54 protein-coding genes, 1 pseudogene and 1 riboswitch (2 of these 56 cut by a window edge) are annotated in these 55631 nt (G+C 63.6%); of the genes and pseudogenes, 21 read left to right on the top strand and 34 right to left on the bottom strand.

Annotated features, from left to right (window positions below; all coding sequences use genetic code 11):
- On the bottom strand, positions 1-107 hold the start of the coding sequence (locus QF015_RS12690; RefSeq protein ID WP_310211051.1) for a WXG100 family type VII secretion target. It extends 859 nt beyond the left edge of the window; only the first 107 of its 966 coding nucleotides appear in the window; the start codon lies at positions 105-107; the stop codon falls past the left edge of the window.
- 211 nt (positions 108-318) lie between these two features.
- Between QF015_RS12690 and QF015_RS12685 the strand changes: the two genes are divergently transcribed.
- Both QF015_RS12685 and QF015_RS12680 read left to right on the top strand, forming a co-directional pair.
- Entirely contained in the window at positions 319-1842 is a 1524-nt protein-coding gene (locus tag QF015_RS12685) for a UDP-N-acetylglucosamine 1-carboxyvinyltransferase (RefSeq protein WP_429389411.1), read from the top strand.
- A 40-nt stretch (positions 1843-1882) separates the two neighbouring features.
- The gene (locus QF015_RS12680; protein ID WP_429389409.1) at positions 1883-3079 is read left to right on the top strand and encodes a glutamate--cysteine ligase 2; all 1197 of its coding nucleotides are present in this window, start codon (positions 1883-1885) and stop codon (positions 3077-3079) included.
- On the opposite strand, the gene QF015_RS12675 is transcribed toward QF015_RS12680, so the two are convergent.
- The 5 genes from QF015_RS12675 to QF015_RS12655 form a co-directional block, all read right to left on the bottom strand.
- Positions 3066-3677: a hypothetical protein gene (locus QF015_RS12675; protein ID WP_429389407.1), complete on the bottom strand. Its 612-nt coding sequence runs from the start codon at positions 3675-3677 to the stop codon at positions 3066-3068. The two genes, QF015_RS12680 and QF015_RS12675, sit on opposite strands and share 14 nt — an antisense overlap.
- A 10-nt stretch (positions 3678-3687) precedes the next feature.
- Positions 3688-4896: an O-succinylhomoserine sulfhydrylase gene (locus QF015_RS12670; RefSeq protein WP_310211041.1), complete on the bottom strand. Its 1209-nt coding sequence runs from the start codon at positions 4894-4896 to the stop codon at positions 3688-3690.
- Positions 4897-5307, bottom strand: a complete 411-nt coding sequence (locus QF015_RS12665; protein ID WP_429389406.1) for a rhodanese-like domain-containing protein — start codon at positions 5305-5307, stop codon at positions 4897-4899.
- Positions 5304-5570: a DUF1737 domain-containing protein gene (locus QF015_RS12660; RefSeq protein ID WP_310211037.1), complete on the bottom strand. Its 267-nt coding sequence runs from the start codon at positions 5568-5570 to the stop codon at positions 5304-5306. The genes QF015_RS12665 and QF015_RS12660 overlap by 4 nt, the downstream gene beginning before the upstream one ends.
- 13 nt (positions 5571-5583) lie before the next feature.
- Positions 5584-5695, bottom strand: a riboswitch (SAM riboswitch).
- An 87-nt stretch (positions 5696-5782) separates the two neighbouring features.
- Complete coding sequence (locus tag QF015_RS12655) at positions 5783-7486, bottom strand: SulP family inorganic anion transporter (RefSeq protein WP_310211032.1); 1704 nt, start codon at positions 7484-7486, stop codon at positions 5783-5785.
- Positions 7487-7639: 153 nt separating this feature from the next.
- Here QF015_RS12655 and QF015_RS12650 point away from each other — a divergent pair, with 153 nt between their 5' ends.
- The 4 genes from QF015_RS12650 to QF015_RS12635 all read left to right on the top strand — a co-directional run bounded on the left by QF015_RS12650 (position 7640) and on the right by QF015_RS12635 (position 12216).
- Entirely contained in the window at positions 7640-8968 is a 1329-nt protein-coding gene (locus tag QF015_RS12650) for an NtaA/DmoA family FMN-dependent monooxygenase (protein WP_310211269.1), read from the top strand.
- A complete protein-coding gene (locus tag QF015_RS12645) occupies positions 8968-10572 on the top strand; it encodes an aromatic amino acid ammonia-lyase (protein ID WP_429389404.1) in 1605 nt (534 codons plus the stop codon). The genes QF015_RS12650 and QF015_RS12645 overlap by 1 nt, the downstream gene beginning before the upstream one ends.
- A complete protein-coding gene (locus QF015_RS12640) occupies positions 10566-11621 on the top strand; it encodes a PLP-dependent cysteine synthase family protein (RefSeq protein ID WP_429389402.1) in 1056 nt (351 codons plus the stop codon). The genes QF015_RS12645 and QF015_RS12640 overlap by 7 nt, the downstream gene beginning before the upstream one ends.
- Positions 11622-11733: 112 nt before the next feature.
- Positions 11734-12216 carry a carboxymuconolactone decarboxylase family protein gene (locus tag QF015_RS12635; RefSeq protein WP_310211021.1) on the top strand — a complete coding sequence of 161 codons (483 nt, stop codon included), beginning with the start codon at positions 11734-11736 and terminating at the stop codon, positions 12214-12216.
- 115 nt (positions 12217-12331) lie between these two features.
- Here the strand turns inward: QF015_RS12635 and QF015_RS12630 are convergent, their stop codons facing one another.
- Positions 12332-13786: an amino acid permease gene (locus QF015_RS12630; RefSeq protein ID WP_310211018.1), complete on the bottom strand. Its 1455-nt coding sequence runs from the start codon at positions 13784-13786 to the stop codon at positions 12332-12334.
- A gap of 266 nt (positions 13787-14052) precedes the next feature.
- Positions 14053-14994: an aminodeoxychorismate lyase gene (locus QF015_RS12625; protein WP_310211015.1), complete on the bottom strand. Its 942-nt coding sequence runs from the start codon at positions 14992-14994 to the stop codon at positions 14053-14055.
- Positions 14995-15081: 87 nt separating this feature from the next.
- Here QF015_RS12625 and cls point away from each other — a divergent pair, with 87 nt between their 5' ends.
- Positions 15082-16554, top strand: coding sequence for a cardiolipin synthase (cls, locus tag QF015_RS12620; RefSeq protein WP_310211012.1), 1473 nt, complete (start codon positions 15082-15084; stop codon positions 16552-16554).
- Positions 16555-16581: 27 nt separating this feature from the next.
- On the opposite strand, the gene pabB is transcribed toward cls, so the two are convergent.
- Both pabB and QF015_RS12610 read right to left on the bottom strand, forming a co-directional pair.
- Positions 16582-18642 (bottom strand): aminodeoxychorismate synthase component I, encoded by a 2061-nt coding sequence (gene pabB / locus QF015_RS12615; protein ID WP_429389398.1) that lies wholly within the window; start codon positions 18640-18642, stop codon positions 16582-16584.
- A complete protein-coding gene (locus QF015_RS12610; protein WP_310211006.1) occupies positions 18639-19202 on the bottom strand; it encodes a low molecular weight protein-tyrosine-phosphatase in 564 nt (187 codons plus the stop codon). The genes pabB and QF015_RS12610 overlap by 4 nt, the downstream gene beginning before the upstream one ends.
- 240 nt (positions 19203-19442) lie before the next feature.
- Between QF015_RS12610 and QF015_RS12605 the strand changes: the two genes are divergently transcribed.
- A complete protein-coding gene (locus QF015_RS12605; RefSeq protein WP_429389396.1) occupies positions 19443-20939 on the top strand; it encodes a M60 family metallopeptidase in 1497 nt (498 codons plus the stop codon).
- Between the two features lie 3 nt (positions 20940-20942).
- Here the strand turns inward: QF015_RS12605 and QF015_RS12600 are convergent, their stop codons facing one another.
- The gene (locus QF015_RS12600; protein ID WP_310211000.1) at positions 20943-21563 is read right to left on the bottom strand and encodes a TetR/AcrR family transcriptional regulator; all 621 of its coding nucleotides are present in this window, start codon (positions 21561-21563) and stop codon (positions 20943-20945) included.
- Positions 21564-21662: 99 nt separating this feature from the next.
- Here QF015_RS12600 and QF015_RS12595 point away from each other — a divergent pair, with 99 nt between their 5' ends.
- Positions 21663-21977, top strand: a complete 315-nt coding sequence (locus QF015_RS12595) for a hypothetical protein (RefSeq protein ID WP_310210997.1) — start codon at positions 21663-21665, stop codon at positions 21975-21977.
- Here the strand turns inward: QF015_RS12595 and QF015_RS12590 are convergent.
- From QF015_RS12590 to QF015_RS12580, 3 genes are read right to left on the bottom strand one after another with little or no spacing between them, the layout of a single operon-like run.
- The gene (locus tag QF015_RS12590) at positions 21974-22930 is read right to left on the bottom strand and encodes a ribokinase (protein WP_429389393.1); all 957 of its coding nucleotides are present in this window, start codon (positions 22928-22930) and stop codon (positions 21974-21976) included. The genes QF015_RS12595 and QF015_RS12590 overlap by 4 nt on opposite strands.
- A complete protein-coding gene (locus QF015_RS12585; protein ID WP_310210991.1) occupies positions 22927-24372 on the bottom strand; it encodes an MFS transporter in 1446 nt (481 codons plus the stop codon). The genes QF015_RS12590 and QF015_RS12585 overlap by 4 nt, the downstream gene beginning before the upstream one ends.
- Positions 24372-25349 (bottom strand): nucleoside hydrolase, encoded by a 978-nt coding sequence (locus QF015_RS12580; RefSeq protein WP_310211267.1) that lies wholly within the window; start codon positions 25347-25349, stop codon positions 24372-24374. Before QF015_RS12580 ends, QF015_RS12585 begins: the two co-directional genes overlap by 1 nt.
- Before the next feature lie 240 nt (positions 25350-25589).
- On the opposite strand from QF015_RS12580, the gene QF015_RS12575 reads away from it, so the two are divergent.
- Positions 25590-26624, top strand: coding sequence for a LacI family DNA-binding transcriptional regulator (locus QF015_RS12575; RefSeq protein ID WP_310210988.1), 1035 nt, complete (start codon positions 25590-25592; stop codon positions 26622-26624).
- On the opposite strand, the gene QF015_RS12570 is transcribed toward QF015_RS12575, so the two are convergent.
- From QF015_RS12570 to QF015_RS12555, 4 genes are all read right to left on the bottom strand, one after another.
- Complete coding sequence (locus tag QF015_RS12570; protein ID WP_429389390.1) at positions 26608-26973, bottom strand: hypothetical protein; 366 nt, start codon at positions 26971-26973, stop codon at positions 26608-26610. The two genes, QF015_RS12575 and QF015_RS12570, sit on opposite strands and share 17 nt — an antisense overlap.
- 35 nt (positions 26974-27008) lie before the next feature.
- Positions 27009-27632 (bottom strand): LysE family transporter, encoded by a 624-nt coding sequence (locus QF015_RS12565; RefSeq protein WP_310210983.1) that lies wholly within the window; start codon positions 27630-27632, stop codon positions 27009-27011.
- Positions 27633-27806: 174 nt separating this feature from the next.
- Positions 27807-29141, bottom strand: coding sequence for a hypothetical protein (locus tag QF015_RS12560; protein ID WP_429389388.1), 1335 nt, complete (start codon positions 29139-29141; stop codon positions 27807-27809).
- A 194-nt stretch (positions 29142-29335) separates the two neighbouring features.
- Complete coding sequence (locus QF015_RS12555) at positions 29336-29791, bottom strand: hypothetical protein (protein ID WP_429389386.1); 456 nt, start codon at positions 29789-29791, stop codon at positions 29336-29338.
- Between the two features lie 183 nt (positions 29792-29974).
- Between QF015_RS12555 and QF015_RS12550 the strand changes: the two genes are divergently transcribed.
- Positions 29975-31066, top strand: coding sequence for a DNA polymerase IV (locus QF015_RS12550; RefSeq protein WP_310210961.1), 1092 nt, complete (start codon positions 29975-29977; stop codon positions 31064-31066).
- 28 nt (positions 31067-31094) lie between these two features.
- Here QF015_RS12550 and QF015_RS12545 read toward each other — a convergent pair whose 3' ends face one another.
- From QF015_RS12545 to QF015_RS12515, 7 genes are all read right to left on the bottom strand, one after another.
- Positions 31095-32078 (bottom strand): aldo/keto reductase, encoded by a 984-nt coding sequence (locus QF015_RS12545; RefSeq protein WP_429389383.1) that lies wholly within the window; start codon positions 32076-32078, stop codon positions 31095-31097.
- A gap of 75 nt (positions 32079-32153) precedes the next feature.
- Positions 32154-32471 carry a hypothetical protein gene (locus QF015_RS12540; RefSeq protein WP_310210956.1) on the bottom strand — a complete coding sequence of 106 codons (318 nt, stop codon included), beginning with the start codon at positions 32469-32471 and terminating at the stop codon, positions 32154-32156.
- Between the two features lie 88 nt (positions 32472-32559).
- Positions 32560-33987, bottom strand: coding sequence for a C40 family peptidase (locus tag QF015_RS12535; protein WP_310210952.1), 1428 nt, complete (start codon positions 33985-33987; stop codon positions 32560-32562).
- A gap of 180 nt (positions 33988-34167) precedes the next feature.
- Entirely contained in the window at positions 34168-35346 is a 1179-nt protein-coding gene (locus QF015_RS12530) for an RNA polymerase sigma factor (protein ID WP_429389380.1), read from the bottom strand.
- A gap of 45 nt (positions 35347-35391) precedes the next feature.
- The gene (locus QF015_RS12525; RefSeq protein WP_026543372.1) at positions 35392-35751 is read right to left on the bottom strand and encodes a YciI family protein; all 360 of its coding nucleotides are present in this window, start codon (positions 35749-35751) and stop codon (positions 35392-35394) included.
- Between the two features lie 99 nt (positions 35752-35850).
- Positions 35851-36666: a methyltransferase domain-containing protein gene (locus QF015_RS12520; protein WP_310210945.1), complete on the bottom strand. Its 816-nt coding sequence runs from the start codon at positions 36664-36666 to the stop codon at positions 35851-35853.
- A gap of 29 nt (positions 36667-36695) precedes the next feature.
- Complete coding sequence (locus QF015_RS12515; RefSeq protein ID WP_310210942.1) at positions 36696-37262, bottom strand: MarR family winged helix-turn-helix transcriptional regulator; 567 nt, start codon at positions 37260-37262, stop codon at positions 36696-36698.
- A gap of 166 nt (positions 37263-37428) precedes the next feature.
- Here QF015_RS12515 and QF015_RS12510 point away from each other — a divergent pair, with 166 nt between their 5' ends.
- Positions 37429-39603 (top strand): MMPL family transporter, encoded by a 2175-nt coding sequence (locus QF015_RS12510; RefSeq protein ID WP_429389376.1) that lies wholly within the window; start codon positions 37429-37431, stop codon positions 39601-39603.
- Here the strand turns inward: QF015_RS12510 and QF015_RS12505 are convergent.
- The 3 genes and pseudogenes from QF015_RS12505 to QF015_RS12495 form a co-directional block, all read right to left on the bottom strand.
- Complete coding sequence (locus QF015_RS12505) at positions 39498-40394, bottom strand: hypothetical protein (protein ID WP_429389374.1); 897 nt, start codon at positions 40392-40394, stop codon at positions 39498-39500. The two genes, QF015_RS12510 and QF015_RS12505, sit on opposite strands and share 106 nt — an antisense overlap.
- Before the next feature lie 82 nt (positions 40395-40476).
- Positions 40477-40958: pseudogene (locus QF015_RS12500) on the bottom strand (N-acetyltransferase family protein).
- 23 nt (positions 40959-40981) lie between these two features.
- Positions 40982-41344, bottom strand: a complete 363-nt coding sequence (locus QF015_RS12495) for an ArsR/SmtB family transcription factor (RefSeq protein ID WP_309993862.1) — start codon at positions 41342-41344, stop codon at positions 40982-40984.
- An 86-nt stretch (positions 41345-41430) separates the two neighbouring features.
- Between QF015_RS12495 and arsB the strand changes: the two genes are divergently transcribed.
- Genes arsB through QF015_RS12475 form a run of 4 tightly spaced genes read left to right on the top strand, consistent with a single transcriptional unit; the run spans position 41431 to position 45342 of the window.
- On the top strand, positions 41431-42504 hold the full coding sequence (gene arsB / locus QF015_RS12490) for an ACR3 family arsenite efflux transporter (RefSeq protein WP_429389371.1): 1074 nt from the start codon (positions 41431-41433) through the stop codon (positions 42502-42504).
- 16 nt (positions 42505-42520) lie between these two features.
- The gene (locus tag QF015_RS12485; RefSeq protein WP_429389369.1) at positions 42521-42943 is read left to right on the top strand and encodes an arsenate reductase ArsC; all 423 of its coding nucleotides are present in this window, start codon (positions 42521-42523) and stop codon (positions 42941-42943) included.
- A 25-nt stretch (positions 42944-42968) separates the two neighbouring features.
- Positions 42969-43946, top strand: coding sequence for a thioredoxin-disulfide reductase (trxB, locus tag QF015_RS12480; RefSeq protein WP_310210928.1), 978 nt, complete (start codon positions 42969-42971; stop codon positions 43944-43946).
- Positions 43947-43974: 28 nt separating this feature from the next.
- Positions 43975-45342 (top strand): NAD(P)-binding protein, encoded by a 1368-nt coding sequence (locus QF015_RS12475; protein ID WP_429389366.1) that lies wholly within the window; start codon positions 43975-43977, stop codon positions 45340-45342.
- Between the two features lie 22 nt (positions 45343-45364).
- Here QF015_RS12475 and QF015_RS12470 read toward each other — a convergent pair whose 3' ends face one another.
- A complete protein-coding gene (locus tag QF015_RS12470) occupies positions 45365-46222 on the bottom strand; it encodes a prephenate dehydratase (RefSeq protein WP_310210922.1) in 858 nt (285 codons plus the stop codon).
- A 110-nt stretch (positions 46223-46332) separates the two neighbouring features.
- Here QF015_RS12470 and QF015_RS12465 point away from each other — a divergent pair, with 110 nt between their 5' ends.
- Positions 46333-46842, top strand: coding sequence for a hypothetical protein (locus tag QF015_RS12465; protein ID WP_429389364.1), 510 nt, complete (start codon positions 46333-46335; stop codon positions 46840-46842).
- A gap of 143 nt (positions 46843-46985) precedes the next feature.
- On the opposite strand, the gene QF015_RS12460 is transcribed toward QF015_RS12465, so the two are convergent.
- Positions 46986-48398 (bottom strand): aldehyde dehydrogenase family protein, encoded by a 1413-nt coding sequence (locus tag QF015_RS12460; RefSeq protein WP_310210975.1) that lies wholly within the window; start codon positions 48396-48398, stop codon positions 46986-46988.
- A 161-nt stretch (positions 48399-48559) separates the two neighbouring features.
- Here QF015_RS12460 and QF015_RS12455 point away from each other — a divergent pair, with 161 nt between their 5' ends.
- Positions 48560-49207, top strand: coding sequence for a LysE family translocator (locus QF015_RS12455; RefSeq protein ID WP_310210915.1), 648 nt, complete (start codon positions 48560-48562; stop codon positions 49205-49207).
- Here the strand turns inward: QF015_RS12455 and QF015_RS12450 are convergent.
- Positions 49204-49794: a TetR/AcrR family transcriptional regulator gene (locus tag QF015_RS12450; RefSeq protein ID WP_310210912.1), complete on the bottom strand. Its 591-nt coding sequence runs from the start codon at positions 49792-49794 to the stop codon at positions 49204-49206. The two genes, QF015_RS12455 and QF015_RS12450, sit on opposite strands and share 4 nt — an antisense overlap.
- A gap of 123 nt (positions 49795-49917) precedes the next feature.
- Between QF015_RS12450 and QF015_RS12445 the strand changes: the two genes are divergently transcribed.
- Positions 49918-51897 (top strand): primary-amine oxidase, encoded by a 1980-nt coding sequence (locus QF015_RS12445; RefSeq protein ID WP_429389361.1) that lies wholly within the window; start codon positions 49918-49920, stop codon positions 51895-51897.
- A gap of 20 nt (positions 51898-51917) precedes the next feature.
- Positions 51918-52391, top strand: coding sequence for a hypothetical protein (locus tag QF015_RS12440; protein ID WP_310210906.1), 474 nt, complete (start codon positions 51918-51920; stop codon positions 52389-52391).
- A 75-nt stretch (positions 52392-52466) separates the two neighbouring features.
- On the opposite strand, the gene QF015_RS12435 is transcribed toward QF015_RS12440, so the two are convergent.
- Entirely contained in the window at positions 52467-53366 is a 900-nt protein-coding gene (locus QF015_RS12435) for a sigma-70 family RNA polymerase sigma factor (protein WP_310210903.1), read from the bottom strand.
- A 17-nt stretch (positions 53367-53383) separates the two neighbouring features.
- On the bottom strand, positions 53384-53842 hold the full coding sequence (locus QF015_RS12430; RefSeq protein ID WP_310210900.1) for a carboxymuconolactone decarboxylase family protein: 459 nt from the start codon (positions 53840-53842) through the stop codon (positions 53384-53386).
- Between the two features lie 85 nt (positions 53843-53927).
- On the opposite strand from QF015_RS12430, the gene QF015_RS12425 reads away from it, so the two are divergent.
- Positions 53928-54965 (top strand): alcohol dehydrogenase catalytic domain-containing protein, encoded by a 1038-nt coding sequence (locus QF015_RS12425; protein ID WP_429389358.1) that lies wholly within the window; start codon positions 53928-53930, stop codon positions 54963-54965.
- On the opposite strand, the gene QF015_RS12420 is transcribed toward QF015_RS12425, so the two are convergent.
- Positions 54962-55631, bottom strand: partial view of a pyridoxal phosphate-dependent aminotransferase gene (locus QF015_RS12420; RefSeq protein WP_310210895.1) — the 3' portion only. It continues 569 nt past the right edge of the window; 670 of the gene's 1239 nt are visible here — the last part of the coding sequence; the start codon falls outside the window, past its right edge — the gene reads right to left on this strand; its stop codon occupies positions 54962-54964. The genes QF015_RS12425 and QF015_RS12420 overlap by 4 nt on opposite strands.

The following is a 55631-nucleotide window of genomic DNA, read 5'->3' as shown; positions in this document are numbered from 1 at the left end:
ATCAGGGAATCGAGTTCGCGGACCCGGCTGGTCAGCAGTGACGCACCGTTGGCCAGGGCCTTGGAGAGCGCATTGAGTTGGTCGACGTCGGCGCCGTAGAAAGGCATGTTTCCCCCTGAGCTTTCCCCTTCATGGTTTGGCATCGTCCCCCGGACCGCAATGGGGACCTCTACCCTTGGGACGACTAAGGGAAAGCGTTCACCCGGGATGCGGCCCATCGTCGTGCTGTATATCTCACAGTGCGGGTATGGTGTGACGCTTGACGCTGAAACGGCAATTTGTTCTGGATTTCTAGCTCACCTGTGATATTTCTTGGATATGACGCAACCTACCGCCGAACATGTAGGCCTTCTGCTCCGCAACGCCCGTGGCGAAAAAGGGTGGACGCAGGGGCAGCTGGCAACCGAGCTTGGAACCAGCCAAAGCGCAATCGCCCGCATGGAGCAGGGGAAACAGAACCTGAGCCTGCGCATGATCGAACGCCTCGAAGCTATTTTCGGTCGTTCCATCGTCAAGGTTGGCAAGCCGCAGATGACGCACCTCCGCGTGGAGGGCGGCCGGACTCTGTCCGGCGACGTGGACGTCAACAGCAGTAAGAACGCCGGCGTCGCCCTTTTGTGCGCAAGCCTCATCAACCGTGGAACCACCACGCTGCGCCGTTTGGCCCGCATCGAGGAAGTCAACAGGATCGTTGAAGTGCTGACGTCCATCGGCGTTGAATGCACCTGGCTCAACGGAAGCGATCTCCGCATCCGCAGGCCCGATGTGCTGGACCTCGGATCGATGGACGTGGATGCTGCCCGCCGTACCCGCAGCGTGATCATGCTGCTCGGGCCGCTCCTGGACGAGACCAACGAGTATTTGCTGCCCTATGCCGGCGGGTGCGACCTCGGAACACGCACAGTGGAACCCCACATGCAGGCGCTGCGCCAGTTCGGCCTTGAGGTCGAGGCCAAGTCCGGCTTCTACTCAGTGACGGCTCCTCCGGCCGATGACCATGACCGCTCCTTCGTCCTGACAGAACGAGGCGACACCGTCACCGAGAACGCCATCATGGCTGCCGCGCACCGCGAAGGCACCACGGTAATCCGCAACGCCAGCCCCAACTACATGGTCCAGGACCTCTGCTTCTACTTGCAGGGACTGGGAGTAGAGATTGAGGGCGTCGGCACCACCACGTTGAAGATTACTGGCCGCCCCGCCATTGATGTGGAGATCGAGTACTTCCCGTCCGAGGACCCCATTGAGGCCATGAGCCTGATCACCGCCGGGATCGTCACCAACTCCGAGGTCACCATCCGCCGGGTTCCCATCGAATTCATGGAAATCGAGCTCGCTACCTTGGAGCAGATGGGTCAGAACCTGGAAATCTCCGGCGAGTACATGGCACGCAACGGCCGGACCCGCCTGGTGGACGTCACCACCAAGCCGTCCGAGCTCCGCGCACCGCAGGACAAGATCCACCCCATGCCTTTCCCGGGCCTCAACATCGACAACCTGCCGTTCTTCGCAGTGATTGCAGGTAACGCCGAAGGCCAAACCATGATCCACGACTGGGTCTACGAAAACCGCGCCATCTATTTGACGGAGCTCAACAAGCTGGGCGCCCAGGTACAGTTGCTGGATCCGCACCGGATCTACGTCAACGGACCCACCAAATGGCGTGCCGCGGAAATCGGCTGCCCACCGGCCCTGCGCCCTGCTGCCTGCCTGCTGCTGGCGATGCTTGCGGCCCGTGGGACCTCTGAGTTGCGCAACATCTACGTGATTGAGCGCGGCTACGAGGACCTGGCCGAGCGACTGAACACCATCGGCGCGAAGATCGAGTACTTCCAGGACTAGTCACCCTGTCCTCACCCGGTCTCCTGACGCAGAATGGAGCATGCGGACTTTCGGGGTAGAGGAAGAGCTGCTCATCGTCGATCCTGTGACGGGTGAACCCCTGGCCCTCGCGGATGCGCTGCTGGCGGGCCACAGCGAGCCTGCCACTGGAACGGGGCTCAGTCATGAGCTCAAGCTGGAGCAGATCGAGACCCAGACCCGTCCTTGCCATAGCCATGGTGACCTCCTGCAGCAGATCCGCCGGGGCCGGGCCATGGCCAACGAAGCGGCCCGCCAGCACGGAGCGCGGGTTGCGGCGATCGCTACTTCTCCGCTGGCTTCGGCCACGCACACCACACCCGATCCCCGTTATGCCGCGATGCTGGATCGCTTCGGAATCATCGCGACGGAGCAGCTGACGTGCGGTTTCCACGTGCACACGTCGGTTGAGTCACCGGAGGAGGGTGTGGTGGTGCTGGACCATATCCGCGACAAACTCGCGGTTCTGACGGCCCTCACCGCCAATTCGCCCTACTGGCGCGGGCTTCCCACCGGCTTCGACAGTTACCGGACCCAGGCTTGGAACCGCTGGCCCACCTCGGGCCCGTCGGCCGTTTTCGGTTCGCTCACGGCCTACCGGCGCATGGTGAAGCGGCTCCTGGAGACGGGCGTGATCCTGGACGAAGGCATGATCTACTTCGATGCCCGCATTTCCAGGGACCACCCTACGGTGGAGGTCCGCGTGGCTGACGTTTGCCTCCGGGCGGACGACGCCGCATTGATCGCGGTGCTGGTCCGCGCCTTGGTGGAGACGGCTTCCTTGGAAATGCTCGACGGCGTTGAGCCCACCGCAGTGCCCACGGCACTCCTGCGGATGGCGAGTTGGCAGGCGAGCAACTCGGGGTTGCGTGGAGATCTCCTGGATTTTGGTGACTTCCGCCCCTTGCCGGCCGCGGAGGTCGTGTGGGCCTTGGTGGACTACCTGAGCCCGGTGCTGGATGACCAAGGCGAGTTGGAGCTGGTCAAAGCAGGGATTTCGGACCTTTTGGGAAGGGGCAACGGTGCCCGCGAACAACGCGAAACCGCTGCCCGCTACAACGAAAGGCAACGCAGCGGGCAGAGCCAGCCGGACAGTCCACCCACCAGCGACGCCTTGGCCGCCGTCGTGGGCCATGCAGCGAAAATGACGGTGCGTGGTGCGACCGCCGACGCGCACAGGGAACCGGCGCCGATGCTGACGCGGGTCAGGAGGCCTTAGCGTCCGGGTCTTCCCACATCATCAGGTACGCGCCGACGAGCCCCTCCACCGCGTAGAAGACGAACGGCGGGATGTCCTTTTTCGCTACCAGGATGGCGCCGTAAAGGGGCGCACTGGCTGCAGCAGTGAGCCCGATCCAGCGTTGTGTGGGCAGGGACAAAAGACTCCCGCCGAGGGCAGCCAGCGCCACAACATGGAGTCCGGAGTACGCCAGGAACGGGGCGTTTGAGCCCCTGCGGTAGGCGAAACCCTCAAGGTCGGCAGCACGCCGGGCGAGGCTTGAGACGAACAGCGGGGCGCCGGCGAGCAACGCTCCGGCGGCTGCGAGAGCCCACTTTCCCGCCGTCCTCCGCGAGGCGTCCTTGCCGGGGAGCGCGCGGGCGAACGCTGCGAATCCCACCGGCACGGCGACGGTTCCCACAGCGGTCAGATGTTGCCCCGCGATCCAGCCGCGTTGGCCCGCTGTCAGCATGCGCAGGCGTTCGGCATTGTCGGGGGTGATGTAGACACGGGAGACCGGGGAGATGCCGACGAACCACACCACCGTGCCGGCAACGATGGTCGCTCCGGCACGGCGGTAGGGGTGGTTCCCGCTCATGGCAGCAAGGTTAGACCTGTTTGAGGGCCTTCTCCAGATCCAGGATGAGGTCGTCCACGTCTTCCAGTCCCACAGACAGACGGACCACGCCGTCGCTGAGTCCGATCGCCGCACGTCCCTCGGGGCCCATGGCCCGGTGGGTGGTGGTGGCCGGATGGGTGATGAGCGACTTGGAGTCACCCAGGTTGTTGGAGATGTCGATGACGCGGAGGCCGTCGAGCAATGCGAACGCGGCCTCCTTGGCAGAACGTCCAGTGGACGGGGACAGCTCGAACGTCAGCACAGTGCCGCCGGCTTTCATCTGCTTCGCGGCGAGCTCGTACTGTGGGTGGGACTTCAGCAGCGGGTACTTGACCCAGCTGATGGCAGGCTGCTGCTCCAGCCACTCGGCGATCTTCAGTGCGGACGCAGAACTGTGGTTCACCCGCAGCCCGATGGTCTCCAGGCCCTTGGTCAGCACCCAGGCGTTGAACGCGGACAGCGAGGGGCCTGTGTGCCGCATGAGCTGCTTGACCGGACCCTCGATGAATTCCTTGGTGCCCAGGATCGCGCCGCCAAGGACACGTCCCTGGCCGTCGATGTGCTTGGTGCCGGAGTAGACGATGACGTCCGCACCCAGCTCACCGCAGCGCTGCAGCAGGGGAGTGGCAAAGACATTGTCGACGACGACAGTCGCCCCGGCGGCATGCGCCAGTTCGCTGACGGCAGCGATGTCGACGATCTCCTGCATGGGGTTGGACGGAGACTCAAAGAACACCGCGGTAGTAGGCACGGAAAGGGCCTCACGCCACTGCTCCAGATTCGGCCCGTCCACGAATACCGTTTCCACGCCCCAGCGCGGCAGGATCTCGTTGAGGATGACGAAGCAGGAGCCGAACAGCGACCGGGCGGCAACCACGCGGTCACCGGCAGCCAGCAGGGCACCCAGGGCTGTGAACACCGCGGACATGCCGGACGCCGTCGCAAAGCACGCTTCGGCGCCTTCGAGCAGCCGGAGCCGTTCCTGGAAAGTAGCCACGGACGGGTTGCCATAGCGGGAGTAGACAAAGCGTTCGTCTTCTCCGGTGAAGGCACGCTCGGCAGCAGCGGCCGACTCGTACACGAATCCGGAGTTCAGGAAAACGGGCTCGGAGGTTTCCTGGAAGTTGGTGCGGTCAAGGCCGCCGCGGACGGCCTGGGTGTCGGGGCTCCAGCCGGCGGCATCGGGATTAAAAGTCACTTACTCGGTCCCCAGATTCGTTGGCAGGCCACGGTTCTTCCAGCCGTTGACGGTGCGCTCACCGTAGCGGTCCGGTTCGCCCTCAAAGCCCTCAAGGACGTTGTAGGCGGTGAAACCGGCTTGCGTAGCAGCGACGGCGGCCGAGATGGAACGCTGTCCGGAACGGCAGATGAAGACGAGCTCCACGGCGTCATCCTCGGGTGCCTGCTGCTGCAGATCGTCGATGAAGCGGGAGTTCGGGATGCCACCGGCGAGGTTCCACTGGATGAACAGGGGATCGTTCTCGGTGGCTTTGGTGTCGGGGATGCCGATGTGGGCCCATTCGGCTTCGGTGCGGACATCCACCAAAATGGCGCCCTTTTCGAGCTTGGCCCACGCGTCCTGCGGGGTCAGGTCGCCTGCGTAGCTCATGCGTGGCCCTCGAATGCTTCCTGGTCGTCGTCGTTTTCCAGCTGGTCTACGGCATTGGCGACGGCGGCATCAGCGTTGGCGATCGCGGCGGGGAGCACGATGGCCTGGGCAACGATGACGTCCGTGCCGTTGAAGGTCGCGGCCGGGCTGCCATGGAGCACATAGCCCTCGGCGAGGGAGTTGTGGATACGCTCGCAGAATTCACGGTTATCCGGGCCTGTAATCAGGCGGTATGAGAGTTTTTCTTCAGTGGGTTCAGGCATTGCTGGTGCTCCTCAGTCACGCTTGCAGTTCGAAGTGTCGATACGCCGAGTAGTCACCTGAGGCACCCCGCCGGAGAGAGGGTTGCCGACCAGCAAGTCAGGGCTTTGCGCTGGTACTCATTACTCAAGAAAAACGTAACATCCACGGGCATCGGGCTGCACTTGCAGGCGGTTGCAGCGTCGTCATGTTGCGTAATCGGCGGCTGCATCGGCTAGTGGTCCTTCAGGGCCCGCACCGCAGCCCCGACGGTCGGGAAGAAATGGTCCGGCGTGAAACGGGCCGCCGTGCCAAGACGGAGCAACGTGTCCTTCACCGGCCCTTTGAGCTCGGCGAACACCAAGTCCACTCCTTTGCTGGCCAGCCATTCGTCCAGGGTGACCAGATCGTCCAAGGCCGTGGTGTCGATCCCGGTGATGGGTTCTGCGGCAAGGATGACGTGGCCTACGGGATCCGCGGCTTCGTCGGGGGCCTCATCCAGTTGTTCCCTCACGAAGCTGGCCAGAACGTGCCCGTTGCCGAAGAACAGGGGTGCATCGAAGCGGAGGATCAACAGCCCGGGGATGCGTTTGCCTTCGGGGTGCCGTTCGAGGTCGTGGTAGCCGGGGACGCCTTCTTCTGTGCCGAGTTCGGTGCGATACGGATCCCACGCCCGACGGACGAAATCCAGGAGGGCCAAGGCAATGGCTACCACTATTCCTTGGAGGACACCCACTGTCAGGACCCCCAGGAATGCCACCAGCATCACTACGGACTCGCTTCGGCTCATGCCCAGGAGTCTTTTGACGCCGGCCGGATCTGCCAGGGCGATTGCTGCGGCAATGACGACGGCGGCCAGGGTCGCCGAGGGCAGGTATCCGGTCACTCCCGGAGCCAGCAGCATGAACGCCAGCACCAAGGCTGCTCCCACGACACCGGTCAGTTGCGACTTGGCTCCGGCGTCTACTGCCACCGGTGTCCGGGAGGCGCTTCCGGAGATGGGGAATCCACCGAGCAATCCTGTGGCAGCGTTTGCCGCCCCGAGCGCTGCCATCTCCCTGTTGCCGGACACCCGCTTGCCTTCCTTGGCGGCCAGGGTTTGGGAGAGGACGCCAGTATCTGCGAAGGCCATGAGGGCAATGCCCGCCGCGGCCGGGAGCAGAGTCAGGGCGTCCACCCAGCCGATGCCGTCGAGTGCGGGCATGGGCAGGCCCTGGGGGAGAACCCCCGTGACCTTCAGGTCGTCGTCAAGGTCGAAGAGCGCCGTCACCACGCAGGAGCCAACCACCGCCAACAAAACGCCAGGCACCTTCCACTTCAGGAACCTCGGGATCCAGATGAGCGCCAGCGAACCCACTCCCACCAGCAGCGCGGAGAGGTTGACCCCACCAGTGATTACCCCGGTGGTGACCTTAGCGAGCTTTTGCCAGATATCGCCGTCGGCCTCTATTCCCAGGAACGCCGGCAATTGCGACAGCGCCACCAGCAGCGCGATCCCGTTCAGGTACCCGAGCCGGATCGGTTTGGACAACAGGCCGGTGATCGCACCCAGCCTCAGTGCGGAACCGGCCAGCATAATGGCGCCAACCAGCAACGCCAGGAGCCCTGCCAGGGCCACGATCTTGTCGCTGCCGCCCGCCGCCAGGGGGATGACCGCCGCTCCGATCAGCGGGGCGAGAGCCGAGTCGGGGCCGAGGACCAGGATGCGGGAAGGCCCGACGACGGCATACACGAGAAGCGGGATGACAGTCGCGTAGAGCCCGGTGACGGGAGGAAGCCCGGCGGCCTGCGCGTAGGCCATCCCCGCCGGCACCAGGAGGGCGAACAGTGCGGCACCGGCGATGATGTCGTGCCGCAACCATTCACGCTGGTAGCCCTTGAGGGCCCAGACGCCGGATAGCCGGTCCTTGGCTGAAGGACGGGTGGTTGCTGCACTCATACTGCGATCATTCCCGACCCCTGCTCTTTGCGGAACACGGCGAACGCCGTATGTGGAAATCCGGACCGGTCCGGGGGACGTTCAAATGTGACGTCCCGGGAGCATAATTGACCCAGTACGACCCCCTGTAACTTCGCATGAAATCAGGTCGTGGTGAACGGACAGAGCAGTTCTACACTCAAGCCCATGCTGCATTTTGGATGGTTTGTGGGCCACGGATTCGGTGTTCAGGGATGGGGGACGCCGGGCTACGGACTGGGCTACGACTGGAAGAAACCCGCCCTTTACCAGGAAGCCGTCCGGGCTTTTGAGCGATCCGGGTTGGACCTGTTCATCATCGAGGATTCCCTCACGGTGCCGGACACCTATGGTGGTTCGGCCGAGGTATCCCTGGCCCATGCTTCGTTCGCGCCCAAACACGATCCGCTGGCGCTGGTTCCCTACCTTCTCTCTGCCACCGAACACTTGGGGATCGTGCCGACGGTCAGCGCCTCCTTCTACCCGCCCTTCACAGCTGCCCGGCTCCTGGCCACTTTGCAGCACTTCTCCGAGGGGCAATTGGGGTGGAACGTGGTCACCTCAGGGAGCGACCTTGCCGCGCAGAATTATGGGCTGGACCAGCAGATTGAACACGATCTGCGGTATGAGAAAGCTGAGGAATTCGTCGACGTCGTCCGGCGGCTGTGGCGCAGCTGGGAACCAGGCGCCGTGATTGAGGACGTTGACGCCGGCGTGTTCGCCGATCACACCAAAGTGCACCCGATCAACCACCAAGGCGACTTCTTCAAGGTGCGGGGCCCGTTGAACACGGCGCCTTTGCCGGAGGAGCCGGTGCTGGTTCAAGCTGGGGCTTCGCCTCGGGGCAAGGCGTTTGCAGGAGGCCATGCCGATGTTGCCATTGCCTTGGCCCGGGGCGTCGACGGCATGAAGTCCTACCGGGACTCGATCCGCGCCGAGGCTGCCAAAGCCGGCAGGAACCCCGACGACGTCAAGGTCCTGTTCGTGCTCAAGCCCACTGTGGTTGGCTCTACCGCCGAGGCAGAGGAATTGCGGGCGCAACGCCGGGAGCTCACCCAACGGGACATCGACAGCCAACTCAACTCCATCTCCTACCTTTCCGTGATCGACTTCAAGAAGTTCGACCTGGACGAGCCCCTTCCCGAGCTGAGCACCAACAGCAACCAGGGAACGCTGGAACACTTTGCCAAGGCCGCGCCCCCAGGGTCCACGCTGCGCCAGATCCTGCAGGCCCGCAGCGGCGGTGCCGGCGACTCGATCATCGGAACAGCGGACGAAATCGCCGACTACCTGGAGGAGACCGGTTCTGCAGTGGGTGGAGACGGCTTCCTCTTCTCCGGCTTCGTGGATCCGGTGACGGTGCACGGGGTGCTGGACAAGCTCACCCCGGAGCTGCGTCGCCGCGGCCTGTTGAGGAAGAGTTACGGCAACGGTGGGTTCCGGCAGAATCTCTTGGACTTCTGATGGTCTCTTCCGAAACACGGACCTTTCTCCTCGGGACGGCACCGGTGACTGCGAGAAGTGTTGCCTTGGCTGCCAAAGACCTCACGTTCCACGTGAAACTCAACCCAGATGCGTTGTCTTTGATCGGACGTTCCCGGGAAATACTGGAGCGCACGGCGGCGTCCGGACAACGGGTCTATGGACTCAACACCCTTCTCGGGTCCGGTCGGGACACGGATGTGGAGGAGAAGTCGCTCCTGGCCTATCAGGTCCAGGTGGTCAGGTACCACAACAGCGGGGTGGGCGAATATCTGGACCGCGCCGCGGCCCGGGCAGTGATCCTCGCACGCCTGATCGGATTCAGCCGGGGCGGCTCGGGAGTGCGGCCGGAAACAGCGGGCTTCTATGCCGAACTCCTCAACCGCGGTGTCCTCCCCGCCATCCCTCGCGAAGGTTCCGTAGGGTCGTCAGACCTCACCCAGCTGGCCGCCGTCGCCGCCGTCGCCATCGGTGAGGGCGAAGCTATCGACGCGAACGGCACCCTGGTGCCGGGTGCCAAAGCGCTCGCCGATGCGGGGCTCCAACCCCTGGTCCTCGCGCCCGGTGAGGCGCTCGCCCTTGTCAGCGCCAATGCATACTCCGTCGGCGCCGGGACCCTCGCGCTGGTCCGGTTGCAGCATCTGGCCCGACTGGCCGACGTCGCGCTTTCCCTCTCGCTGGAGAGCATCGCAAGGTACGACGGCGGCGGTAACCTCAGTCCGTTTTCGCCGGCAATCCAGGCGGCCAAGGCGGTGGACGGCCAGGGTGATTCGGCTGATGCTGTCCGCCGCCTGCTCAGCGGTGGGTGGTTGGAGGGTGCCCGTCCTGAGGTGTCCGTGCAGGATGCCTTGTCCTTCCGTGCAGCGCCGCAGACCCACGGGGCCTTCCGGTCCCTCGTGGCGCAGCTCGGTGTTGCCCTGGAGGTGGAGCTCAATGGCCGAGGCGACAACCCGCTGGTGGATGTCGACTCCGGCCAGATGGTGTCGGGCGGAAACTTCCAACCGATGCAGCTCGCCCTTGCTTTTGAGAGCTTGCGGCTGGCCTTGGCCCATGTGGGGATTGCCAGTGAACGGCGCATCGCCAAGTTATATCCTCCGCAGCGGGCTATCCGGGCCCGGCATTTACAGGCGGCAGCTGAAACAGGGAGCGGTGTCGGCGCCGGTCCCGGTCTTGCCCCCGGTCTGGCCCAGGAGGAGCTGCCCGGGCTGCTGTGGTACTCCGCTGCGGGGCTCCTGGCCGAGCTCAAGTTCCTGGCAGCCCCGGCCACCCTGGGCGCCCCCACTCTTTCGGCCGACGTCGAGGACCACTCAACACTTGCCCCTTTGGCTCTGCAGCAACTCGAGAAGTCGCTGGATGTCCTGGAGAAGCTCGTCACGATCGAGGCTCTGACGGCCTCGTACCTGCTGCTCGAAGCGGGAGCTGCGCAGCCCCTCGGGAGGGGGACAGGCGTCGTCGTGGGCCGGCTCGCCGACGTGCTGGCCGACAGGCCTTCGGCGCCGGACCTGGTGGAACGGGCCCGGGCTGCACTGCGCGACGTCGTCAGCCAGCTTTTCCCGGAGACAGAGGAAGGGACGGGGTCATGGTGAATCCGACGATTCGTCACCAAGGGGTGCACGCGGCGGCCCCGGTGCCTGACGGGCTGGATGCTTCGGTCCTGGACAAAGTGGGAAACACGCCCTTGGTGAAGCTCGAAGCATTGGGCCGCGGCCTGGGCAGCGCCATCCACGTCAAGCTCGAGTCCGAGAACCCCGGTGGATCCATCAAGGACCGCACCGCACTCAGCATGGTTCGGGCGGCAGAGAGGTCCGGGGAGCTGAAGCCCGGGGCCACCATCGTGGAAAGTACCTCGGGCAACACGGGGATAGGGTTGGCGCTCATTGGCCACTTGACCGGACACCCCGTGGTGGTGGTTACCGGTGACACCATTTCGCAGGAGAAGCTCGCCGCCCTCCACAATTACGGCGCCCGCGTGGTCCTGACGGACTGGAACGCGCCGTCGGAATCGCCGGAGAACGCCCGTGCCGTAGCTGCCCGGATTACGGCGGAGACGCCGGGTGCGTGGCGGCCGATGCAGTTCGACAACCCGGCGAATCCCCTGGCCCACTACGAAACCACAGGACCGGAAATCTGGGAGCAGACAGGGGGCTTGGTGACGCACTTCGTTGCCGGCATCGGGACCGGCGGGACCATCAGCGGGAACGGGCGGTACCTGAAGGAACAGGTAGCGGCCTTGAGGCCCGGTGGTCATCTGGAGGTCGTCGGGGCCGACCCCTATGGCTCTGCCTACAGTGGCGGACATCCCGGCGAGATCCTGGTGGACGGCGTGGGGAACTCTTGGCCCGAACCCGAGTGGCCCAAGGCTTTTGATCGCGGCATCGTGGACCGGTTCCTCCGCATCCCCAACGACGAGGTCTACACCACCGTTCACCGGCTCCTCGACGAGGAAGGGCTCGCGTTGGGTCCTTCGTCGGGGCTCGCCGTGGCCGCTGCCCTTCGGGTGGCACGGGCGGCGCCTTACGGTTCAGTGGTGGTGGCCATAGCCCCCGACGCCGGAACCAACTACCTGAGCAAGGCTTTCAACCCGGTGTGGCTGGCGGAGCACGGCATCCGGCTCGCCGCCGACGCCCCGGGCTGACGCTCTCTCACCTCTTGCGGGCTTGGGCCGGACGCTCTCTCACCTCTTGCGGGCTTGAGCCGGACGCTCTCCCACTTGAGGGTGTCCGGCTCCTTTGCGTTAAGCTCCAACCATGCCCGAACAGGAAACGCAGCCACGCCTTGCTGGCTATTTGGACAAGCAGCAGCCGGATCTCTACGCAACGCTGAGCCACTATTCCCAGCAGCTCGTGGAGGAAGCCGACCGGCTTGGCATCCCCCGCCGGACGCTCGAACTCATCAATTACTTGTCCTCGCAGATCAACGGCTGCGCCTTCTGCCTGGACCTTCACCATCGTCGGGCCCTGAAATACGGCGAAACCGAACAACGGTTGTCCTTGGTTGCTGTGTACAAGGAGGTGCAGCTGTTCGAGCCCGCAGAAGTGGTGGCCATGGAGATTGCCGAGCAGATTACCCGTATGAGCTCCTCACGGCCCAGCCCCGAGCTCTTCGCGCAGGCACGGCAGCACTACAGCGACGAGCAGATCAGCGTGCTCTGCATGGCTGCCATCGGGATCAACGCCTTCAACCGACTGTCGATCCTGAGCGAGCACCCGGTACGCGCCGCCAAGAAGTAGGGCCGCATACCGAAGCGTCCTGACCCTCTTTCAGACCAGATCAGCCCCCAAACAACCCGGGGAGGTTGCCTGGGGGCTGATCGGTTTTCAAAGAAGGTCAGGGAGCCACCCGGGCCTAGGCGTCGACCACTTTCTTGAGCGACCGCCGTCGTCCGTATTTGAAGTAGAAGACGGCGTAGCAAGCCCCCACGAAGGGAACGCCGAACAGAAGCGCCGCCACTTGGTTGGGATCGAACGCGATGCCGACCAACGACACCACGCACAGGGCGAACGCCAGGATCGGGACCAGCGGGAACAGCGGCGCCTTGTAAGGGAGCGTGCTGAGATCGCCGCCGTTCTTGATGAAAGTCCGCCGGTAAATGAAGTGCGAAGCCACAATCGACATCCAGACGCCGACAGTCGCGAAGCCGGCCACCGAAACGAGCACAAGGTAGACCGTCGCCGGCGCCACAACGCTGCTGATCAATGAGGCCAGGCCGCCCAGCATGCTCACGCAGAGGGCAACCATGGGTATGCCCCGCTTGGTGAGCTTCTTGAACGCCTTCGGTGCGTGGCCCTCGTCAGCCAGCGAGAACAGCATGCGGGCGCAGGAGAAGAGCCCGCAGTTACCGGCGGAGAGCAGTGCCGTGATGATCACGAAGTTCATGATGTCCGCGGCAAATGGGATGCCGAGCATCGAGAAGACCGTGACGAACGGACTCTCATCCACGCTGACTTTTTCATAAGGGATGGTGGCCGCGATGACCGTGATTGCCCCGACGAAGAAGATCATGAGCCGGATGACGGTGGTTCGCATGGCTTTGGGGATGTTTGCGCCCGGGTTGGCCGTTTCGCCCGCGGCCACCCCGATCAATTCGGAACCCGAGAAAGCGTAGAAGACCGCAAGGCAGGTGACGAACACACCGGTGAAGCCGTTCGGGAACAGCCCGTCCGGCGTGGTGAAGTTCTCGCCGAACGAGGGGTAGTCGCCCGCGGCGAGCGGATGGAAGCCCGCCAGTGCGGCGCCACCGAGAATGATCAGGCCGACGACGGCGGCGACCTTGATGAGCGCGAACCAGAACTCCGATTCACCAAAGACGCGCGATGAAATGGCGTTCAGGGTGAACAGGACCGAGGCGAAGATGAAGCACCAGATCCAGACGTCGACGCCTGGGAACCAACGCTGCATGAGGAGGCCGGCCGCTGTGAATTCTGAACCCAACGCCACCGCCCAGCAGAGCCAGTACAGCCAGGCAGTGGCGAATCCCGTGGCGGGACCGATGGTCCGGCTGGCATAGATATGGAAAGCGCCCGAAACGGGAAACGCGACAGCGAGTTCCCCGAGGCAGGCCATCACCAAGTAGACCACCACGGCGCCGATGAGGAACGCCAGTACCGCGCCCAAGGGGCCGGCAGTGGCGATGGTGTATCCGGAACTAACGAACAGGCCCGAGCCGATGACGCCGCCCATGGCAATCATGACCAGGTGCCGGGCCTCCATGGACCGGCGCAGTCCTGTGGTTGAGGAGCCAGTCCGGGACTGCGCCTCGGTTGCCGATGCGTCGGCTTCTGTGGGGGAGCTGAGTCCCATATTCCCTCCGGGAAGTTAGCCAGCAAAGTTTGACGTAGTGCCAGCCGGACGTGATCCAACTAACACGAGAACAAGATTCATCACATGACGAATGACCATTTCAAGGAGGATAAGGAATGCGATTGGACGCGCAGGGCGGCCTTGGCCGAGGCCAAGCTTTCCTAATCATTGAGTCACGCGAGCGATTACTCTACTTGTCATCTGTTAGGTTCCATGCGGAGCTCCATGAGTGAACTCCCTTGGTGAACTTCACTGACAAGAGCGGGTTATTCAATCCCCGCGAACAGTTCGTTCAGCTCGGCGGTGAGTTGCTTGCGCACATCAGGTGCGCCAACTTCCTTGCCGTTGATGTGATTCACGGGGGCGATCAGCCGAATGCTGGAGATGAGCCAGACGGCGTCGGCATCGAACAAGTCCTGGGGCTCCAAGGGGCCATAACCCAGTTCCCACCCGGCAGCCTTCGCTGCGGCAAACAAGGCGCCCTGCGATGTGCCCGGGAGAATGCCACTATCCAACTGCGGTGTGATGAGGCGTCGGACTGTCCTGACGGAACCGTCGCCGTCGTCGACCGTTTCAAGGTGTGCCAGCAACACCGTGGACGTCGGGCCTTCCAGGACCCGCCCATCGGTGGAGGTGAAGATCGCGTCATCGGCGCCCTGTTTGTGCGCGTAGCGCAGTGCAGCCATGTTGACCGCGTAGGAAAGCGTCTTCGCGCCCAACAGCAGCCACGGCGCTCGCTCGCCGGCTTCGGTATCGAAACCACGATCCAAAAGTACGACGTCGATACCCGTCTCGCGCTGTCGGCGGCTGCCAGCGGGGGAGGGCGAAGCCTGTACCCAGCAGGTAGGGCTGGCCGCGCCTTCGACGCCCCGGGTCACGATCAGCTTGACGACTACCTCGTCCTCTTCCGGCGTGGCAGCCGGGTGGACGTCGCGGAACTCGTTGATTGCCGTCTCGATGGCACGGCGCCACACGTCCTGTCCTGGAAGAACCAGGTCAAGGGCCGCCGCAGAACTGCCCAACCGGTTCAGGTGTGCCTGGACTTTGCGGGGACGGCCTTGGACTGCGAGGAGCGATTCGAAAACGCCGTCACCGCGTGTGGCACCCAGGTCCGTTGCCATGAGCTGGGGCTGGCTGGAATCGGCAATACGTCCGTTTTCGAAGGCGGGGTCCAGGAAAACGAGGACCGTGGGGGCAGGTGAAGTCATGGTCCAAGCTTAGTGCTGGGCCGCTGCTGATGACTTTGCCGGATAGGCTGTGGTCACTGTTGTTCATGGAACCCCGGGGGTTATCGCGTGCTCTTTCCTTTTCCGTTCGGCCAGGAGTGGACCTGGTTGCTGGGCGCCTGGGCCATTGCGGAAGTCATCATGCGCATCGTCCTGCTGGGCATCATTCCCGGCAACCGCCGTCCTACCACCGCCATGGCGTGGCTTCTGGCTGTGTTCCTCATCCCATCTGTCGGGTTTGTCCTGTTCCTCCTCTTTGGCAACTTCAAGTTGTCCCGTCGCAGGCGCGAGCAGCAGGAAGAGGTCAATCGCCGGGTTCGCGCGGTAACCTCCGATCTTGCGGATCCCGTGAGCGTCTATTCCGGACCGGAATGGGTCAAGTCGGCGGGTGAGCTTAACCACAGGCTAGGGTCGCTGCCCATGGTCGACGGCAACAAGGTTGAGTTGATCCCCGGCTACGAAGAGTCGATCAAAGCCATGGCCGAGGCCGTCAAGGGCGCCAAGAGCTACGTCAACGCCGAGTTCTACATCATGAGCAGCGATTCCGTGACGGACGATTTGCTGACAGAGCTGGAGAAGGCGGCTGACCGCGGTGTGACCGTCAGGCTGCTCTTCGACCACATTGGAACACTGCGCGTCAAGGGATACCGCCGCCTGATCCGCAGGCTCAAGGCAGGCAAGATCCAATGGAAGCGGATGCTGCCGCTGCTGCCGATTCACGGTCAATGGCGCCGCCCGGACCTCAGGAACCACCGCAAGATTATGGTGATCGACGGTGAGGTTGCCTTCACCGGCTCGCAGAACCTGATTGAGCCCTCCTACAACAACCCCAAGCACCACAAGGTGGGCCGTAAATGGGTTGAGCTCATGTCACGGCTTGAGGGGCCGATTGTGGCCACCCTGAACGTCGTGTTCGCCACGGACTGGCTCAGTGAAACGGACGAATCCCTGGAAGACCAACTGCGCCTGCCTGCACTGCCTGCTCCCGGCAGTGTCACGGCCCAGGTAGTGCCGAGCGGTCCAGGGTTCGCAACCGAGAACAATTTGCGGTTGTTCAATACCCTGATCTACTCGGCGCAGCACCGGATCTCCATCTGCAGCCCGTACTTCGTTCCCGACGATTCCCTGCTTTATGCCATCACCACCGCAGCCCAGCGAGGTGTTGACGTGGAACTCTTCGTCTCCGAAAAGGGCGACCAGTTCCTGGTCCACCACGCCCAGCGCTCCTACTACGAAGCCCTGCTGGAGGCCGGCGTCCGAATCTACCTGTACCGGGCGCCGTACGTCCTCCACGCCAAGCACTTCACTATCGACGACGAAGTGGCCGTTCTTGGTTCCAGCAACATGGACATGCGCTCCTTCTCCCTGAACATGGAGGTTTCGGTGATGCTTCTCGGCGCCGAAACGGTAAACCTCATGCGGGCCGTGGAATCCACGTATCGCGAGGTGTCCCGTGAGCTTATGCTGGATGACTGGATGGATAGGCCCCCGTTGGCCAAGTATGTGGACAACGTGGCCAGATTGACGGCGACGCTCCAGTAGTCCTCCACCGTGGACCGGGGACAGAACCTAGCCCGGGAACTCAGCGCCCAGCGTGGACAGAACGCCGAACGCCTTGGTCCGGATTTCCTCATATTCGTCGTCGGCCACTGAATCCGCGGTGATGGCCCCGCCCACGCCGAGGGAGAGCGTTCGGCCGCCGTCGCCGTCGGGATTGACGACCAGGGTGCGGATGACGACGGCGAGGTCCGTGGCGGCGTTCAGCGAAAAGTAGCCAATGGCGCCTGAATAGATGCCACGTGGCCCCGCTTCGAGCTGGTCCAGGATGTCCATGGTGCTGATCTTCGGTGCGCCGGTCATGGAGCCGGCCGGGAAGGCCGCAGCCAAGGCCTCGGCCCGTGGTGCGCCCGGCTTCAAGTGCGCGTCAATGGTGCTCACCATTTGGTGCACGGTGGCGTAGCTTTCGATCGCGCACAGGCGGCTGACCGTCACAGAGCCTGGGATGGCGAAGTGGCTGAGGTCATTGCGCAGCAGGTCCACGATCATGATGTTCTCGGCGCGATCCTTCGTCGAAGTCTCCAGATCGTGCCGTAAAGCGGCGTCTTCGGCCGCATCAGGGGACCGGCGCCTGGTGCCCTTGATCGGCTCGGCGCGCATGCCGCCGTCGGACAGGATGCGAAGGAAGCGTTCCGGCGACGTGCTCGCGACCACCAGTTCGCCGAATCGCAGGTAACTGGCGAACGGTGCCGGGTTCCGGCGCCGAAGGTTGAGGTAGCTTCTCCACGGATCCAGGTCCCGGGCGGGGGCTTCAAGGGTGGTGGTCAGGCAGATTTCGTAGGAGTTGCCTTCGCTGATTTCGTGCTGGGACTCCGCGATTTTGCGCTTGTAATCCGTCGCGGAGTCCCGGCTGACGAAGGCGGGGACGGGCCCGGCGGTGGGGACTGGGGCAGAGCCAGCGCCCGGAACGACGCCAGCGCCCGGAACGACGCCGGCAGCAGCCACGACGGCGGCGCGTGCCGTACGGAACCACTCATCGGCGTCGGGCGCATCCAAGGCGAGCAGCCAGACTGTCTGTTCCCGATGGTCAAGCACCACCGCGCGTCCGGCGAAGAGCAGGGCCGCATCCGGGGTGTCTGGGATGACATCGTTGCCGCCCGTTTCCCGTTTGAGTTCGTACCCCAGGTAGCCGAGCCACCCGAGGGTGAATTGGCAGTCGTAGCCCCGGGGTGCCCGGACTGCGCGGCGGCCCCACACGGAATCGAGCCATCGGAAGAACGGACCGGAGGTGGTTACCGTGGTGGTGCCCGCCGTAACCTGGGTAACCCCGGACCGGTGGCGCACCGACTGGCCGTACGTCCCGCCGTCGTCCGCCAGGATGCTGAAACGGCTGCGGGCGGCGGCCTGGGACCTGCCGGCGACGGCTGAGGCGTTGGAGGAATCGAGCCAGGCAGCGTTGCCGGATCGTTCGTAAAGGGTCTCAAAAAGCAGCGCCGCGTCCGGGGTCGCTTCCAGGCGCTCGGACCGCAGCTGCAGTCCGCGTCGCGCGCTGAGCTCGGGGGCGAGGATGGCGGCGAGCGATGGCAGATACATGAGTGCCTGCAGGACGTTGTCCGGGGCGCTCCCGTCGGCAAGGTTTTGCACGCGAACGTCAGCGGAGCTGACCACGGAGTCGGTGGAAAGCCAGTCCTCTTCCTGGGCTGCCCAGGCGTCCCAGTACGGTTCGTAAGTGCTTCCGTCCCGCGCCAAAGCACGACGACGGCGGTCGTCACCGGGGGCTTCGACCCACACCACCGCGTCCAGCATGGAACGGGCAGCGTCCGCGGCTGCGCCCACACCCTCAACAATCACGATCTCGGCGGGAAGCGTGACATTCAGTCCGCCGTCGTAGTGCCTTTCCCAATCCCAACTGGTCCATTCGGCGGCCCGACCGGAGCTCAAAGGAGTCAGGACCGTGGCGACGTAACGCTCGATGCCCGTGCGGAGGCCGTTCCAGCCGGGATAGATGTCTTCCAGATGGAACAGCGAAACCTTGTGGTGCTGCCGCAACCGGGCGGCAAGTTCAACGGCCAACGTGGTTTTTCCTGCGCCGGATCGTCCGTCAACAGCGATGATCACGGGTGCAGGGGTCATGACATAGAGGTTACCTGCTGGGGCTCGTCGGCTTCGGTGTTCTGCGGGGCAGCGGCGATCGCCGACTTCACGTACTCCACGATTCCGGGAATCGATGCCTTGATGAGTGTCCAGGTGTTGTCGAAGTCCGTGTGGCCGCCATACCAGGGATCCTCAATGCCCAGGTCCAGGGAGCTCCGGCCCGCCATGTGGGGATCGAAGCTGCGGAGCATGCGTACTCTCTCCAGCGACTCATGGTCCGGCGCCCCTTGCTGCAACCAACCGAAATGGTCTACATCGAGCGCCAGGATCAGGTCGCGTTCGGCGAACCATCCATGCCGCCATTTGCGGGCTACGTGGTCCTCCGAAGCGATGTGCTGGGCCGTGAGGACGCGGGCCGCGCGGGGATCGATCGGATGCCCCACCTCGTACCCGGTGGTGCCCGCAGAGTCCACCTCAACCAGCTTCCCGAGCCCTTCCGCTTCGAAGGCTTCGGTGAGCATGAGCGCTGCCATGGGCGAGCGGCAGATGTTTCCAGTGCAGACCGTGATGATGCGGTATGGGCTCGTCGTTGAGTACATGGAGCAAGCATGGTTGATGGCACCCCTCCTTGGCTAGGGCCCACTCCACAAGAAAGTCATTTTTTGTGTCGAATCTGTCACATAGCGCCCAATGTAAGTAGTAAGCGCTTTCTATTAGTGTCGATCTACATAGCGCCAGCAAGATTATTCCGCCGAACTATTGCGTTAATTGATAGTAAGCGCTTTCATTTTAAACCGTGAGGCTGGTCACAGTGATTGGCCCGGACTAAAGGATGATCCATGAGTGAAAGTCACAGCCGTCTCCACGATTCACGAAGAGCGGAAGAACCCGGGGTGCTTTCCCTGGGGCGTCATGCCATCAGCAGGCGCGGTGCATTGGGCGCCATCGCGGTGGTCGCTGGAAGCGTCATGGTGCCGTGGACTGCGGGCGCCGCCTCCGCCGACACACGAACCAGCCAATCGCGCAGCCAAATCGTCACAGCGATGCCGGATTCCCACGGCTCGGAGGAGGACAGGCTTCAGATCTCCTTGTGCACCACCAACCTTCAGTCCACAGGTTTCTACCTGCCAGCCAATACGGCCTTGACGGTGACCATCAAGGCGATGACGGCCGCGGACGCGGTGCTGGTCGTAGGGGCGCCCGACGCCGATGCCCGGCCCGAGTTCAAAAAGTCCCGTGAATACCCGCTCAAGAAGGGGAAGAACGTCATCACCGACGCTGGGGGTGGCGTGATCTATTACAAGGTGATCGGAGCCGGCGGCTATGTCAGCGCCACGCTTGATGCCGTTGCGCAGCCGATGCCCTACTTCGTCTACGGCCGCACTAGTGAACTCGAATTCCAGCGCCAACTCGATGAGCGACCCACTCCGTTCGTGGAGCTCGTCAGCGCCCACGCCACGGTGACGGTGGAGCGCGCCTCCGCGCTGAGATACCGTTCCGAGAACCACTCAGACTTGATGTTCACGTTCGAGGACCTGATCTCCATCGAGGATGCGACCAGCGGTTATGACGGCTCCTGTCCACTTCATGCCCGGCAGGCCCATGCCTACCACCTGGTGGGATACCCCTCGGCAATCGCCAATGTGGGGGCGTACGCAACCCACGGACACACGTCCTTTCCGCCACCCATTCAGGACCGGCTCCTGACGGTGGAGGGGCTGCGGATGCGGGGTTGGGGTATCTATCACGAGCTCGGCCATCAGCATCAGCAGGTGACCTACAAGCCGACGTCGCTCACGGAAGTCACGGTGAACATCTACTCCTTGGCCGTCAATGCGAGTTTCGCCAGGAAGTATGGGCAGCAGCCCCGACTTCACGTGCCGGATGCAGCCACGGGCCTGACGCCGTGGGAGTCTGCCGTGCCGATGATCGGCAGTGAAGGCGTGGTGTACGGGACCACATTCGACGGCATGGAACGCCTCGTCATGTTCGAGCAACTCCGCCTCGGCTTCAAGAATTTCTGGCCGACCCTGCACAAGATCATCCGCGAGCAGCGCCCTCCGAAGGGAGACTACTGGGATGAGGCTTACCGTTTGCGCAACTTCGTGGTGTGGGCAAGCAAGGCCGCCCAGGCTGACTTGAGCGACTTCTTCCTCAAGTGGGGCTTCACGGTTGACGGCGACGCGCGGGCACAAATTGCGGCGGCAGGGCTTGTCCCGCCGGCAACTGATCCCACGCTGATCCGCGACGAGGCGCAACTGATGTTGGCCAGGCAGATCCAGGCGCAGAAGTCCCTCGCCGCACGCTCCCAGTTCGAGGAGTCCGGCGCGCAGTAGCGCCTAGGCGATGGTCGCCGGGGCCGTGGTGGGTTCCTGCGCTTCGGCGGCCAGCGCTGCGGCAGCGAGGTAAACGGTACGTACGACGGCGGCCCGTCGCCTTTGCGTACGGCCTGGACCATCGCCCGCCATCAGTCCGTCGAGCGCGGGCAGCACGGGTGCGGCGTCGCACAAGCTCACGATGGTGATCAACAGGTCTCCTGCGTCTTCCCGTGAGATGCCGGGAAGCGCCGCAATGGTGCTGTTGACCTTGGATGCGCAGTTGGCCATCCGCTTGGGCAGTCCCACAACTTCGGTTCCCCGTTCCAGGCCTTCCCAGAAGAGGAGTCTTGGTGCCGTGGCGTCTTTTTGGTGGTGGTCGAACAGCCTTCCGGCGTAGTCCGCCATGGCTTCCGGTCCTCGGCCCTCGATGGGTACCTCGTCCATGAGGGAGCTGAGGGCCGCGACAATCACGGCGTCGAAAAGGGCGTTCTTGTTGCCGAAGTACTGGTAGATCCGCTCTTTGTTGACGCCGGCTTCCGACGCAATGCGGTCGATGCGCGCTCCCGCGAGTCCGCGCGCGCAAAACTCGGACGTTGCTGCTTCAAGCAGCAGCCCCTTGGTTCGCTCTGTGTCCCACGCCATAGGGTCATGTTACCAGTTTCCAACTAAGTAGTTGTAATTGTGTGCGCGTGGAGTTATGGTGAATCCAGCTCAATTGCAACTAACTGGTTGGAGAATGCCATGACGACCCAAACCGCCGCGGAAACAACCCCCACAGCCCGCCCGCACGCGCCATCCGTCCACACCCGGGCGATCATCACGTGGATGGCGATCTTCCCGCTCGTGTCCATCGGCATGCTGGTGCTTGGGCCGATCATGGAGCCGTGGCACCCGGTCCTTCGGGCGCTCGTGCTGACCGCATTCGTCGTTCCCACAGCTGTCTACCTGGTGGTTCCCCGGATGCTTGCGGGCCACGGCGCCCTGAGCCGCAAAGCAGTGGAGCGCGCCGCCCAACGTGCGGCCCGCAAGTCCGCTGAGAAGAAACCCTGGAACTAGGCGCCCCGCAGCTGCTCGACGTCGGCGATGCCCGGGTACGCGGCCTGCGTACCCTTCCTCGTTGCAGCCAGGGCAGCGGCTACTGAGGCGAAGGACGCGGCATTGGCCAGGGATTCCCCAGCCGCCAGGCGGGCAGCAACAGCACCGGTGAAAGCGTCGCCCGCTCCCGTGGTGTCCACTGCGTTGACACGCGTCGGGGCAATCCGGGTGATCTGGTCCTCGGAACCGCGGGCCAGCGAATCCAGCACCACGGAACCCTGCGCGCCGAGGGTCACGAGCACGCGCTGCAGGCCCCGGTCAGCGAACTGGCTCCGGACCGGCTCCCACGCTTCAGCTTCGGCATCGGAGTCCGGAACATCGGCTTCTGCACCAAGGAACAGCGAAGCTTCGTGCGCGTTCACCAGCAGCACGTCGCTCAACCCCGCAAGGACCTCCGGTACCTCCGCGTAAGGCGAGAGGTTCAACAGCACGGTTGCGCCGGCGTCGTGCCCTGCTTGGGCGGCGGCAATCACCGTATCGATCCCCACCTCCAGGCAGAGGCAGACCACGGCAGCATCGCGAAAAGCGTCCGCGCTGATGTCGGAAGGGACAAGCGTGCCGTTCGCACCGGCCGAAATAATGATGCTGTTCTCGCCGCCCGCGTCGACCGAAATGACGGCGACACCCGTGGCCTTGTCTGAGCGTCGCACGCGGGACACGTCCACGCCGGCGCTGGCCGCCGAGTCCAGCAGCATGGTGCCGTTGGGATCGTCGCCGACAGCGCCGATCAGGCGGACCTGGCCGCCCAGCTTGCTCGCAGCGACTGCCTGGTTGGCGCTCTTGCCGCCCGGATTCACGGCAAAACCGTTGCCATGGACCGTTTCGCCCGGTTGGGGGAGCCGGTCGCAATAGATGGTGAGGTCGGCGTTGAGGGAGCCGACGACGACGATTCCCGCTTTGGATGCGTCGCTCATGCGGTCACCTTTTCGGTCTCGGTCACTTCTGCGTCAACTGGCTTCGGGATCAGGAGGGACGCGGCGAACGCGGCGAGCGTGATGGCCAGGCCCACCACGACGACGGTCAAATAGGACGCCTTGGCATCATTCAGCGAAGCGGTTGCGACGAGCACGGCCGGCAGGACCAGGAAACTCAAGCCCGCGCCGAGGTTGAACGCTCCGGCGTTCATGCCCGGCAGGAAGCCGGGGTTGCCTTGGGGCGAGAGGACCACGCCGAGTCCGTTCAGCATGATGTTGACGGTACCGGCGTACATGATGCCCAGCAAGGCCGTGCCCACAATCATCATCGGCAGGTTGCCGAGCCCAAAGAAGGCAATGATCGCCAGGGCAACAAGGCTGCCAAGAAGACCAATACGCAGGACTTTCGTGTACCCGAGGACGGGTGCCAGGCGCCCGCTGATCGGGCCGAACAGCCAACCCAGGAGGGCGTAGGGGGTCAGGATGATGAGCGACATTTCCGTGGGACCCACGCCGAAGCCCGGATCCGCTGCCTGCACATAGGCCGGAACGATGCCGTTGATGACTGCGAAGATGCCCGTCATGGTCAGTGTGGTGGTCAGCAGCGGCGCCCAGGTGGAGCGCTGGCGCAGGTGCACGGTTTCCACCATGGGCTGCTTGGCGCGCTTCTCGACGGTCCAGAACGCAAAGAACGCGACGGCGGCAATCACCGTCAGGAAGATCGCGAGGGTCAGGGTGCCGGCGTCGAAGGCGGTGGCCAGTTTGGCGCCTTCGTTCAGGGCGGTCAGCAGAGCACCCACCGCAATCACGATGAAGAACACGCCGAGCCAGTCCATGGTGGTTCCGGCAGCGGGCTTGCTTTCGCCTGCCAGGACGGCGATCAGAACGGTGGCTGCCAGGGCGAGGGCAACCATGAGCCAGAAGATGCTGCGGAAGCCGAAGTTCTCCGCGAAGTAGCCGCCAACGAACGAGTCGACGCCGGCCACGCCACCGTTGACTGCCGTGATGAGGCCCATGAGTGTGCCGTACTTGCGGGGGTTGGTGACGGCGGAGCGGAGCATGATCAGGCAGAGCGGAACCGTGGGTCCGCTGACACCTTGGATGATGCGGCCGACGAACAGCCATGTGACGTCAGGTGCGAGTGCGGCGATGACGGACCCGACAGCCATAAGGATCATCATGCCTACAAGGATCTTCTTGCGGCCAACGATGTCGCTCAGGCGGGGCAGGAAGAGGGAGAAGAGGGCGGCCGCGGTGAAGAACCACGTCTGGGACAACCCGATGGTGGCCTGGTCCGTGTTGAGTTCGTTGCCCATGGTGACCAGCGCGGGGCTGAGCATGGAGGCGTTGAGTTGGAAAGCCACGCAGGCTGCCAGCAGGGCAACCATGAGGGCCGTGACGTTGCCGCGGGAGGACTTGGTTTCTTGGGCGAGCGAAGACATTACTTGGCCTCTCCTGCCAGGATGGCCTCTGCCGTGGCACTGACTTCGGTGGCGGTGGCCGCATTGCAGGCGTCAGCGCCGTCGTCGTGCGCTGGTTCGCCAATCCTGACGATCGCATCGGTGACGAGATCCCAGAACTTCTTGTGGTCCAGGTCAACGGCAACCGATGTGTGGCAGTCCTCCGGAGCCGGGGCACGGAAGTCGGCAACGGTCATGCCGAGGGTGAGCTTGCCCTGCAGTTCGATATCCACGGGGACCTTGCGCGTGGTCATGACCGTGGGGTCGATGACGTACGCGACGGCGCAGGGATCGTGGACGGGCGGGAAGTCGAAGCCCTGGGCGTCCTTGTACGTCTTCTGGAAGAAGTCCATGAGTTCCATGACGAACTTGGCTGGCTTGGTGCCGATGGCTGCGATGCGCTCAACGACCTCGTCCGTTGCCAGTGCCTGATGTGTCAGGTCAAGGCCAACCATCACCACAGGCCACTTTTCGTTGAAGACGATGTGTGCGGCCTCGGGGTCGATGATGATGTTGAACTCGGCCACAGCGCTCCAGTTGCCCACGTGGTAGCCGCCTCCCATGAGGACAACTTCCTTCACGCGCTCCACGATGCGGGGCTCCTTGCGGGCAGCCATGGCGATGTTGGTCAGGCCCGCGGTGGGGACCAAGGTGACCGTGCCAGGCTCATGTGCCATGACGGTCTCAATGATGAGGTCGACGGCGTGGCGCGGGTCCAGTTCGATGGCGGACTCGGGCTGCTCCGGGCCATCCATGCCGGAGTCGCCGTGGATGCTGGGAGCGGTTTCGATGGTGCGGACCAAGGGACGGTCGCAACCGGCGGCGAACGGGACGCCCGTGATGCCGGCAATCGTGGCGACTGAGAGGGCGTTCCGGGTGACCTTCTCGAGGGTCTGGTTGCCCACCACCGTGGTCACTGCAAGCAATTCGATGTCCGGGTTGCCGTGAGCCAGCAGCATTGCTACTGCGTCGTCATGGCCGGGGTCGCAGTCAAGAATGATCTTCTTGCGTGTATTGGGATCCACGTTTCTCTCCACGTCATTGGGGCCTGCCTGGAACTTGCCCGGGGCAGGGCGCTAAGCATTCAGGGGAATTCTGGCACTGCTTAGCGTGCCGCGTCAAACGCTTAACGTGGAATGCGTCAAGCGCTTGATGCCTTGTCGCAGGTCAGGGCGGGGTAACAACGCTACGATCGATGCATGGAATCCCTGGATCGGCGCCACACCCGTGCGCCCCGCGTGACAGCTGCGATGGTGGCGGAGCGGGCCGGCGTTTCCACGGCCACGGTCTCCCTGGTGGCCAACGGAAAAACGCAAGGACGTGTCTCCGAAGACAACATCTCGCGCGTGCGCTCGGCCATTTCCGAGCTTGGGTACGTCGTGGACAGCATCGGAAGTTCACTGGCTCGAGGTGTCAGCTCAATCGTCATTCTGGTGACGCCGGATGTGTCCAACCCGTTCTTCGCCAACGTGATCGCTGGGGTGCGGGAATCCTTGGGTTCCCAGTACCAGCTGCTGCTTTCCGTGACCGACGCCGGTGAGTCCCCTCAGGCTGACGATGTCCGCAAACTTCTGGCACTGCGCCCTGCCGGTTTGCTGGTGGGGGCGCCCAGCGCAGAGTTCCTGGAAGATCTGTCCGCGGCCGGCCCGTTGGTCCTGTTGGATGCACCCGGCCTTGAGTCCTACGCGCCATCCGTGAACCTTGACGTTGCCCAGGGCGCGCGCGAACTGGCACGGCATCTGGCTGCTTCCGGGCATCAGCGCGCCGCCTACGTGGACGGCGTTACGGGAACCACCACGTTTCAGCTGCGTCGGGAGGCTTTCCTGGAGGAGGCTTTCCGCTGCGGGCTTTCGGTCGCTGACGCCCATGTCATCAGCACCCCTATCGACGTCGGTGCTGCCGCGGCCGCGTTCGCCGACGCCTGGCCGGCGTGGCAGCGCGAGGGGGTGACCGCCGTCGTCTGCGGTACTGATACGCACGCTTATGGCGTGCTGCAGGAAGCCCGGGTGGCGGGGGTCCGGATCCCTGAAGAGTTGGCCGTGGCTGGCTTCGACGACCTGCCGTACTCGGCCACCAGCAACCCCAGCCTCACAAGCGTGCACCTGCCCGCTACCCCGCTGGGGCGCAAAGCGGGGGAGCAATTGCGTGGACTGATGGAAGGCCTGGCGCTGGAGGAACCGCACGTGACGCTCGGGAGCTCCCTGGTGGTGCGGGGATCTACGTCTGCCGGTTAGGTGACAGCGGGCGAAGCTGGTCTTCCGATACGGGGTTGGCCACTGTGAAGTAGATCTGGGGAGCGGTCATGTCACCCCAATCGTCCTTCTTCACCCGCACCACAGACGGAGTCACTTCAGCGATCCGCACGCGCAACCAATCGCCGCCGTCGAGTCGCAGTTCGTGGGGCTCGGCGAGGTAGCGTAGGCCGAGATCGTCCAGGGTCTCTTCTGCGCTCATCCAGTCCACGACATCCGTGCGTTGGCGTCCCAGGAGATCGATGGCGACGAATCCGTCGTCTACAGGCTTCATCCAGCCGACGTGCTCGCCGTCGTCTGCGCGTCGGTGCTCGATCCAGTCCGCTTCCATGGGTCCGACGGTAGCACCCGCGCTGGCAGCCTTGGCTAGTGGATGACCGCCAGGAGGATACCGACCAGCACAAACAGGCACCCGAAGATGCGGTTGAGGATTATTTGGCCACGTTGATCATGGGTGAAGCGCTGGAATGAGCGTGCTGCCATGGCAAAGAAGAACCACATCACCATGATGTCGATGATGATGACCGTAGTGGTCAGGACTGCGTATTGCTGGAGCAACGGCTGATCCGGGCGGATGAATTGGGGCATGAAGGCCAGGAAGAAGACGATTGCCTTCGGGTTCAGCAGGTTCACCCAGATACCGCGCTGGAACATGGACAGGGCGGACTCGTTCTTCTTGTTCGCGACCTCTTCCTTGTCCAAGTCAGGCTTGTGCAGGAACTGCCGGATGCCGAGGTATACCAGGTACGCGGCGCCAGCGTAGCGAATGACGTTGAAGATGACCGGCGAATTGGAAACCAGCACGCCCACCCCCAGCGCCACGATGACGATGTGGATAACCAACGCCACCTGTTGGCCCAGGATGCCCCAGATGGAGCGTCGGAAGCCGGAGTTAAGCGAGTTGCTCATGGTGAAGATGGCACCGGCGCCGGGAGTGAAACTGATGAGGGTGCCGGCACCAACCAGGGCCAGCCAAAGTGAAAACTGCACACCTCAGCTTATGCCCGGTAGGTGCATGGCTTGGTCGTGTTGCTTCCTGACCTTGTCTGGTCCTCGCGACAGCCGAATACACCCGGAATAGGTTGATTTCCGGCGAACACTGGATCCAAAGCAGGTCAGGAAGCAACGTCGTCAGGTGGCTCGACCACCTGACGCTGGTTTCCTCTAGGGCGTGACGACTCCGGTAATGGCTGAGGAGACGCTGACTGTCGTGTAGCCGATCTTGGTGCCGGTGATTCTCACGGTCAGTGTTTTGCCGGTGTCCGTGCCGGTGAGATTGTAGGTGCGTGCAGTGGCTCCGGTGATGGCTATGCCTGCGCGGTACCACTGGTAGCTGAGGGTGACCGGTGCTGGTCCCCAAGTGCCGGAACTTGCGGTCAGCGTAGATCCGGCCTTAGCGGTGCCGGTAATGGTCGGGACAGCAGTGGTTAGCGTACCTGGGGCAATGGTCGAGGTCGCGCCGGAGGTCCTGCTCGCTGTGATGTAGTCGGGCTTGGTGCCGGTCACTTTCACGGTCAGTGTTTTCCCGGTGTCCGTGCCGGTGAGTTTGTAGGTGGGTGCAGTGGCTCCGGTGATGGCTATGCCTGCGCGGTACCACTGGTAGCTGAGTGTGACGGGTGCCGGTCCCCATATGCCAGACCCAGCGGTCAAGGTGGAACCGGCCTTAGCGATGCCCGTAATGGTCGGCGTCCCAGGCGCCAGCGCCCCGTTGACGTTGAGTGTCGTGAGTGTTTGGAAGTTTCCGGAGTTTCCGAGGCTGTCGCGGAGGGGGAAGAGGGTGACTTCCCATTGGCCGAGGGCGGAGCCTTGGGGGATGGTCATGGTGCGTTCCCAGGTGCCGTCTTTGGTAGTGCCGGAGATCAGGGTCATGCTGCCGAAACCGTGGCTCTGGCCGGTGGCGCGGTGGCTGACGGAGAGTGTTGGTGCGTTCGCGCTGGTGGCGTCGGTGATGCGGAGGGTGACCTTGACGGTGGCGGGGCCGGTGCTGAGGTTGAAGGTCTTAGGGGAGACCGTGGACGTCACGAGCACTGGCGGGGCGGTGTCCGTGGGGGTGCCGCTGAGGCTGAGTGTTGTGAGTGTTTGGAAGTTTCCGGAGTTTCCGAGGCTGTCGCGGAGGGGGAAGAGGGTGACTTCCCATTGGCCGAGGGCGGAGCCTTGGGGGATGGTCATGGTGCGTTCCCAGGTGCCGTCTTTGGTGGTGCCGGAGATCAGGGTCATGCTGCCGAAACCGTGGCTCTGGCCGGTGGCGCGGTGGCTGACGGAGAGTGTTGGTGCGTTCGCGCTGGTGGCGTCGGTGATGCGGAGGGTGACCTTGACGGTGGCGGGGCCGGTGCTGAGGTTGAAGGTCTTAGGGGAGACCGTGGACGTCACGAGCACTGGCGGGGCGGTGTCCGTGGCCGCCACTGCAGGAATTTGTGGCATCAAGCCAAAGGTCAGGAAGGCCGTAAAAACAATTCCGAGCACTATTCTCAAGCGGCCGGTACGGTAGTTCAGTGACACGCGTGAATCCCCATGATTCTCCGCCCCCATGGCGGTCAGTTATTGCTCGCGGAGTCGCGAGCAAAGGTCACTCTAATATGTTGTGAGACTGGAAATTTCCACGTGAACCGATTGTGTCTTGCTTGCTTTGAGCTGATATGCAAAGACTCGAAGTTTCGAGCCACTAAAATCCCTTCCATAACGGGCCGAAGTATTCAACCGCATCTGCCGAGGGTCGCACGGCTCCAATGGTGTTGGGTCTCGGGTAGCAGGTTGTAGTACTCGTCGAAATAAGAGTCAGGGCCGGCGGGGATGTATCCGGTTTCGTCCATGCCGAAGTGCCCGATCATTTCCAAGCCGAGCTCTCCTGAGGCCAGTGCTTTAAGAGCTGCTGCCTCTGCAAGGATGGGTTCTGGGCCATCGTATGTTTCAGGCCAGCAACCAGAATGAGCGATTGCGAAGTACTTGGTGTCCTGATGCCGTAGGGCGTCGAGAATCTCCTCAAAGTGTGGTTTTAGTGTCCCTCTGAATTCATCACTGACAATAGTGATGATGTCCAAACACATGTCGGAATCGAGGCCTAGGGCAACTACTCGGGGAAGTACACCGTGAGCCTGAACTATGTGTGGGCGGGCGAGGAGTGCTAGGTCAAAACCAGACTGAATGATCATATTTCGAGGCTACGGCCGGGCAGACTCTTCGGGGACCCACCATTTCGTCTATGTGGACAGAGGGCCCCGTGCCTTCACCTCCTACTTTGGGGGCTGACCTACCCGAATGAACCCGAAATAGGTTGTCTCCCGTGCTCCCGCAGTTCCAAGAGGGTGGTAAAGGTACAGCCAATCCACCAGGCAATGAGGCAAACTGGTCCCGTGAGCGGAATCCCGTGGGTACTGCACGTCGATCTGGACCAGTTCATTGCCGCTGTCGAGATACTCCGGCGGCCCGAGCTCGCTGGCAAGCCCATCATTGTCGGTGGCCGGGGAGATCCGACCGAACGGGCTGTGGTGTCCACGGCATCCTACGAAGCGAGGGCGTTCGGCGTCGGCTCCGGGATGCCCTTGAGGATCGCAGCCCGCAAAGTGCCGGACGCCATCATCCTCCCGGTCGACCAGGAGGCGTATCTGGCAGCCTCGGACGTAGTGATGAACACCCTGCGCGCCCAGCCGGGTGCCACGGTGCAAGTGCTTGGCTGGGATGAGGCATTTGTCGGGGTCATAACTGAAGACCCGGACGCCTATGCCCGGCAGATCCAGGCCGCCGTCCTCGACCAAACCCAGCTGCATTGCAGTGTGGGCATCGGTGACACGTTGGTCCGCGCCAAGAATGCCACGGATTTTGGCAAACCCGCTGGAGTTTTCAGCCTGACCAAGGAGAACTGGCTCGACGTCATGGGCGAAAAACCCACCAAGGAATTGTGGGGCATCGGTCCCAAAGTGTCCCAGCGGTTAGCGAAGCATGGCATCACCACGGTGGCAGAGCTTGCAGCGGCCGACCCTCAAGGCCTGGTTCCGGAGTTCGGGCCCAAGATGGGACCGTGGTACGCCCAGCTGGGACGTGGTGAGGGTTCCAGCGAAGTGGACGACACTCCGTGGGTCGCCAGGGCCCACGGCCGCGAGACCACCTTCCAGCAAGACCTGACCGAAGCCGGGCAAATTGAGAACGCCATCAAGGAATTGACCGCCCGCGTCCTGGAAGACGTCGCGGCGGAGGGTCGTCCGGTGATCGGGCTGACCCTGAAAGTCCGGTACGCACCGTTCTTTACCAAGACCTACGCGAGGAAGATCCCCGAGACGTTCGACAGGGATGAAGTCCTCGCGCAGGCCTTGGACCTCACCGAAAAAATGGAGCCGGACCGGCCCATCCGGCTCCTCGGTTTGCGGGCCGAAATGTCCATGCCCGAGGAAGCCCGGAAGGGTCATACGCCGACGCGCAGCGGCTGGTAACAGCCAGCGCCCGACGGCGGCCCATCAACTACCAGCGCGGGTGGATCGCTTCGCGGAAGTGGTGGTCGTAGATGTCCCGGACACCGTCCGCGAGCCCGGCCCCCACTGCCCGGAGTTCACCTGCCGCAGCGTTTGCCGCAGCCTGCGAAGCCGATCGTGCCCCGGGAATGACCGTGGTGACGCCGTCCTGGGCGATGATCCAGGCGAGGGCCGCTTGCGGGGTGGTGACGCCGTCGGGAACTAAAGCGCTGAACTCCTGGGCCGCCTTGACGCCGGTGGCGAAGTCGACGCCGGAGAAGGTCTCGCCGACATCGAAGGAGGACCCGTCGCGGTTATAGTTCCGGTGGTCGTCGGCAGGGAATTCGGTGGCGGCGGTGTACTTCCCGGACAGCAAACCGGAGGCGAGCGGCACGCGTGCGATGATCCCGACACCGGCGTCATTCGCCGCGGGCAGCACCTCGTCGAGCGGCTTCAAGCGGAAGGCGTTCAGAATGATCTGCACAGTGGCTGTGTTGCCGCGTTTGATGGCTTCGAGGGCCTCATCGGTCCGCTCGACGCTGACGCCGTAATTGCGGATGGCGCCTTCGCTGACCAACGTGTCCAGGGCATCGTAGACCTCGGAGTTGCTGTAAACGGCGGTGGGAGGGCAGTGCAGCTGGACGAGCTCCAAGGTGTCCTGTTGCAGGTTGCGGCGTGAGCGATCCGTCCAGGCGCGGAAGTTATCGAGGACGTAGTTTTCGGGGATCTGGTCGACGCGGCGGCCCATCTTGGTGGCCACCGTGATGTCCAGGTCCGGGTTGGCGCGGAGGAAGCGTCCGATGAACTGCTCGCTCCGCCCATCGCCGTACACGTCTGCGGTGTCGAAAAAGTTGACACCGCCGGTGACGGAAGCCTCCAGGACTGCGTTGGCGTCCTCCTCCGTGACGTCGCCCCAGTCGGCGCCGAGCTGCCAGGTCCCCAAGCCAACGGTGGAGACGGATCGGCCGGTCTTGCCAAGTATGCGCTGTTCCATGAATCGACTATATGCTGCCTGGTTGGGACGTTGCCCGACAAAGTGGAACCAAGGCTGTGACACCGCGGTGGATCCTCAGTGCGGGGAACGCCGATTGTGCGCTTGGCGGGCCAGCTGAATGAACCCATAGACGAAGACTGCTTCAACGAGCACCATCAGTCCAAGCAGCAGCCACTGACTCTGGGCAATGAAGACTACGGCTCCTGTGATCACCAGCGTGGTTCCGAGAACCAGCGCGTACACGGCGAATCCGAGGGCGACTTTCGCACTGCGCACACCCGTTCTGAAGCCGAAGCCTGCCGGTTCGCGGTCTGGACGGCCACTCAAATGGTCGCGCTGGGCAGGTTTGACATTGTCGAATTCGGCCCAGAGGTCCGGGTCAGGGTCGCTCATGTCTTCATCATCCCGCAGCCCACCGGGGTTTGGTGGACCAACTCAGGCATGGGGCGGCGGATGGTTCCGGCAGCCGTGAGCCCAGTGGCTAGTATCTGGCCGCGTAGGGGTAGAGCTCCATGCCCACCATTGAACTGATGCTTGAGACTGTGATGCCTTCCTGTGGGTTCAAGGCCTGCACCACCTGTCCATTCCCCAAGTAGATGGCCACGTGATAGAAGTTGGACGGCGAACCCCATACCAGCAGGTCGCCTCGGCGGGCCTGCGAGAGCGGGACGCGGACCGGCGCTGCCGCATATTGCTGTGAGGCAGTTCGGGGCAGGCGCATCCCAGCCGCGGCAAAGGCAGTCTGTACCAGTCCTGAGCAGTCAAAACCGTAAGGCCCAGTACCGCCCCACTGGTAGTAGAACGGCGCGCCGACCTTACCCAAGGCTATGGAAATCGCTGTTTCGTACGACCCCGTCGATGGCACAGAGGGCGGCGCAGGCGCGGGCGCGGGCGGCGCAGGCGCGGGAGCGGGCGGCGCAGGTGCAGGCAAAGGTGCTGGAGCGGGCGCCGCCGGGACAGGTGCTGGAGCGGGAACTGGAGGTGCAGCCGGTTCTTGGACCGGGGCAGCCGGAGCCGGAGCAGCTGGCGCGGGAAGTGTCTGTGCGGGAGTCCCCGGCGAAGTGGCCGGATCTTGGCCAGTCTGATTCTGCGCTGCCTCGTCAGCAGTGGCGGTCAGTGCCGCGAGCCGTGCCTCTTCACGCTGCCGGTCCAGTGCATCCACCCTGGCCGACTCAAGAGCCACAGTGGTGTTGCGGAGCTGGGCCAACTGGTCCACCAGAGTGGTCCGTTGCGCTTTCGCGTCGGCCGCAGCTTTGACCTGCGCCGCATTGGCCTGTTCCGCCTGCGTTTTGCGCTGCTCGGCTGTTTTTGCCGCGTCGTCTGCGGCTTTGGTGGCGTCATCCGCGGCTGCAGACAGGGACCGGGATGCGGCGGCGGCGCTGACGGCGGCCATAAGATCGCGGTTTCGCCTGGCTGAGAGGGCCTCCAGCGTGGCCGCCTGCTGAAGGCTTTCGCTGCCGTGGGCCAGCGTTACGAGTGCGGGATTCAGTCCGCCATTGCGGTACAGGTCACCGGCGATCTGCCCCACCTGTTTGCGCGTCTTGTCCTGCTGCTCGCGGGCAGCCGTGGCTTCGGCGCCGGCCTCCGACGCGGTTTTGGTCCTTTGCTGGAGCTCCACCAGGGCTTCGCTGTACGCGTTGTTGGCCTGCATGGCATTTGCAGCCGCGGCCTGCTGGGCACCCGCTGCGTCCGCGAGGATCCGCTCAATGGAGGTGACCTGGTCCGCCGTCGCCCTCTCACTGGCTTTGGCTGCCGCGATCTCCTCTGGCGAGGGCACGTCTGGAGACGTCCGGACACTGAGGGGGATGGTTGAGGCGGGTACGGCCCCTGCCGGAGTCCCCACAGCACCGGAAAGTACGACGACGGCGCACAGCACCGCCGTCCTGCGGGCGGATCGGGATAAAGCCATGTACAGAAACCTCGAAACGGTACGGGGGAGCGAGGTTCTGAAGGTGGCGCGACTGCGCCCCTCAGAGGCTCCCGGCAGTCCTGAGGTTACGTGAGCCCTTGCACATTGGCAACAGCAGCCACACCAGTAACATAAACCACAACCGTGTGGTTTGGGCCGACACGGCGGGTGTGTCGTGGGTCAACCTCCGGCGGCGTCCAGCCCTGCGACCTTCCCCATCAAGTACCGGCGTTCCTGGAGACTGCCTGTCTTCTTGGCGGCAGAGAGGTACGCCGCGCGGGCCTCCAGCGGGAAACCCGCCATATCCAGCAGGTGTCCCCGCACAGCGTCCAACCGATGCGAACGGCTGAGCGCCGGATCAAGGCCGTCCAACACCTCAAGCCCGGCAACCGGTCCTTTCACCATGGCCACGGACACAGCACGGTTCAGGGTCACCACCGGACTGGGGGCCACTGCCTCGAGGACCGTGTACAGGGCAAGAATCTGGGGCCAGTCCGTCGCGTCGCTGGACGCAGCCTCCGCGTGCACGGCAGCGATAGCGGCCTGGAGTTGGTAGGGTCCGGCGGCGCCACGTCCGAGCACGGAAGACAACAACGCGATGCCCTCATCGATCTGTCCACGGTTCCACAAACATCGGTCCTGCTCGGCCAGCGGAACCGGCATCCCGTCGGCCAAGGCACGTGCGGAACGCCGGGAATCCGTGAGCAGCATCAACGCCAGAAGGCCGCTTGCTTCCAACTCACCCGGCGCAGCCGCTACCAACAAACGGGCCAAACGAATCGCTTCCGCAGTGAGGTCCTCACGCTGCAGCGACGGCCCCGAGCTTGCCGCGTAACCTTCGTTGAAGATCAAGTACAGGACGTGAAGTACGACGCCGAGCCTCGCCTTCCGCTCGGAAGCCGGCGGCATGCTGAACGTGGCTCCCGCCTTCTGGATCCCCTGTTTTGCACGGCTGATGCGCTGTCCCATGGTCGCTTCGGGGACCAGGAAAGCAGAGGCGATTTCCGCCGTCGTGAGTCCTCCAACTGCCCGGAGCGTCAAGGCGAGTTGCGACGGTGCCGAGATCGCGGGGTGGCAGCAGAGGAACATCAGGGTGAGGGTGTCGTCGGTTTCCGGGACGGAGCTGGACTGAAAATCCAGGGCCGCGGCGCGTTCCTCGCGCGTGCGCCGGGCGCTTTCGCTGCGCCACGCATCGATCAGACGCCGCGAAGCGACTGCAGTCAGCCATGCCTTCGGATCACGCGGCAAACCCGCTGGCCACTGAACGGCGGCTTCAAGCAGTGCTTCCTGGACGGCGTCCTCGCACGCATCGAACTGTCCGTGCTTGCGTGCCAGCACGCCGAGGACCTGCGGCGCCAAGCTGCGCAGCAAGTCCTCGATGCGTGTGCCCTCCGGGGAATCCAGTCAGACCTCCGGAGGCGCTTCCTGGACGGCGCGAAGCTCAACCACCTGCGCATATTTCACGATGCTTGAACAGATCTCCACAGCTCGTTCCTCGCTGGCCACATCAACCACCCAGTACCCCACCAGCGACTCCTTGGATTCTGCGAACGGTCCGTCGGTGGTGATCACCCCGTCGGGGGTCTGCTTGACCAGTTTCGCCGTGCTGCCATCGGCGAGGCCCGCGTTGAACACCATCTCGCCCGACTCCGTGAGGTCCTTGTCGATCTGGATCATGAACCCGATCATTTCCTGGATCCACGCAGGATCTGCGGTTTCCATCATGCCCTCTGCCGACCCGAACATCATGATCATGTATTTCATCTCAAACTCCTTGTGAGGGGCGCCCTGTGTGGGTGCTTTCACTCATTGGTCGGAACAGCGGCGGACATTTCTACATGGTTCGGGAAAATCTTTGAAAAGTCAGGCCCGGGCTATGATTTCGCCGTTGGGAATGAGGAAGTAGCCATCATCGGTGGCTCCCCAACGGTGCCAGCCCGCGGCGATCCGGGCAAGGTCCGCCTCGTTGGCGAAGCCGTACTCCAAGGCCTGCTCAGCGAACGCTGAGTGCAGCACCCGTTCACTCCACACCCTGGACTGCCATGCTCGTTGCTGGGCCGTGGCGTAGAGCCAGTTGCTGCTGGTGGGAGCCACCTGGGTGAACCCTGCCTGCTGGGCCCACGAAACCAAGCGTCGGCCGGCGTCGGGTTCTGCTCCGTTGCGGCGTGCGATCTTCTGGTAGAGCTCCATCCAGTCGTCCAGTTCCGGGACCTCCGGGTACCAGCTCATGCCATGGAAATCAGCGTCGCGCACCGCCACTATCGCACCCGGTTTGGCCACCCTCCGCATCTCCCGCAACGCCGCTACAGGGTCAGTCAGGTGCTGGAGGACCTGGTGGGCGTGGACGAGGTCGAAGGACTCGTCCTCGAAGTCGAGATCGTAAATGTTGCCGGTCTGGAAGGACACATTGTCCACACCACGCTCCCTGGCAAGCTCCGTGGCCTGGGCGACGATATCCGGCGAGCGGTCCAAGCCGATTACTTGCCCGGGCGCAACCAGCCCCGCGAAATCGCAGGTGATGCTGCCGGGGCCGCACCCGACGTCGAGCACTGACCTTCCCGGCGTGAGATGGGGGATGACAAACGCGGCCGAATTCTCGGCCGTCCGTGAGGCGTGGGCCCGGACAACCGACTCGTGGTGCCCGTGGGTATAGACATCTTCAGGCTGCTGCGCGTTCATAGGGAAACGCTACAACTTGGACCATGAATTTAGGTGGAGCGCGTTGGGTCGGGTTGGGTGGCTTCTTCGCGGGCGGCCAGGGTGGCTTCCACCATGTCCGTCATGAACCGGGTTACCAGGGCCAGTTCCTCAGGGCTGTACGCCGCCATGGCCTTGCCCATCCTGAGAGCCAAAGGCATGAACATGGCGCTGCCATCCCTGTATGCCTTCGGTGTCATCTGGAGCTGAACTTGCCGGCGGTCCGTCCCGAGACGCTCGCGCACTACGTGTCCGCTGGCGTGCAACCGGTCCACCAACGCGGTGGTCGCGGGGGAGCTGAGTCGAAGTTCGGTCCGCAGGACGCCGGGAGTGACCACCTTGCCCGCGGCGGAGTGGCGCATGATCACGGCGAGCGCGTTCAGGTCGGTGCGATGCATGTCGTTCCGTCCGCCGGCGGCGTCGACGTAGTGGTTTGCTTCGAGGGTGAAGTCCTGAAGGAGCCGCACCAACTCTTGGGGAGCAGCGTTGTCAGGGCGACCGGAATCGGGGCGGTCTGGTTGAGGGCGCGCGGGTTGGGGGCGCTCCGGCTGAGGGCGCGGGGCTGCTGTGTCCGACATGTCCGCCCTCCTGCCAGCGTTGATCCCGTGATGACTGCCTTCCGGATATTACTCCCAGAAACAGGGGATGGTGGCATCTGGTGTGTTACCCATTGGAATAGTTCCATCATAGAGATAATCTATGATGGAATAAAGCATCCCAAGCATCCTCAGAGAAGAAGGACTCATGAACTCGCGGAAAGTACCGTTTTGGCAGCGCTGGCTGATCCCCGTAGTGCTGGTCATCACGTGGCTGGGCATTGCCGGTGTTGGCGGCCCCACGTTTGGGCGGCTCGAGGAGGTTTCGTCCAATGACCAAGCCTCGTTCCTCCCCGCAGGCGCCGAAGCCACCGAGGCCGGAGACTGGCAAGCCAAGTTCCGGGACTCCGAGGAGATCCCTGCCGTGGTCATCGTTGAGGGCGATGCAGCCTTTACCCCGGCCCAGCTGGGCGAAGCAGCCCAGCTGAAAGCCGACATTGAGGCACTCAAGCTGGGGAGCGCCGTCGTCGGACCCATCCCTTCCGAGGACGGCAAAGCCGTCCAGTTCATCGTTCCGATGGCTTCCTCAGATGAACTTCGGGAGAAAGTGCAGGAGCTGCGCGACGTCGTCCAGCCGGGTGCGCCCGATGGCATGCAAGCGTTCGTCACTGGTCCCGCAGGTCTGACCGCGGACCTCGTCAACGCGTTCGGCGGGATCGACGGCATCCTGCTGCTGGTTGCCTTGGGCGCCGTGTTTGTGATCCTGCTGCTGGTTTACCGCTCGGTGGTCCTGCCTATCGCAGTTCTGTTCACCTCGGTCTTCGCTCTGTGTGCGGCGATTCTGCTGGTGTTCGGCATGGCGAAACTGGGCTGGATCCAATTGAACGGCCAGAGCCAGGGCATCCTGTCCATCCTGGTGATCGGCGCGGCCACCGACTACGCGCTGCTGTTTGTGGCCCGGTTCCGTGAAGCGCTGACACACACCACCAACCGTACGCAGGCCGTCATTACGGCGTGGAAGGCATCCTTCGAGCCGATTCTCGCTTCGGGTGCGACCGTCATCATCGCCCTGCTTTGCCTGCTCTTCTCCGACCTGAACTCCAACAAGGCGCTCGGTCCCGTTGCGGCGGCGGGCATTCTTTGCTCGCTCTTCGCCGCCCTCACCTTGCTGCCGGCGCTCATGGCGCTGCTCGGGCGCGCGGCCTTCTGGCCCTTCCGTCCCAAGCTCCTGCCCGACGACGAACGTGAACCTGAGATTGTCACCGGGCTTGAGGGTCAAAAGGGTCTGTGGCGTGCGACGGGTCGACTGGTCTCCAGGCGCCCGCGCGTTGTCTGGGTGGCTTCGGTACTGCTGCTCCTGGTGGCTTCCACAGGCATCCTGCAACTGAAGGCCAACGGTGTTCCGCAAACCGATGTCATCCTGTCCCAGTCCGACGCCGTTGACGGCCAGGACGCGCTGGCGCGCCACTTCGACGCCGGCAGCGGCAGCCCCGCCGTCGTCGTCGCCTCTGAAGGTTCGGCGCAGCAGGTCCTGGACAAAGTCAAAGCCGCCGACGGCGTGGGCGACGCCTACCTGTTGGCCGACGGAAACGTGCCCATCACCGGCGCGCCCGGCACTCCTGCGGAGCCCGCAATCCGTGACGGCAGAGTCCTCATCAACGCGACACTGAACTCGGCTGCGGACTCCGTTGAAGCTGAAGAAGCGGTGAAATCGCTGCGTACCGCGGTGCGGGAGGTTGACTCCGAAGCCTTGGTAGGTGGGGTGACCGCCACGGCGCTGGATACCAACACCACCGCGCAGCGCGACTTGATGGTCATCATCCCGATCGTGCTGGTCGTCATCCTCTTCATCCTGATGCTCCTGTTGCGTTCCATTGTGGCGCCGGTGCTGCTGGTGCTGTCCGTGGTGCTGTCGTACGGAGCCGCGATGGGCGTATCGGCTTGGGTGTTCAACGGAGTCTTCGGATTCTCCGGGGCTGATGCCACGGTGCCGTTGTTCGGGTTCGTGTTCCTGGTTGCACTGGGCGTGGACTACAACATCTTCCTGATGAGCCGTGTCCGTGAAGAGTCTTTGAAGCATGGAACCCGCCCGGGAATCCTGCGGGGGCTGGCCGTTACTGGCGGTGTCATCACATCCGCGGGGGTGGTGCTGGCCGCTACGTTCGCCGCGCTCGGCGTCATTCCCATCATGTTCCTGGTGCAGTTGGCGTTCATTGTGGCGTTCGGCGTGCTGTTGGACACCGTGTTGGTCCGCTCGCTCCTGGTTCCGGCCCTTGCCTACGACATCGGCAGCAAGATCTGGTGGCCGGGCAAGCTGGCGCGTGAGTCTTCAGTGGCCTCGGTTGGGCCCCGCGAGGAGGAAGAGGCGTCCGTGGGGCGGTAGGTATTCGGCTTCTGCTTCGCTTTCGCACGTGACTTGCGCTTCCGTTTCCGCTGTCGCTTGGCTTGCACGTTGTATGGTGGCCGGGGTTCGCCGAGCCGCGGGCCACTCCAGTACCGCCCGCCCAACAGGATCCCGGCCAGGATGCCATACGCCCACACAAAGGGAAGGGCCCGTTGACCGGTGTTGCCGCCGACGATAAGCAGCAGAAAAAACTCCACAGGTATCACCAGAAGAAGCACGTTCCTGGTCTGAAGGGATGGTGGGAAGCGGAACAATGCCCACCCCGCAACCAAGGCGCCAATGAGAACGGCGCCCACTACCGCCGTCGGCGTTTGGAGGACGAGGTGGGTGACGCCCAGTCCAACCAGGACCACAGCGCTGGCGGCGTTGATCACTGCGAGTCGCAAGCCCCCTGTGTAGCCCTCACCGTTGCGCTCACGCTTCTGTCCTCCATCCGATCCGGGGCGCTTTCCGGACCATGGGTGGCCGCCCGCGATTCCGCCAGCGAGGATCCCCAGGAACCACGAGCAGGCCGCCAAAGCTCCCAGATCACCCTCGATAGAGATCAATGAGAAGGAAATCATGCCTATGGCGAACTGCATCACCGTGGACGCACGGACCGATCGCCAGACGACTCCAAACAGGAGCGCCGCATAGGCCGCGGCCAAGAGGAAGAAAACAGATGCGGGGGCGAGGTTGTCGTGTGCCACCCACACGAACAATGCCACGACACCCGTGATGATTACGGCATAGGCGACCCGCGCATCCCACTTGGCCGCTTTTTTCTGCACAACAACACCCCCGCGGACAAGGATAGGTCACTGGACCCATCACACTGAGCGGAGCTACCCTCCGTGAGGGCCTCCGGAGGGGTTAGATAGTGGAGGAACGGCGTTCGATCAGGACGGTGTCCCGCCAGTGTCCTTTACGTGGTCCGTTCGGCATGCGGCCGATACGGCTTCTCCTGCCGACGACTGCAAATCCTTCTGCGGCGTGAAGTCTGAGGCTGGCTGCATTCTCGGGAAAACGCTGGCTTGGATGGTCCAGATGCCTGCCTTCTCGGTGGAAGCTATGAGTGCCCGTAGAAGACTCTTCCCAACTCCAAGGCCCCGGGCTTCTCCGGCGACATAAATGGAATGCTCCACGACGCCGGAATACGCGGCCCGCGATGAAACGGGAGAAACGGCGGTCCAGCCAAGAACGCGGCCGGCGATCTCAGCTACGAGCCTGTGATCCTTGAGTCGGGTGGCGTCGAATTGCTCCCAGTCCGGTGCCGCAGGTTCAAAGGTGGCATGCCCCGAGGCGATGCCTTCGCTGAAGATCTCCCTGACCGTGGGCCAGTCTGAGGGAGACATCGGCCGGATGGTGGTCTCGCTGCTCACAGGCTTTCCAAGAGTCCCGTGGTCCGTTCGATAGCGCCGGGAACCAGGGAATAGTAGGCCCAGGTGCCCCGCTTTTCGCGATGGAGCAGGCCTGCGTCGACAAGAATCTTCAGGTGGTGCGACACCGTTGGCTGTCCCAGGCTCAGGGGCTCAGTGAGGTCGCAGACGCACGCCTCACCGCCCTCCGAGCCCTTGACGATGGACAGAAGGCGCAGGCGATTGGGGTCTGCGAGGGCCTTGAATACGGATGCCCGGAGTTGTGCCTCGTAGGTATCGATGGTGGGTTGCCCCGACGGCTCGCAGCACGCGTCTGTTGCTGCGTCCACTGGTGTCAGCTCGAGAGTTCTCCCGGAGTTCATGCATCCATTATGCACATACATTGACAATCATCGATATAGCTGTTGATATTTCTATATCGAAGTTCATCAATCTAACCGGGAGTGTTGTGGGTAGCGAAGCTGCTGTCATCGGAAGACTGTCCGCCTTGGATCGTCTCCTGCCGGTGTGGATTGTTGCGGCCATGGCGTTGGGCCTGGCCTTGGGAGCGCTGATACCGGGACTGAATGTGGCTTTGGAAGCACTTGAAGTCGGCCAGGTGTCACTTCCCATCGCAGTGGGCCTGCTGGTGATGATGTACCCGGTCCTTGCGAAGGTCCGGTACGACCAAACGCACAAGGTTCTGGCAGACCGCAAGCTGATGGTCGCTTCCTTGGCCATCAATTGGGTTCTTGCACCGGCCTTCATGTTTGCCCTGGCGTGGATATTCCTGCCTGACCTGCCGGAGTACCGCACGGGGCTGATCATTGTCGGCTTGGCACGCTGCATTGCCATGGTCATGATCTGGAACGACCTCGCCTGCGGAGACCGCGAATCGGCAGCTGTCCTGGTGTTCATCAATTCTGTGTTCCAAGTTGTCGCGTTCGGCGCCCTTGGCTGGTTCTATCTCCAGTGGCTCCCTTCACTCCTGGGTTTGCCCACCACCAGTGCCGACTTCTCCTTCTGGGCCATTACCTCTTCAGTGCTTATTTTCCTGGGTATCCCGCTGCTGGCAGGATTCCTGACCCGAACGGTGGGGGAAAAGGCCAAGGGCCGGGAATGGTATGAGTCCCGGTTCCTCCCCAGGATCGGCCCCTGGGCCCTCTACGGTCTGCTGTTTACCATCACTCTGCTCTTCGCTCTTCAGGGTGGGGCCATCACCTCCCGGCCAATGGACGTCGCCCGGATCGCCATCCCTCTGTTGGTCTACTTCCTGGTGGTGTTCAGCGCCGGAATGGTGGCAGGGTTCTGGCTGGATCTTGGCTACGCGAAAACCACCACCTTGGCGTTCACTGCGGCCGGCAACAACTTTGAGTTGGCCATAGCCGTGTCCATTGGCACTTTTGGCGTGATGTCCGGACAGTCACTCGCTGGTGTCGTCGGGCCCTTGATTGAAGTACCCGTCCTTGTTGCACTGGTGTATGTGGCCCTCTGGGCGCGCACGCGCTGTTTCACTCCTGCTCCTGCCCTTATCGCTGCCTGACCCTCAAGGAGAATCCATGACCACCCCCACTGCCAGGAAGCCGTCGGTGCTGTTCGTCTGCGTTCACAACGCAGGGCGCTCGCAGATGGCCGCCGCCTTCCTCACCACCCTTTCCGACGGCGCCATCGAGGTCCGCTCTGCTGGGTCGCAGCCGGCTGACAAGGTCAATCCCGCTGCCGTTGAAGCGATGGCTGAGCTGGGCATCGACATGTCATCAGAGATCCCCAAGGTCCTCACTACCGAGGCCGTCAAGGAATCCGACGTCGTGGTGACCATGGGCTGCGGCGACGAATGTCCATATTTCCCGGGAAAACGATACGAGGACTGGGTTCTCGAGGACCCTGCCGGGCAAGGCGTAGACGCCGTCCGTCCCATCCGCGATGAGATCAAGACCCGCATCGAGAATCTGATCGCATCACTGATCCCCGCAGCCAAGTAAATCCGAGCATCCAGGAGCGATTTCCGTGAGCAACGAACAACTGATCATCATAGGTTCCGGCCCTGCCGGCTACACAGCTGCGATCTACGCGGCCCGCGCGGGGTTGAACCCCTTGGTTCTGGCTGGCTCGGTCACTGCTGGCGGCGCCCTCATGAACACCACGGAAGTGGAGAACTTCCCCGGTTTCCCGGGCGGTATCCAAGGGCCTGAGCTCATGGACGGTCTCCAGGAACAGGCGGAAAAGTTCGGCGCGCGGATAGTGTTCGACGACGTCACGGAGGTTGATCTCAAGGGTCACCTCAAACGCGTAGTCACCGGAGCCGGTGAGACCCACGAGGCACCTGCCGTCATCCTCGCCACAGGTTCTGCCTATAAAGAGTTAGGCCTGCCCGAAGAGAAGAAGCTCAGCGGCCACGGAGTGTCCTGGTGTGCCACATGCGATGGCTTCTTCTTCCGTGAGCAGGACATCATCGTCGTAGGCGGCGGCGACTCCGCCATGGAAGAAGCCACCTTCCTGACGCGCTTCGGGAAGTCCGTCACGGTGGTGGTCCGGAAGGGTGAGCTACGGGCATCCCGCATCATGGCCCAGCGCGCCAAGGACAACCCCAAGATCACCTTCGCGTGGAATTCAGCCATCACTGCCATCCATGGAGACACGAAGGTCACTGGGGTGACGCTTAAGGACACACAGACCGGTGAAACCCGCGAGCAGGCGGCCACAGGAATCTTCGTAGCCATCGGTCACTTGCCGCGGACAGAACTCGTGGAGGGACAAGTGGACCTCGACGCCGAGGGGTACATCAAGGTGGCCTCACCCACCACGATGACCAACCTCTCCGGCGTGTTCGCGTGCGGCGATGCTGTGGATCACCGGTACCGCCAAGCCATCACGGCGGCCGGCACAGGTTGCGCAGCCGCCCTGGATGCCGAGCGCTATCTCGCAGCCCTGGACGACGCCGACAGCATCGCCACGGCACTTGTCGACGAGCCCACCCACTTCTGAGCCTAAGCAATGGAGGTATGAGTTACCCATGATTGAGAACCTTCCTGTCGCCGTCATCGGTGCCGGCCCTGTCGGCTTGGCCGCAGCAGCCCACTTGCTTGAACGCGGTCTGGAGCCGATGATCTTTGAGGCCGGCGGAACCCCTGGTGCTGCCATTGAGCAGTGGCGTCACATCCGGTTGTTCTCACCATGGCGGTTCAATGTCGATGCCGCCGCCGTCCGCTTGCTTCAGCCCACGGGCTGGGAGTCACCACGTCCGACGGCGCTGCCCTACGGTGGGGAACTCATTGACTCATACCTGGTGCCCCTGGCGTCAACTCCGCAGATCGCAGCCACACTTCACACAGAATCACGGGTCCTCGCGGTGACCAGGCAGGGCAAGGACAAAACCCATGGGGGTGACCGGGAGGCTACGCCATTCGTCGTGCGGGTTGATCACCGTGGCGGCGACGTGCGGGACCACATCGTCTCAGCGGTCATCGATGCTTCCGGGACGTGGTCCACCCGCAATCCCTTGGGGACCTCGGGCCTGCCAGCCATCGGAGAAGCTGGTGCGGGCCACCGGATCTCATCGCCTTTGCCCGACGTCATGGGCCGGGACCGGGCAGCTTTCGCTGGACGCCGTGTCCTGGTGGTGGGTGCTGGGCACTCAGCAGCCAACACGCTGATCAATCTTTCGGAATTGGCCAAAGATGAGCCGGACACCCGCATCCTCTGGGCAGTGCGTGGGGCCTCGGCCAGCAAGGTCTACGGCGGCGGTGATGCCGACGGTCTGCCCGCACGCGGGCAGCTCGGAGCCAGGCTTCGTCGCTTGGTGGATGCCGGAAAGATCAAACTGCACACGGGCTTCGGCATCAGTTCCCTGTTCGATGCCGAGCGCGGCCTCACCGTGACCGCCGGTGACGGACGCGCTCTGGTGACGGACGTCGTCGTGCCTTGTACCGGCTTTCGCCCCAATCTTGAGATGCTCCGCGAACTGCGCCTCAGCTTGGACCCTGCAGTTGAAGCGCCGACGGAACTGGGTCCGCTGATTGATCCTGAATTCCACTCCTGCGGCACCGTACCTCCGCATGGAGCCAAGGTCCTCGCCCACCCGGAGAAAGGCTTCTACATCGTGGGCATGAAGTCCTACGGCCGGGCCCCAACGTTCTTGCTGGCTACGGGCTACGAGCAGGTCCGTTCAGTGGCCGCTGCGCTCGCCGGGGATCAGGTTGCGGCGGACACTGTTCACCTTGAGCTACCGGAGACCGGAGTTTGCTCCTCCGATGCCGCGACAAGTTGTGACGTTCCTGCCACTGAGACAAAAGAAGTGGCAGAAGGAGGCTGCTGTTCCGCTCCGGAACCGGTGCTCATCGGTATCCCGACAGGACTGGCTCACGGCCGTTCCGGCGTGTAGGTGCCGCGGCACTCAACGTGGCCTAGACGCTGACGGTGTTCCGCTCGCGGTAACCATCCGCGGCGTAAACGCCCAGGACCCGTACCTCGGTGGTGAAGAACTCAAGTTCCTCCAGCGCCCGGCGGAGACGGGCGTCCTCCGGGTGGCCTTCGACGTCGGAAAGGAACATGGTGGCCGCGAACTCGTCGCCCACCATGTAGCTTTCCAGACGCGTCATGTTCAGGCCGTTGGTCGCAAATCCGCCGAGCGCCTTGTAGAGGGCGGACGGAACGTTGCGGACACGGAAAACAAAACTGGTGATGGCAGGTCCCGGCAGTTCCTCCTTGGTGGGAAGCTCACGTTCCCGGGCAAGGACAACAAAGCGCGTGGTGTTGGTGGGGTCGTCCTCGACGCCGGAAGCCAGCACTTCCAGCCCGTACAGCTGCGCCGCGAGGGGTGGAGCGAGGGACAGCTTGCGGGGATCGTTCCAGTCCCGGACCTCGCGGGCTGAACCGGCAGTGTCACCGGCGATCACAGGCTTGAGTCCGGCTTCCCTGATGAGGCGGCGGCACTGTCCCAGAGCGTGGATGTGGCTGTGAACTTCCGTGGCTCCCTCGATGGTGCTCCCTGGAATCCCCATGAGGTCGAAGCGGATGGGCAGGAAATACTCGCCAACGATCTGCAGCTTGGACTGGGGGAGGAGCACGTGGATGTCCGCCACCCTGCCCGCAATCGAGTTTTCGATCGGGATCATGGCCAGCTCTACTTCGCCGGTGGATACCAGTTCAAACGCGTCCTCAAAGCTGGCACACGGAACGCTTTCGAGTTCGGGGAACATTTCCTTGCATGCGAGATCCGAATTGGCTCCCGGCTCACCTTGGTACGCAATCTTCTGGGACATGGTGCTCATGGTTACACGCGGAACGCCCGGCGGCCCAAACGCGTCCACCCTGTGACTGGACAAGGCGAGGCCGCCCTCTCTAAGTTCGCAGCAAGGATTGGGGGCAGCCGATGACCGCTGCGCAAGAGTTCCAAGGGCAAGAGACAGCAGCCAAAGAGCAGCGGATTGCAACGTTCGCGGGCATAGTCATCGGACTGTGCGCTCTTCTATGGGCCATCCTGTTGTCCAGTGCAACACGCAACGGCGGGCCGGCGACCGAACCGTGGCCTGCTGTCACGCGGGCGTTGCCCTTTCTGTCCGCCCTTGCGGTTTACCTTTACTGTCGACGGCTGGCTCATCGGACCAGCGCCTCCGGGCTGCTCTGCTTCGCTGCCGTAGCTTTCTTCGTCGCAGACACGGCGTTCGGCTTCCACTACAGCCCGTTTTACGGCGTCGCGCTCCTGGCTTGGGGTACCAGCGCCCGGCGACCCTTACTCGCAGGGACGGGAGTCGTGGCTTTGGCGGCGGCGATCCTGATCCGCTGTGATCCTTCATGGGCCGGTGTTGCCGTGGTCGGGTGCGGTGCGGTCATCCTTGCAGTCGCCGTTCTCCCCGCGCCAGTTCGATTCTCCCGGCGCTAGTTTGAGGCCGAAGTGCCTTTTCAGGCTTCTCCCACCGTTCCGAAACCCCGGGCGGGCGCCCGAAAACCCAACTGGGCAGCAGCTAACGCCCTTATGGGAAAGTCCAAAGGGCGTTAGCTGCCACCTGGTTTGGGAAGGAGATGTCAGCCGTTGATGACCTGCGGGACGCCCAGGGCCTTGAGGCCTTCGGCGCCGAACTCCAGGCCGTAGCCGGACTGCTTCGCCCCACCGAACGGGACGCGGGGATCCACGGCGCCGTGCTTGTTGATCCATACTGTTCCGGCCTGGATGCGTGAGGCGACCTCGCGCGCGGCACCCAGGTCGGAGGACCAGACCGAGGCGCCCAGTCCGACGTCGAGCGCGTTCGCCTTGGCGACCGCCTCATCAATGGTGCTGTACTTGATGATCGGCAGGGCGGGTCCGAACTGTTCCTCGGCCACCAGCGGGTTGTCGTTGTCGATGTCCGCCACCAGGGTGGTGGGGTAGAAGTTGCCCGGGGCGTCGGCGTCGGGGTTCCCGCCGATCAATACCCGTGCGCCGGAATCGCGGGCAGCCTCGACCAAGCGGGCGACGATGTCGTATTGGGCGCGGTTCTGCAGCGGCCCGAGGACGTTGTTCTCGTCCAGGCCGTTGCCCATGGGCATCGCCGCAGCAACAGCAGTGAGCTCTGAACATACGGCCTCGTACTGCGACTCGTGGACGTAGAGGCGCTTCAGGGCGGCGCAGGTCTGGCCGGTGTTGATGAAGGCGCCCCAGAACAGCCCCTCAGCAATGGCTTTGGGGTCCGAATCGGGCAGGACGATACCGGCGTCGTTGCCGCCGAGCTCCAGTGTGAGTCGCTTGACGGTATCGGCAGACGAGCGAATGATCGCCTTGCCCGTGGCGGTGGAGCCGGTGAACATGACCTTGCCGATCGCGTCGTGCGAGGCCAGCGCTTCACCGACGTCGCGGCCACCGGAGACCACGGACAGCAGACCCTCGGGCAGCTCCTCGTTGATGATCGAGGCCAGTGCCAGCACGGACAGCGGGGTGTATTCGGACGGCTTGACCACCACGGCGTTGCCCATGCGGAGGGCCGGGGCGATCTGCCAGACGGTGATCATCATGGGCCAGTTCCACGGGCCAATGGCACCGACGACGCCGATGGGCCGGTAATGCAGTTCAGCGTGGGTCTCGCCGTCATCCACCACTGTTTCAGGGTCGAGCGGGGTAGCGGCAGTGGCGCGGAGCCAGGCGGCGCAGGCGCCGACTTCGAAGCGGGCATTCGGACCGTTCAGCGGCTTGCCTTGCTCCCGGGAGAGCAGTTGGGCGAGTTCTTCTGCGGAGCGTTCGACGGCGTCGGCTGCTTTCATGAGCGCAGCGGACCTGGCGTCGTGGCCCAGGGCAGCCCAGGCAGGTTGCGCTGCCGTGGCGGCGGTGATGGCTGCTTCAAGATCCTGGACGGTGTGCACGGGGGCTTCGCCAACGGCTTCACCCGTTGCAGGGTCAAGGATGGTGCGGCTGTTCTGGCCGGTGGCCGGGGTGATCGAGGCCAGCAGGGCGTCGTAAGTCTCCATTGGTACTCCGCTCGGGTAGTAAGTCTTGGCGGCCGGTGAGGCGCGCGCCGATGTTTCCAGTGTGGTCGGCGTCACGCGTTCCCGCCTTGTCGTTGAACGAACAGCCCTTGACGGGAAGCGAACGCTTTCCGTGCGTGCCGCCGTGCCCGATAATCGAGCTTGTGACTCTTGCTTCCCTTGCGGCCTTCGCCGGTCTCTGCCTCGTCTTGTCCGTCACTCCCGGTCCGGACACGTTCCTCGTGCTGCGCATCGCGCTGAACCGGCCCAGCGCGGGAATCGCTGCGGCTGCCGGGTCTTCCGCGGCGGCGATCGTTTGGGCCGGGCTGGTGGGCGTCGGCCTGGCCGCCCTCCTGGAGCAGTCCGCGGAACTGTTTCGGTGGGTCAAGATCGCCGGCGGCTTGTACTTGCTGTACCTCGGAGTTTCGTCGTTCATCAAGTCACGCAAGGCAGCCAAAGCATCTGGGGCAGCCGGAACAGCGGAGGAGAACGCGCCCCTCCCTTACAACCGTCTCTCAGCATTCGCCGCGGGCGCGCTCTCCACGCTCCTCAACCCCAAGGTTGGCTTGTTCTACCTGGCCGTGGTCCCGCAGTTCATCCCGCACGGCGGCGACACCATGGGTACCTCGCTCATTCTGGGCGTCGTCGTTGCAGTGATCGCCTTCGCGTACCTCTCGATGATCGCCGTCGTGGCCTTCAAAGCGATGCGGTGGCTCAAACGACCCAAGGTGAGCACCGTCGTCGAACGTGTCAGCAGCGGCGTGATCGCCGGTCTCGGCGTCGGCGTGGTGGCCTCGGGCGCCACCAGCTAAGCCGCCAGCAGCGCCAGGTAGTTATCCAGCTGTCCGGAAAGATCCTGGGAGAAATGCTCCGCAGGGGAAAGTGCCGCGACGATCTGCGCCCCCAGCATCATGTTCAGCAGGTGATCGGCGACGGCGGCGTCCCCGATGGGGGCTTTGATCTCACCGGCCGCGCGGGCTGCTGCGGTGTGCGCGGTGATGGTGGTGTGCCACTGGCTCATGGACTCGCTGTGGAGCGCAGCCATGTCAGCGTCGTTGAGGGCCTTCTGCCAGAACGGAATCACAATCCGGGCCTCGTTGACGCGTTCCTCGTCCAGCGGAAGAACTTCAGCGCAGAACGCGCGAAGCGCAGCGACGCCTGACAGTCCCTCGGTCATCGTGGCGATGCGCTGGTTGGTGCGGTTGAAGACGTGGCCGAAAGCTGAGGTCAGCAGCAGGTCCTTGGTGGGGAAATAGGGCTTCAAGGCGCCGTTGGCGAAACCTGCTTCCTCGGCGATTTCCCGCATGGTGGCACCTTCCATGCCGAGCCGGGCAATGATCCGCCACGTTGCGTCGACCAGCTCGAGGCGTCGTTGATCGTGGTCCACAATCTTTGGCACTGGGTGGTCTCCCGGAAAAATAATCGGCGGAAAGGTCTTGTGACTCATCTTACGTTTTGGTTATTCTCTACACCTATAGAAAATAAATCCCGACCCATCATAGGTCCCGGACAAGAGGCAGCCATGACGCCCACAGCAACTGAGACAGTAAACCAGTACGGCCTGGCAACGGGCGCCGAAATTTCGCAGGTGCAAGGGATTCTGCAGGCTGCCGGTCTCCTTGGGGGCGGACACCGGATCGCCTACCTTGGGCTGGTGGACCCTTCCCGCGGTGCCACCGGGCAAGACCGCCGATTCCGCGTCTTCATCCACGACATCTCCGGTGGGGCGCCCACAGATGTCCTGGTTTCGGTAACCCGCGGCGAAGTCCTCACCGCCAAGGAGCTGGACACCACGGTCTCCGGTGAACTCCCCGTGCTGGAAGAGGAGTTCGAGGTGGTGGAGACCCTCCTCGCCACCGATGAGCGCTGGCTTGCCGCGCTGGCAGCCCGGGACCTGGACGTTGAAAAGGTCCGCGTCGCTCCGTTGTCCGCGGGCGTTTTTGAGTACGCCGAAGAGAAAGGCCGCCGCATCCTGCGCGGCCTCGCGTTCGTGCAGGACTTCCCCGAGGACAGCGCCTGGGCACACCCCGTGGACGGGCTGGTGGCCTACGTGGATGTGGTCAACAAGGAAGTCACCCAGGTCATCGATCTCGGTGTCATGCCCATCCCCGCGGAGCACGGAAATTACACAGACCCCGAACTGACCGGACCGCTCCGCACCACGCAAAAGCCCATCAGCATCACGCAGCCCGAAGGTCCGAGCTTCACGGTCACCGGCGGCAACCACGTCGAATGGGAAAAGTGGAGCGTGGACGTCGGCTTCGATGTCCGCGAAGGAGTGGTCCTCCACAACCTCGCCTTCCAGGACGGCGACCGGCTCAGGCCCATCATCAACCGCGCCTCCATCGCCGAGATGGTGGTCCCGTATGGCGACCCGTCTCCCATCCGGTCCTGGCAAAACTACTTCGACACCGGCGAATACCTGGTGGGCCAGTACGCCAACTCCCTGGAACTGGGCTGCGACTGCCTGGGCGACATCACCTACCTCAGCCCCGTCATCAGCGACGCCTTCGGCAACCCCCGCGAAATCCGCAACGGCATCTGCATGCACGAGGAAGACTGGGGAATTCTCTCCAAGCACTCCGACCTCTGGACCGGCATCAACTACACCCGCCGCAACCGCCGCCTGGTGATCTCCTTCTTCACCACCATCGGCAACTACGACTACGGCTTCTACTGGTACCTCTATCTGGATGGCACCATCGAGTTCGAAGCCAAGGCCACCGGCGTCGTGTTCACCAGCGCGTTCCCTGAAGGCGGATCGGACAATATTTCCCAGCTGGCCCCGGGGCTGGGTGCGCCCTTCCACCAGCACCTCTTCAGCGCGCGTCTGGACATGGCCATTGACGGTTTCACCAACCGTGTGGAGGAAGAAGACGTGGTCCGCCAACCCATGGGCGAAGGGAACGAGCGCGGCAATGCGTTCTCCCGCAAGCGCACTGTCCTGGCCACAGAGTCCCAGGCCGTCCGGGAAGCCGACGCACGCGCGGGCAGGACCTGGATCATTTCCAACCCGGAATCGAAGAACCGTTTGGGTGAACCGGCCGGCTACAAGCTCCACGCCGAGAACCAGCCCACGCTGTTGGCCGATCCCGGTTCCTCCATCGCCAAGCGGGCAGCCTTCGCCACCAAGGATGTGTGGGTCACCCGCTACGCCGACGAGGAGCGCTATCCCACGGGCGACTTCGTGAACCAGCACTCCGGTGGCGCCGGCCTGCCGGCCTACGTTGCCCAGGACCGCGACATCGACGGCCAGGACATCGTCCTCTGGCACACCTTCGGCCTGACACACTTCCCGCGTGTGGAGGATTGGCCGATCATGCCCGTGGACACGGTCGGGTTCAAGCTGCGCCCGGAAGGCTTCTTCGACCGCAGCCCGGTCCTGGATGTGCCGGCCAACGCCACGGGTTCCAGCTGCCACAGCGTACCCGCAGGCGGGCAGGCCGGCGAACCCGCCGGGCACGGCAAGGAGCACGGCGAAGCCGCCGGGCACTGCCACTAGACGCAGCCCGGGACAGGGACATGACCACCACCGCGGGACGGGTCCGATCAGCCGGCCCCGTCCTGCACCCCCGGATCTGCGCGGCTCTGACCGCCGTTGGGTGCCTGGTGCACCTATGGCTCGCCGCCTCGGGACATCATGACGCTTGGTTGGGCATCCTCATGGTCGGCCTGGCCGCCGTCTGCGTCCCGTGCACAGTTCACATCTGGCGCCACAGCAGGGTAGGCGCACTCCATCAGGTGACCTTCTCCGCCCTTGCCATGGTGGGACTCCATGCCGTCCTGCTGCTGGGAGCGGGCGATGCCGGACACGTCCACGGCGGAAGGCCGGCGTCGAACGCTGTTGATGCTTCCGGCACTGTTGGTTTATCCGGCTCTGCCGGGTTGTTGCTGGTCATCGGACTGGAAATCACGACGGCGTTACTCGCCGCGACGCTGGTGGCGCGGCTCCGGCGTCGGGCGGCTGTGCGGTCCCGACCCTCTTTGCCGGTGTGATCGCTGGAACTCAACCAAGGCAGGTTGCAAACTCTCGAGCCGGAGCCCAAACGAGGTCAGCAAGCCACGCCTGGCCTAGCCGTCCAGTGTGATCCGGGTGAGCTTGTCCGGGTTGGAGAGTTGGCGCAGCGCGCGGATTGTCCCGTCCGGCGCTGCGTCCACTTCAATGACGTCGGAACGGCCGTGATGCCTCAATACCATGGCCGCTCCGCCGTTGACCTCGATGACCCAGGCGCGCACAGGTTGCAGGGGGTCGAAGACCACGGCCTTCCCGAGGATGCCCCCGAAGAAACGCGCGATCCGGGCCGCCCCGAACAGCGGGTTCATGGCGCTCTTGACCTTGCCGCCGCCGTCGGCCCAAAGGACAGCGTCCCGATCCAGCATGGCCACCACGGTGTCGATCTCACCCTGTTCTATGGCTTGCACCAGCTTTTCCAGGACGGAGCGGTCCTTCGGTCGGGGAGCTGGCGCGTCCGGATCAATGTCCAGGCGGCGTTCGGCCCGCGAGATCATCTGGCGTACGGCGGCCGGGGTCTTGTCCAGGATGTCCGCAATTTCCGGCGCGGACATCCCAAAGGCCCGGTGCAGTACCAGGGCGGCCCGGGCTTCGGGTGCCAACTGCTCCGCCAGATGCAGCAACGTCAGGGACAAGAGCTCGCGGTTGGCCACCGTTTCCTCCGGAAGTCGGGAGGTGTCCACGGGCTCCGGAAGCCACGGGCCAGTGTATTCCTCCCGTACGGCCGCGAGCTGGCGGACCCTGTCAATGGAGCGCCGGACGCACACGGTTGTCAGCCACGCAGGCCAGGAGTCCACGCGGTCAGCGCCCGCCTTGCGCTCCCGCTGCACGGCATCGATCGCAACTTCGGAAACAACGTCCTCGGCGTGGCCGAAGTCGCCCACCATTCTGTAGGCGATTCCCAGGAGGCGATTCCGTTCACTCTGCCACGCCGAAGTGGCCGACACCGCAAGACTCATGCCCATCACGCTACCGGTCAGACCAACGGGTTCTTCTCATCCAGGGGCGGCTCCATCTGGGTGCTGATGGCAATCCTGTTCCACACATTGATCGTGGAGATGGCGAGGATCAGGCCACCCATCTGGCTGTCGTCGAAATGCGTGGCTGCAGCGTTCCAAACCTCGTCGGTCACCGTGTCAGGGCCAAGCTGCGTCACGGCGTCCGTCAAAGCGAGCACGGCCTGCTCGCGGGCATCGAAGAAGACTTTGGAATGCTGCCACGCGGCAACGGCATGCAGCTTGCGGGCAGGGATTCCACGCTTGCGGCCGTCGGTAGCGTGCATGTCGACGCAGAATCCGCAGCCGTTGAGGATGGAGGCGCGAAGTTTGATCAGTTCATAGAGATCAGGATCGACGGACTTGCGGGCGTAGCCCTCCAGCCCGATCACGGCAGCGTAGCCGAGTTTGTTGCTGCGTCCGATGTTGATGCGGGTCATGCTGGTTCCTTCCAAAGACGATGCGTTACATCAGTGATGTCGTCGGCGGGCTCCGAAGTGTGACAGGCATTGTTAGAGTCAGTCCGTGCGCGCAGTAGTTTTTGATGAAGTCCGGACCCAGCCCGACGTTCGGGAGGTCGCCAAACCCGTGGCTCCCGTCGGCGGTGTGGTGGTCAAAGTGTTGGCGACAGGTATGTGCCGCAGCGACTGGCACGCGTGGGCCGGCCATGATGACATTGCCATGCCCCACGTTCCCGGCCACGAGCTGGCAGGTGTCATCGAGGCCGTCGGCGAAAACGTCCGGCGGTGGAAAGTCGGCGACCGCGTCACAGTTCCTTTCGTCTGCGGATGCGGTACCTGCCAATGGTGCCTGGCCGGGGAAGCGCAGGTCTGCCCGGATCAGCAGCAACCCGGATTCACCCACTGGGGATCCTTCGCCGAGTATGTGGCGCTGCACGCTGCGGACAGCAACCTGGTCGCCATCCCGGACGGTATTGAATTTACGACGGCGGCGAGCCTCGGGTGCCGCTTCGCCACGGCGTACCGAGCGCTGGCTGCCCGGGCGCAGGTGAAAGCCGGGGAATGGGTGACCGTGGTGGGCGCGGGCGGGGTAGGGCTGAGCGCAGTGATGATCGCAAAGGCCATGGGAGCCCGGGTGATCGCGGTGGACCGGAACCCCGAGGCGCTGGCGGTGGCAACCCGCTTGGGCGCCGAGCACACAGTGTTGGCTGACGGTGCGGACATCCCCGCCGCAATCAACGTCCTCTCCGGCGGAGGCAGCCACGTGGCCGTTGACGCCGTCGGGAGTGAACAGACCTGTGCCGACGCGATCCTCAGCCTTCGCCGCCGCGGCCGGCACGTCCAGATCGGTTTGTTGCCGTCAATCGACGGCAACCCGCAAGTGCCCATGGCACGGGTGATCGGGTGGGAGCTGGACCTGTTGGGCAGCCACGGCATGGCCGCTGTGGACTATCCGGGAATGATGACGCTCATCGAGCAGGGCGCGCTCCAGCCGCAGCTGCTGATCGAACGTACCATCGGGCTGGAAGCTGCAGCGGCACTGTTGCCCGGCTTCGACAAGGCCAACCCGGCCGGCATGACCATGGTGGACCCCGCGCTCTAGCTGGCTGGTTCCTCGGCCGGTCGGTTCCGGTATGCGGCCAGGAAATGATCGATCCGGCGCACGGCTTCCTCGATGTCCTCCACCGCCGGCAGGATCACGAAACGGAAGTGGTCCGGAGTTGGCCAGTTGAAGGCCGTGCCGTGCGAGACCAGGATTTTCTGTTCCTGCAGGAGTTGCAGGACGAATTTCTCGTCCGAGGCGATGGGGTAGATCTCCGGATCAAGCCGGGGGAAGAGGTACATGGCGCCGGCGGCTGGGACGCAACTGACGCCGGGAATGGCGGTCAACAGCTTCCACGCCAAGTCCCGTTGCTCGCGCAGCCGCCCTCCGGGCCGAATCAAGGCATCGATGCTCTGATATCCGCCAAGGCAGGTCTGGATGGCGTGCTGGGCAGGAACGTTGGCGCAAAGACGCAGCGAGGCCAGCAGTTCAAGGGATTCCCGGTAGGCGGCGGTGGCAGTCAGGGGCCCAGTCACCGCGACCCATCCGGCCCGGTATCCGGGCATCCGGTACGCCTTGGACAGTCCGCTGAAGGTGAGCACGCACACGTCCTCGGCCACTGCGGCGGTGTGGATGTGAGGTGCGTCGACGTAGCGGATCTTCTCGTAGATCTCATCCGAAAACAGCACCAGGTCATGCTTCCTGGCCAAGGCGGCAAACTGCTCC

This window comes from Paenarthrobacter sp. TE4293 (assembly GCF_050435325.1).
GTDB classification, from domain to species: Bacteria; Actinomycetota; Actinomycetes; order Actinomycetales; family Micrococcaceae; genus Arthrobacter; species Arthrobacter nitroguajacolicus_C.
This window is presented reverse-complemented; position numbering and strand designations above follow the sequence as displayed.

What these genes read in the sequence shown, in the direction of transcription:
- QF015_RS12435 (WP_310210903.1), bottom strand. Translation starts at nt 53,366, where the DNA reads ATGAGTCTTGCGGTGTCGGCCACTTCGGCGTGGCAGAGTGAACGGAAT.
- QF015_RS12595 (WP_310210997.1), top strand. Translation starts at nt 21,663, where the DNA reads ATGACGACCCAAACCGCCGCGGAAACAACCCCCACAGCCCGCCCGCAC.
- QF015_RS12555 (WP_429389386.1), bottom strand. Translation starts at nt 29,791, where the DNA reads ATGATCATTCAGTCTGGTTTTGACCTAGCACTCCTCGCCCGCCCACAC.
- QF015_RS12585 (WP_310210991.1), bottom strand. Translation starts at nt 24,372, where the DNA reads ATGTCTTCGCTCGCCCAAGAAACCAAGTCCTCCCGCGGCAACGTCACG.
- QF015_RS12540 (WP_310210956.1), bottom strand. Translation starts at nt 32,471, where the DNA reads ATGAGCGACCCTGACCCGGACCTCTGGGCCGAATTCGACAATGTCAAA.
- QF015_RS12465 (WP_429389364.1), top strand. Translation starts at nt 46,333, where the DNA reads ATGACCGCTGCGCAAGAGTTCCAAGGGCAAGAGACAGCAGCCAAAGAG.
- QF015_RS12605 (WP_429389396.1), top strand. Translation starts at nt 19,443, where the DNA reads ATGAGTGAAAGTCACAGCCGTCTCCACGATTCACGAAGAGCGGAAGAA.
- QF015_RS12470 (WP_310210922.1), bottom strand. Translation starts at nt 46,222, where the DNA reads ATGTCCCAGAAGATTGCGTACCAAGGTGAGCCGGGAGCCAATTCGGAT.
- QF015_RS12625 (WP_310211015.1), bottom strand. Translation starts at nt 14,994, where the DNA reads ATGACTTCACCTGCCCCCACGGTCCTCGTTTTCCTGGACCCCGCCTTC.
- QF015_RS12665 (WP_429389406.1), bottom strand. Translation starts at nt 5,307, where the DNA reads ATGAGCTACGCAGGCGACCTGACCCCGCAGGACGCGTGGGCCAAGCTC.
- QF015_RS12510 (WP_429389376.1), top strand. Translation starts at nt 37,429, where the DNA reads ATGAACTCGCGGAAAGTACCGTTTTGGCAGCGCTGGCTGATCCCCGTA.
- QF015_RS12600 (WP_310211000.1), bottom strand. Translation starts at nt 21,563, where the DNA reads ATGGCGTGGGACACAGAGCGAACCAAGGGGCTGCTGCTTGAAGCAGCA.
- QF015_RS12635 (WP_310211021.1), top strand. Translation starts at nt 11,734, where the DNA reads ATGCCCGAACAGGAAACGCAGCCACGCCTTGCTGGCTATTTGGACAAG.
- QF015_RS12525 (WP_026543372.1), bottom strand. Translation starts at nt 35,751, where the DNA reads ATGAAATACATGATCATGATGTTCGGGTCGGCAGAGGGCATGATGGAA.
- QF015_RS12680 (WP_429389409.1), top strand. Translation starts at nt 1,883, where the DNA reads ATGCGGACTTTCGGGGTAGAGGAAGAGCTGCTCATCGTCGATCCTGTG.
- QF015_RS12590 (WP_429389393.1), bottom strand. Translation starts at nt 22,930, where the DNA reads ATGAGCGACGCATCCAAAGCGGGAATCGTCGTCGTCGGCTCCCTCAAC.
- QF015_RS12575 (WP_310210988.1), top strand. Translation starts at nt 25,590, where the DNA reads ATGGAATCCCTGGATCGGCGCCACACCCGTGCGCCCCGCGTGACAGCT.
- QF015_RS12545 (WP_429389383.1), bottom strand. Translation starts at nt 32,078, where the DNA reads ATGGAACAGCGCATACTTGGCAAGACCGGCCGATCCGTCTCCACCGTT.
- QF015_RS12520 (WP_310210945.1), bottom strand. Translation starts at nt 36,666, where the DNA reads ATGAACGCGCAGCAGCCTGAAGATGTCTATACCCACGGGCACCACGAG.
- QF015_RS12675 (WP_429389407.1), bottom strand. Translation starts at nt 3,677, where the DNA reads ATGAGCGGGAACCACCCCTACCGCCGTGCCGGAGCGACCATCGTTGCC.
- QF015_RS12610 (WP_310211006.1), bottom strand. Translation starts at nt 19,202, where the DNA reads ATGTACTCAACGACGAGCCCATACCGCATCATCACGGTCTGCACTGGA.
- QF015_RS12645 (WP_429389404.1), top strand. Translation starts at nt 8,968, where the DNA reads ATGGTCTCTTCCGAAACACGGACCTTTCTCCTCGGGACGGCACCGGTG.
- QF015_RS12430 (WP_310210900.1), bottom strand. Translation starts at nt 53,842, where the DNA reads ATGACCCGCATCAACATCGGACGCAGCAACAAACTCGGCTACGCTGCC.
- QF015_RS12495 (WP_309993862.1), bottom strand. Translation starts at nt 41,344, where the DNA reads ATGAACTCCGGGAGAACTCTCGAGCTGACACCAGTGGACGCAGCAACA.
- QF015_RS12640 (WP_429389402.1), top strand. Translation starts at nt 10,566, where the DNA reads ATGGTGAATCCGACGATTCGTCACCAAGGGGTGCACGCGGCGGCCCCG.
- QF015_RS12655 (WP_310211032.1), bottom strand. Translation starts at nt 7,486, where the DNA reads ATGAGTGCAGCAACCACCCGTCCTTCAGCCAAGGACCGGCTATCCGGC.
- QF015_RS12445 (WP_429389361.1), top strand. Translation starts at nt 49,918, where the DNA reads ATGACGCCCACAGCAACTGAGACAGTAAACCAGTACGGCCTGGCAACG.
- pabB (WP_429389398.1), bottom strand. Translation starts at nt 18,642, where the DNA reads ATGACCCCTGCACCCGTGATCATCGCTGTTGACGGACGATCCGGCGCA.
- QF015_RS12475 (WP_429389366.1), top strand. Translation starts at nt 43,975, where the DNA reads ATGATTGAGAACCTTCCTGTCGCCGTCATCGGTGCCGGCCCTGTCGGC.
- QF015_RS12550 (WP_310210961.1), top strand. Translation starts at nt 29,975, where the DNA reads ATGAGGCAAACTGGTCCCGTGAGCGGAATCCCGTGGGTACTGCACGTC.
- QF015_RS12580 (WP_310211267.1), bottom strand. Translation starts at nt 25,349, where the DNA reads ATGCTGCTGGCTCACGGCAACCCGGACATCGAATTGCTTGCAGTGACC.
- QF015_RS12460 (WP_310210975.1), bottom strand. Translation starts at nt 48,398, where the DNA reads ATGGAGACTTACGACGCCCTGCTGGCCTCGATCACCCCGGCCACCGGC.
- QF015_RS12685 (WP_429389411.1), top strand. Translation starts at nt 319, where the DNA reads ATGACGCAACCTACCGCCGAACATGTAGGCCTTCTGCTCCGCAACGCC.
- QF015_RS12535 (WP_310210952.1), bottom strand. Translation starts at nt 33,987, where the DNA reads ATGGCTTTATCCCGATCCGCCCGCAGGACGGCGGTGCTGTGCGCCGTC.
- QF015_RS12570 (WP_429389390.1), bottom strand. Translation starts at nt 26,973, where the DNA reads ATGGAAGCGGACTGGATCGAGCACCGACGCGCAGACGACGGCGAGCAC.
- QF015_RS12515 (WP_310210942.1), bottom strand. Translation starts at nt 37,262, where the DNA reads ATGTCGGACACAGCAGCCCCGCGCCCTCAGCCGGAGCGCCCCCAACCC.
- QF015_RS12660 (WP_310211037.1), bottom strand. Translation starts at nt 5,570, where the DNA reads ATGCCTGAACCCACTGAAGAAAAACTCTCATACCGCCTGATTACAGGC.
- QF015_RS12440 (WP_310210906.1), top strand. Translation starts at nt 51,918, where the DNA reads ATGACCACCACCGCGGGACGGGTCCGATCAGCCGGCCCCGTCCTGCAC.
- QF015_RS12485 (WP_429389369.1), top strand. Translation starts at nt 42,521, where the DNA reads ATGACCACCCCCACTGCCAGGAAGCCGTCGGTGCTGTTCGTCTGCGTT.
- QF015_RS12630 (WP_310211018.1), bottom strand. Translation starts at nt 13,786, where the DNA reads ATGGGACTCAGCTCCCCCACAGAAGCCGACGCATCGGCAACCGAGGCG.